General features: G+C 61.3%; 53 protein-coding genes and 4 pseudogenes. 15 read left to right on the top strand and 42 right to left on the bottom strand.

The window, feature by feature from the left end; genetic code table 11:
- Positions 1-67 precede the first annotated feature (67 nt).
- Together MLD63_RS11360 and MLD63_RS11355 are read left to right on the top strand one after the other, a co-directional pair.
- Positions 68-2,986: a DUF1156 domain-containing protein gene (locus MLD63_RS11360; RefSeq protein WP_255330035.1), complete on the top strand. Its 2,919-nt coding sequence runs from the start codon at positions 68-70 to the stop codon at positions 2,984-2,986.
- A gap of 13 nt (positions 2,987-2,999) precedes the next feature.
- The gene (locus MLD63_RS11355) at positions 3,000-6,293 is read left to right on the top strand and encodes a DUF499 family protein (protein WP_255330034.1); all 3,294 of its coding nucleotides are present in this window, start codon (positions 3,000-3,002) and stop codon (positions 6,291-6,293) included.
- 349 nt (positions 6,294-6,642) lie between these two features.
- On the opposite strand, the gene MLD63_RS11350 is transcribed toward MLD63_RS11355, so the two are convergent.
- Together MLD63_RS11350 and MLD63_RS11345 are read right to left on the bottom strand one after the other, a co-directional pair.
- Positions 6,643-7,389 carry a LysR family transcriptional regulator gene (locus tag MLD63_RS11350; protein ID WP_255330033.1) on the bottom strand — a complete coding sequence of 249 codons (747 nt, stop codon included), beginning with the start codon at positions 7,387-7,389 and terminating at the stop codon, positions 6,643-6,645.
- A 332-nt stretch (positions 7,390-7,721) separates the two neighbouring features.
- A complete protein-coding gene (locus tag MLD63_RS11345; RefSeq protein ID WP_255330032.1) occupies positions 7,722-8,018 on the bottom strand; it encodes an IS66 family transposase in 297 nt (98 codons plus the stop codon).
- Between MLD63_RS11345 and MLD63_RS11340 the strand changes: the two are divergent.
- A pseudogene (locus tag MLD63_RS11340) lies at positions 8,017-8,386 on the top strand (ATP-binding protein); the annotation flags it as partial. The gene MLD63_RS11345 and the pseudogene MLD63_RS11340 overlap by 2 nt on opposite strands.
- 34 nt (positions 8,387-8,420) lie before the next feature.
- Here MLD63_RS11340 and MLD63_RS11335 read toward each other — a convergent pair.
- The 3 genes and pseudogenes from MLD63_RS11335 to MLD63_RS18035 form a co-directional block, all read right to left on the bottom strand.
- Positions 8,421-10,490: a recombinase family protein gene (locus MLD63_RS11335; protein ID WP_255330031.1), complete on the bottom strand. Its 2,070-nt coding sequence runs from the start codon at positions 10,488-10,490 to the stop codon at positions 8,421-8,423.
- Positions 10,471-10,674: a hypothetical protein gene (locus tag MLD63_RS11330; RefSeq protein ID WP_255330030.1), complete on the bottom strand. Its 204-nt coding sequence runs from the start codon at positions 10,672-10,674 to the stop codon at positions 10,471-10,473. Before MLD63_RS11330 ends, MLD63_RS11335 begins: the two co-directional genes overlap by 20 nt.
- Before the next feature lie 67 nt (positions 10,675-10,741).
- A pseudogene (locus MLD63_RS18035) lies at positions 10,742-10,945 on the bottom strand (DUF5372 family protein); the annotation flags it as partial.
- Positions 10,946-10,977: 32 nt separating this feature from the next.
- Here MLD63_RS18035 and MLD63_RS11325 point away from each other — a divergent pair.
- Positions 10,978-11,424: pseudogene (locus tag MLD63_RS11325) on the top strand (ATP-binding protein); the annotation flags it as partial.
- Positions 11,425-11,743: 319 nt separating this feature from the next.
- Here MLD63_RS11325 and MLD63_RS11320 read toward each other — a convergent pair.
- A complete protein-coding gene (locus MLD63_RS11320; RefSeq protein WP_255330029.1) occupies positions 11,744-12,637 on the bottom strand; it encodes a LysR substrate-binding domain-containing protein in 894 nt (297 codons plus the stop codon).
- Between the two features lie 144 nt (positions 12,638-12,781).
- Between MLD63_RS11320 and MLD63_RS11315 the strand changes: the two genes are divergently transcribed.
- The 7 genes from MLD63_RS11315 (at position 12,782) to MLD63_RS11285 (ending at position 21,014) form a co-directional block, all read left to right on the top strand.
- On the top strand, positions 12,782-14,389 hold the full coding sequence (locus MLD63_RS11315; RefSeq protein WP_255330028.1) for an FAD-binding oxidoreductase: 1,608 nt from the start codon (positions 12,782-12,784) through the stop codon (positions 14,387-14,389).
- Complete coding sequence (locus tag MLD63_RS11310) at positions 14,386-15,603, top strand: CaiB/BaiF CoA transferase family protein (RefSeq protein WP_255330027.1); 1,218 nt, start codon at positions 14,386-14,388, stop codon at positions 15,601-15,603. The genes MLD63_RS11315 and MLD63_RS11310 overlap by 4 nt, the downstream gene beginning before the upstream one ends.
- A gap of 270 nt (positions 15,604-15,873) precedes the next feature.
- On the top strand, positions 15,874-16,860 hold the full coding sequence (locus tag MLD63_RS11305; protein ID WP_255330026.1) for a Bug family tripartite tricarboxylate transporter substrate binding protein: 987 nt from the start codon (positions 15,874-15,876) through the stop codon (positions 16,858-16,860).
- A gap of 106 nt (positions 16,861-16,966) precedes the next feature.
- Positions 16,967-17,518, top strand: coding sequence for a tripartite tricarboxylate transporter TctB family protein (locus MLD63_RS11300; RefSeq protein ID WP_255330025.1), 552 nt, complete (start codon positions 16,967-16,969; stop codon positions 17,516-17,518).
- Positions 17,515-19,056 carry a tripartite tricarboxylate transporter permease gene (locus MLD63_RS11295; RefSeq protein WP_255330024.1) on the top strand — a complete coding sequence of 514 codons (1,542 nt, stop codon included), beginning with the start codon at positions 17,515-17,517 and terminating at the stop codon, positions 19,054-19,056. The genes MLD63_RS11300 and MLD63_RS11295 overlap by 4 nt, the downstream gene beginning before the upstream one ends.
- Positions 19,057-19,094: 38 nt before the next feature.
- Complete coding sequence (locus MLD63_RS11290) at positions 19,095-19,664, top strand: gamma carbonic anhydrase family protein (RefSeq protein ID WP_255330023.1); 570 nt, start codon at positions 19,095-19,097, stop codon at positions 19,662-19,664.
- A 201-nt stretch (positions 19,665-19,865) separates the two neighbouring features.
- On the top strand, positions 19,866-21,014 hold the full coding sequence (locus MLD63_RS11285; protein WP_255330022.1) for an alpha-hydroxy acid oxidase: 1,149 nt from the start codon (positions 19,866-19,868) through the stop codon (positions 21,012-21,014).
- 270 nt (positions 21,015-21,284) lie between these two features.
- On the opposite strand, the gene MLD63_RS11280 is transcribed toward MLD63_RS11285, so the two are convergent.
- Positions 21,285-21,437 (bottom strand): hypothetical protein, encoded by a 153-nt coding sequence (locus MLD63_RS11280; protein ID WP_255330021.1) that lies wholly within the window; start codon positions 21,435-21,437, stop codon positions 21,285-21,287.
- Complete coding sequence (locus MLD63_RS11275; protein WP_255330020.1) at positions 21,410-21,745, bottom strand: Arm DNA-binding domain-containing protein; 336 nt, start codon at positions 21,743-21,745, stop codon at positions 21,410-21,412. The genes MLD63_RS11280 and MLD63_RS11275 overlap by 28 nt, the downstream gene beginning before the upstream one ends.
- 325 nt (positions 21,746-22,070) lie before the next feature.
- Here MLD63_RS11275 and MLD63_RS11270 point away from each other — a divergent pair, with 325 nt between their 5' ends.
- Together MLD63_RS11270 and MLD63_RS11265 are read left to right on the top strand one after the other, a co-directional pair.
- Positions 22,071-23,669 carry an IS66 family transposase gene (locus MLD63_RS11270; protein ID WP_255330019.1) on the top strand — a complete coding sequence of 533 codons (1,599 nt, stop codon included), beginning with the start codon at positions 22,071-22,073 and terminating at the stop codon, positions 23,667-23,669.
- 32 nt (positions 23,670-23,701) lie between these two features.
- Positions 23,702-24,355, top strand: coding sequence for a TetR/AcrR family transcriptional regulator (locus MLD63_RS11265; RefSeq protein WP_255330018.1), 654 nt, complete (start codon positions 23,702-23,704; stop codon positions 24,353-24,355).
- Here the strand turns inward: MLD63_RS11265 and MLD63_RS11260 are convergent.
- The 32 genes and pseudogenes from MLD63_RS11260 to MLD63_RS11110 form a co-directional block, all read right to left on the bottom strand.
- Positions 24,350-24,571 carry a DUF2274 domain-containing protein gene (locus MLD63_RS11260; protein WP_069708696.1) on the bottom strand — a complete coding sequence of 74 codons (222 nt, stop codon included), beginning with the start codon at positions 24,569-24,571 and terminating at the stop codon, positions 24,350-24,352. The two genes, MLD63_RS11265 and MLD63_RS11260, sit on opposite strands and share 6 nt — an antisense overlap.
- Positions 24,572-24,573: 2 nt before the next feature.
- Positions 24,574-25,707 (bottom strand): TraB/TrbI/VirB10 family type IV secretion system protein, encoded by a 1,134-nt coding sequence (locus tag MLD63_RS11255; protein ID WP_255330017.1) that lies wholly within the window; start codon positions 25,705-25,707, stop codon positions 24,574-24,576.
- Positions 25,704-26,717 (bottom strand): P-type conjugative transfer protein TrbG, encoded by a 1,014-nt coding sequence (trbG, locus tag MLD63_RS11250; RefSeq protein ID WP_255330016.1) that lies wholly within the window; start codon positions 26,715-26,717, stop codon positions 25,704-25,706. Before trbG ends, MLD63_RS11255 begins: the two co-directional genes overlap by 4 nt.
- Entirely contained in the window at positions 26,714-27,403 is a 690-nt protein-coding gene (gene trbF, locus MLD63_RS11245) for a conjugal transfer protein TrbF (protein ID WP_255330015.1), read from the bottom strand. Before trbF ends, trbG begins: the two co-directional genes overlap by 4 nt.
- Complete coding sequence (gene trbL, locus MLD63_RS11240) at positions 27,400-28,761, bottom strand: P-type conjugative transfer protein TrbL (RefSeq protein WP_255330014.1); 1,362 nt, start codon at positions 28,759-28,761, stop codon at positions 27,400-27,402. The genes trbF and trbL overlap by 4 nt, the downstream gene beginning before the upstream one ends.
- Positions 28,762-28,764: 3 nt before the next feature.
- Positions 28,765-29,052 carry a putative entry exclusion protein TrbK-alt gene (gene trbK-alt, locus MLD63_RS11235; RefSeq protein ID WP_255330013.1) on the bottom strand — a complete coding sequence of 96 codons (288 nt, stop codon included), beginning with the start codon at positions 29,050-29,052 and terminating at the stop codon, positions 28,765-28,767.
- Positions 29,053-29,072: 20 nt separating this feature from the next.
- Positions 29,073-29,858: a P-type conjugative transfer protein TrbJ gene (gene trbJ, locus MLD63_RS11230; RefSeq protein ID WP_255330012.1), complete on the bottom strand. Its 786-nt coding sequence runs from the start codon at positions 29,856-29,858 to the stop codon at positions 29,073-29,075.
- The gene (gene trbE, locus MLD63_RS11225; protein WP_255330011.1) at positions 29,855-32,362 is read right to left on the bottom strand and encodes a conjugal transfer protein TrbE; all 2,508 of its coding nucleotides are present in this window, start codon (positions 32,360-32,362) and stop codon (positions 29,855-29,857) included. Before trbE ends, trbJ begins: the two co-directional genes overlap by 4 nt.
- 10 nt (positions 32,363-32,372) lie before the next feature.
- Positions 32,373-32,654, bottom strand: coding sequence for a VirB3 family type IV secretion system protein (locus tag MLD63_RS11220; RefSeq protein ID WP_255330010.1), 282 nt, complete (start codon positions 32,652-32,654; stop codon positions 32,373-32,375).
- Positions 32,654-32,986, bottom strand: coding sequence for a TrbC/VirB2 family type IV secretion system protein (locus MLD63_RS11215; protein WP_439957655.1), 333 nt, complete (start codon positions 32,984-32,986; stop codon positions 32,654-32,656). Before MLD63_RS11215 ends, MLD63_RS11220 begins: the two co-directional genes overlap by 1 nt.
- Entirely contained in the window at positions 32,983-33,915 is a 933-nt protein-coding gene (trbB, locus tag MLD63_RS11210; RefSeq protein ID WP_439957667.1) for a P-type conjugative transfer ATPase TrbB, read from the bottom strand. The genes MLD63_RS11215 and trbB overlap by 4 nt, the downstream gene beginning before the upstream one ends.
- A 452-nt stretch (positions 33,916-34,367) precedes the next feature.
- Complete coding sequence (locus tag MLD63_RS11205) at positions 34,368-36,251, bottom strand: UvrD-helicase domain-containing protein (RefSeq protein ID WP_255330008.1); 1,884 nt, start codon at positions 36,249-36,251, stop codon at positions 34,368-34,370.
- 2 nt (positions 36,252-36,253) lie between these two features.
- Positions 36,254-38,221: an ATP-dependent nuclease gene (locus MLD63_RS11200; protein WP_255330007.1), complete on the bottom strand. Its 1,968-nt coding sequence runs from the start codon at positions 38,219-38,221 to the stop codon at positions 36,254-36,256.
- A 166-nt stretch (positions 38,222-38,387) separates the two neighbouring features.
- Positions 38,388-39,032 (bottom strand): hypothetical protein, encoded by a 645-nt coding sequence (locus MLD63_RS11195; RefSeq protein ID WP_255330006.1) that lies wholly within the window; start codon positions 39,030-39,032, stop codon positions 38,388-38,390.
- A gap of 23 nt (positions 39,033-39,055) precedes the next feature.
- Positions 39,056-42,019, bottom strand: coding sequence for an N-6 DNA methylase (locus MLD63_RS11190; RefSeq protein ID WP_255330005.1), 2,964 nt, complete (start codon positions 42,017-42,019; stop codon positions 39,056-39,058).
- The gene (locus MLD63_RS11185) at positions 42,016-42,486 is read right to left on the bottom strand and encodes a hypothetical protein (protein WP_255330004.1); all 471 of its coding nucleotides are present in this window, start codon (positions 42,484-42,486) and stop codon (positions 42,016-42,018) included. The genes MLD63_RS11190 and MLD63_RS11185 overlap by 4 nt, the downstream gene beginning before the upstream one ends.
- A gap of 313 nt (positions 42,487-42,799) precedes the next feature.
- Complete coding sequence (locus MLD63_RS11180) at positions 42,800-43,234, bottom strand: ribbon-helix-helix domain-containing protein (protein ID WP_255330003.1); 435 nt, start codon at positions 43,232-43,234, stop codon at positions 42,800-42,802.
- Positions 43,235-43,248: 14 nt separating this feature from the next.
- Entirely contained in the window at positions 43,249-45,237 is a 1,989-nt protein-coding gene (locus MLD63_RS11175) for a conjugal transfer protein TraG (RefSeq protein WP_255330002.1), read from the bottom strand.
- 186 nt (positions 45,238-45,423) lie between these two features.
- Complete coding sequence (locus MLD63_RS11170) at positions 45,424-46,656, bottom strand: DUF3363 domain-containing protein (protein ID WP_255330454.1); 1,233 nt, start codon at positions 46,654-46,656, stop codon at positions 45,424-45,426.
- An 815-nt stretch (positions 46,657-47,471) separates the two neighbouring features.
- A complete protein-coding gene (locus MLD63_RS11165; RefSeq protein WP_255330001.1) occupies positions 47,472-47,792 on the bottom strand; it encodes a hypothetical protein in 321 nt (106 codons plus the stop codon).
- Positions 47,789-48,499, bottom strand: a complete 711-nt coding sequence (locus MLD63_RS11160) for a lytic transglycosylase domain-containing protein (RefSeq protein ID WP_255330000.1) — start codon at positions 48,497-48,499, stop codon at positions 47,789-47,791. Before MLD63_RS11160 ends, MLD63_RS11165 begins: the two co-directional genes overlap by 4 nt.
- Positions 48,500-48,503: 4 nt before the next feature.
- Positions 48,504-48,896: a DUF736 domain-containing protein gene (locus MLD63_RS11155; RefSeq protein WP_439957654.1), complete on the bottom strand. Its 393-nt coding sequence runs from the start codon at positions 48,894-48,896 to the stop codon at positions 48,504-48,506.
- Positions 48,875-49,420: a S26 family signal peptidase gene (locus MLD63_RS11150; protein ID WP_255329999.1), complete on the bottom strand. Its 546-nt coding sequence runs from the start codon at positions 49,418-49,420 to the stop codon at positions 48,875-48,877. The genes MLD63_RS11155 and MLD63_RS11150 overlap by 22 nt, the downstream gene beginning before the upstream one ends.
- A complete protein-coding gene (locus MLD63_RS11145; RefSeq protein WP_255329998.1) occupies positions 49,417-49,935 on the bottom strand; it encodes a DUF2840 domain-containing protein in 519 nt (172 codons plus the stop codon). The genes MLD63_RS11150 and MLD63_RS11145 overlap by 4 nt, the downstream gene beginning before the upstream one ends.
- Positions 49,932-50,189 carry a hypothetical protein gene (locus tag MLD63_RS11140; protein WP_255329997.1) on the bottom strand — a complete coding sequence of 86 codons (258 nt, stop codon included), beginning with the start codon at positions 50,187-50,189 and terminating at the stop codon, positions 49,932-49,934. Before MLD63_RS11140 ends, MLD63_RS11145 begins: the two co-directional genes overlap by 4 nt.
- A complete protein-coding gene (gene parA, locus MLD63_RS11135) occupies positions 50,186-50,839 on the bottom strand; it encodes a ParA family partition ATPase (protein ID WP_255329996.1) in 654 nt (217 codons plus the stop codon). Before parA ends, MLD63_RS11140 begins: the two co-directional genes overlap by 4 nt.
- Positions 50,836-51,981, bottom strand: a complete 1,146-nt coding sequence (locus MLD63_RS11130) for a replication initiator protein A (protein WP_255329995.1) — start codon at positions 51,979-51,981, stop codon at positions 50,836-50,838. Before MLD63_RS11130 ends, parA begins: the two co-directional genes overlap by 4 nt.
- Positions 51,982-52,000: 19 nt before the next feature.
- The gene (locus MLD63_RS11125; protein ID WP_255329994.1) at positions 52,001-52,282 is read right to left on the bottom strand and encodes a helix-turn-helix transcriptional regulator; all 282 of its coding nucleotides are present in this window, start codon (positions 52,280-52,282) and stop codon (positions 52,001-52,003) included.
- 135 nt (positions 52,283-52,417) lie between these two features.
- Complete coding sequence (locus tag MLD63_RS11120; RefSeq protein WP_255329993.1) at positions 52,418-53,020, bottom strand: DUF2285 domain-containing protein; 603 nt, start codon at positions 53,018-53,020, stop codon at positions 52,418-52,420.
- Positions 53,021-53,045: 25 nt separating this feature from the next.
- Positions 53,046-53,183: pseudogene (locus MLD63_RS17975) on the bottom strand (transcriptional regulator domain-containing protein); the annotation flags it as partial.
- Positions 53,184-53,311: 128 nt separating this feature from the next.
- The gene (locus MLD63_RS11115; protein ID WP_439957652.1) at positions 53,312-53,647 is read right to left on the bottom strand and encodes a DNA -binding domain-containing protein; all 336 of its coding nucleotides are present in this window, start codon (positions 53,645-53,647) and stop codon (positions 53,312-53,314) included.
- Positions 53,648-53,914, bottom strand: coding sequence for a helix-turn-helix domain-containing protein (locus tag MLD63_RS11110; RefSeq protein ID WP_255329992.1), 267 nt, complete (start codon positions 53,912-53,914; stop codon positions 53,648-53,650).
- A 320-nt stretch (positions 53,915-54,234) separates the two neighbouring features.
- On the opposite strand from MLD63_RS11110, the gene MLD63_RS11105 reads away from it, so the two are divergent.
- Positions 54,235-54,555 carry a helix-turn-helix domain-containing protein gene (locus MLD63_RS11105; RefSeq protein ID WP_255329991.1) on the top strand — a complete coding sequence of 107 codons (321 nt, stop codon included), beginning with the start codon at positions 54,235-54,237 and terminating at the stop codon, positions 54,553-54,555.
- Complete coding sequence (locus MLD63_RS11100) at positions 54,533-55,774, top strand: type II toxin-antitoxin system HipA family toxin (protein WP_255329990.1); 1,242 nt, start codon at positions 54,533-54,535, stop codon at positions 55,772-55,774. The genes MLD63_RS11105 and MLD63_RS11100 overlap by 23 nt, the downstream gene beginning before the upstream one ends.
- Positions 55,775-55,867: 93 nt before the next feature.
- Here the strand turns inward: MLD63_RS11100 and MLD63_RS11095 are convergent, their stop codons facing one another.
- Both MLD63_RS11095 and MLD63_RS11090 read right to left on the bottom strand, forming a co-directional pair.
- Entirely contained in the window at positions 55,868-56,194 is a 327-nt protein-coding gene (locus tag MLD63_RS11095; RefSeq protein ID WP_255329989.1) for a DUF736 domain-containing protein, read from the bottom strand.
- A gap of 727 nt (positions 56,195-56,921) precedes the next feature.
- The coding region (locus MLD63_RS11090; protein WP_255330451.1) for an ATP-binding protein at positions 56,922-57,017 on the bottom strand (96 nt) is incomplete at its 5' end.

Genomic DNA, 57,017 nt, shown 5'->3' with positions numbered 1-57,017 from the left:
ACGATGCCATTGCCGTACTAGGCATGCGGAATTCCGCGCCAGCAATAGTAATGAAAGAGTCAGGTCAATGACCGTAGCATACAAGAAGAAACTCATCGAAGTCGCAATTCCGCTCGAAGCAATCAATGCCGCCTCCGCACGCGAGAAGTCCATTCGGCACGGGCATCCGTCGACGTTGCATCTGTGGTGGGCGCGGCGGCCGCTGGCGGCGTGCCGGGCGGTGCTGTTCGCGCAGCTTGTCGATGACCCGTCGGGCTATACTGACAAGCTGCTGGACGATCCGAAAATTCGTAAGCGGGCGGGGGCGGAACTGGTCGTGCGCCTCAAGGTGTGGCGGGACCGGAAGGCTGATGCGCAGGGCAATGTGCCCGACACGCCCGAGCCGACGCTGGAAGATTGCGCTGCTGACATCGAGAGAAAACGGCTGTTCGAGATCATCGAAGAGCTGGTGATCTGGGAAAACTCGACCAACGAGGAAGTGCTTGAGCGCGCGCGAGCCGAAATCCGGCGGTCTTGCGGCGGAGTATTACCGCCGGTCTATGACCCGTTCTCCGGCGGTGGTTCAATCCCGTTGGAGGCGCAGCGTTTGGGCCTGCCCGCTTATGGGTCCGATCTGAACCCGGTGGCGGTGATGATCGGCAAGGCGATGATCGAGATACCGCCAAAATTTAAGGATAAGGCGCCGATCCATCCAGGCGTTAGGGAGCGGCAATTCTATCGCAATGCCGAGGGGCTGGCGGAGGACGTAAAATATTACGGCGAGCGGTTGCGCGAAAAGGCGCTGGAACATGTTGGGCATCTCTATCCGCAAGTTGACCTTCCAAAGGAATACGGTGGCGGCAAGGCGACAGTCATTGCGTGGATTTGGGCGCGGACTGTACCCAGCCCCGATCCGGCATTCAGCAGTGTTCAGGTGCCGATCGCGTCGAGTTTCTTACTAAGCGCCAAAGCCGGCAAAGAAGCTTGGGTCGAACCGATAGTTGACAAAGTATCCAAGTCGGTTTCGTTCGCAATGCATTTAGGAGGGAGCAAGAGCGATCGCGAGATCGCACAGCGAGGCACTAAGCTTGGTGTCGGAGCAAACTTCTCCTGTCTTCTGTCAGGTGCGGCGATTACAGCAGATTATGTGAGAAGCTGTGCGAAAAGCGGACAAATGGGTCAGCAGCTTATGGCGATTGTCGCTGAGGGGCCGAAGGGGCGTGCTTACGTTGCGCCCACTAGCTTCCAGGAGGATTTAGCAAAGGGTGCTAAATCTGATTGGAAACCAGATCTGAGATTCGAGCCAAACGCACTCGGATTCCGCGTCGGAAACTACGGCATGGAGACCTTTGGTGACCTTTTCACCGAACGTCAAGCTTGTGGTTTAAACGCTTTTGTAGAGGCCTTGCAAGAAATTAAGGAGATGCTTGCAGAGGACGCTAAGAGAAGCGGAATACCCCTAATAGACGAGCGTCGTCTTCATGAAGGTGGATCAGGAACTTCCGCCTACGGTGATGCCATCCTGACCTATTTGGCATTTTCAGTGGGCCAGCTAGCAAATCACGGGTCAACAATATGCGGATGGAATAGTACCAACTCTCAGATGAGATCCACGTTTTCCAGACAAGCACTTTCTATGACATGGGATTTTGCTGAGTGTAATTTTTTCAGCGGTTCTAGTGGCAGCTTTGAAAGTCTATTTTCAAGAATGGTGAAGGGATTTGAAACCCTTGCGGTTGGAACGGGTAGCGGATCCATTTTGCAAATGGATGCGCAATCGGCGAAGTTTTTTGATCGGGTAATCTCTACGGACCCTCCATACTACGACAATATCGGTTATGCAGATCTTTCCGATTTTTTTTATGCTTGGATGAGGAAGTGTTTAAGAGACGTGCATCCCGATACGATGAGTCTTCTGATGACACCCAAAAAGGAGGAACTTGTTGCAACGCCGGTTCGCCATGGAGGGCGCCAATCAGCTGATGATTTCTTCTTAGACGGCATGACAAGAACAGTCTCAAGTATGGCGCAGACATCCTCGGATTTGGCACCTGCGACGATCTACTACGCATTTAAGCAGAGCGAAGTTGAGCAGGAAGGAATAAGCTCGACTGGTTGGGCGACGTTTTTAAATGCGGTGGTGACTGCCGGTTATTCAGTTGTAGGCACGTGGCCCATTCGAACCGAAAAGCCAGGAAGGATGCGTGCCGTTGGGTCGAACGCTCTCGCCAACTCGGTGGTCCTAGTCTGCCGAAAGAGAGGCGCAGCAGCCGAAGCAGTTACGCGTGCGGAATTTATTCGTGCGCTGAAACGAGAACTTCCCCCGGCGATTGCCGAGCTTCAGGCCGCAAATATCGCCCCTGCGGACATGCCACAATCGGCCATTGGTCCTGGCATGGGCGTCTTTTCTCGCTACAAGGCGGTACTAGAATCCGATGACAGCCCGATGAGCGTGAAAACTGCGCTTCAACTTATCAACCGGGAACTTGACGAGTATCTCGGCGGCATCCAGGGCGAATTCGATGCCGACACCCGCTTTGCCATCACATGGTTCGAGCAAAACGGGATTGGCAAGGGGGACTACGGTGTTGCCGACAATCTCGCCCGTGCGCGCGGCATCTCGGTCGAAAGTGTCAAACACGCCGGGATCGTGGAAAGTGCGGCGGGGAAAGTCCGCATCCTGACGCGTGACGAGCTTGACGATGATTGGGAGCCGAATAGCGATAGCCACCTGACGGTGTGGGAGTGCCTTCAGCATCTGGTTCGGCACCACGAGAAGGATGGTATCTCCCACGATACGGCTGGTCTTCTGAAGAAGATCGAGGCGAAGGTCGAGGCCGTGAAGGACCTCGCCTACTGCCTCTATGACATCAGCGCCAACAAACGAAAGGATGCGAAGGAGGCCACAGCCTACAACGCATTGATCGCTGACTGGACGGAACTGACGAGGCAGGCGGCAACAATCCACGACACGAGCGGCGATCGTCAGATCCGGCTGGACATTTAAGGGGGGACGGGACGTGGCCAAGAGCACGCGGCAATATGTTTTCGAGGGAATGGAGCTGCTCCCTGCGGCACTCATTCCATTCGTCGAGAAGAGGCTGGAGACCTCCGTCAAGGGGCATTGGCAGATCGAGGTCGTGCAGCGAGTGCAGGGTCTCAAGCCCAATGCGACAGGAGAGGTCGGCTGGGATCAGCAGGGCCTGCTCAAGACCATGATGGCGTTCTGGAAGGATGCCTTTGCCTCGGTGCTTGGGCACCCCGAACGCTCCTATGTTTCGGAGCTGCTCGATGTCCGCAACAAGCTCTCGCATAATGAGACCTTCACCTATGATGACGCCGAGCGGGCGTTGGACACGATGCGGCGGCTGATGGAGTCGATCAGCGCCGGCGATGTTGCCGAGCAGCTCTCGAAGATGCGCGATACGATCCTTCGGACGAAATTCACAGAGCTTCAGCGCAACGAGGAGCGGCGGAAAACCCAGCGGCTGGATATCTCGGTTGAAACCGTGGCGGGTTTGCTCCCGTGGCGCGAAGTGGTCGAGCCGCATCCGGATGTTGCGACCGGTGAATTCCAGCAGGCCGAGTTCGCGGCGGACCTTGCCAAGGTTCATTCGGGTAGTGCGCCGGCCGAGTATCGTGATCCTGGCCAGTTCTTCAGCCGCACCTATCTGACTGAGGGATTGAGCACGCTTCTGGTTGGCGCTGCCAAGCGGCTTGCCGGCAACGGCGGCGATCCGGTGGTCGAACTGCAAACCAATTTTGGTGGCGGCAAGACCCACTCGATGCTCGCCCTCTATCACATGGCGGGCGGAACGCCGGTTCAGGACTTGTCTGGTCTTGATCGCTTGCTCGACGAGAACGGGCTGAGTGTGCCCAAGGCCATCAATCGTGCGGTGCTTGTCGGTACGTCGCGGGGACCGCAGGACGTCCTCAATACCAACAGCGGCCAAAAGATCCGTACCACATGGGGCGAACTGGCGTGGCAACTCGGCGGCGCAGAAGCCTTCGACATGGTTGCAGAGAATGATGCCAATGGTATCGCACCGGGCTCCCACCTACTCGATACGATCTTCAACAAGTATGCGCCGTGCCTGATCCTGATCGACGAATGGGTCGCCTATCTGCGGCAGATCTACAAGGTAGAAGGACTGCCGTCGGGATCGTTCGATGCGAACCTGTCCTTCGTTCAGTCGCTGACCGAGGCGGTCAAGGCCAGCCCCGGCACTCTGCTGGTCGCCTCTTTGCCGGCATCGCAGATCGAAGTTGGCGGCGAAGGCGGTCAGGAGGCGTTGGCGCGTCTCAAGCAGACGTTCAGCCGCGTTGAATCGTCATGGCGCCCGGCGAGCCAGGAAGAGAGCTACGAAATTGTGCGGCGGCGGCTGTTCAAGGACATCCCCGGCGACAAGTTCCATCATCGCGACAACACGCTGAAGCAATTCGCGAAGCTGTATCGTGAGAACACCAACGACTTCCCGCAGGGCTGCGCGGACGAGGACTATCGGCGCAAGCTGGAGAAGGCCTATCCGATCCATCCCGAGCTGTTCGACCAGCTCTATACGACCTGGGGATCGCTTGAAAAATTCCAGCGCACGCGCGGTGTGCTGCGGTTGATGGCGCAGGCCATCCACGAGCTCTGGATGAATGGCGATCCGTCGGTGATGATCATGCCGGGTAGTGTGGCCGTAAGTTCCCCGCGCGTAGAGCCGGAATTGCTACATTATCTCGACGTGAGCTGGCAATCGATCATTGCCGGCGATGTCGATGGCACGGCGTCCACGCCGTATAAGATCGATCAGTCGGCACCCAATCTGAACCGCTATTCGGCAACCCGGCGCGTCGCCCGCGCAATTTTCATGGGGACGGCTCCGACGCATCAACAGCAGAACACCGGCCTCGACGACAAGCAGATCAATCTCGGTGTCGTGCAGCCCGGCGAACGGCCGGCGATCTTCGGCGATGCGCTGCGCCGGCTGACCAACCAGGCCAAGTTCATGCACGCCGATCTTGGCCGGTATTGGTACTCGATGTCGGCCAGCCTCAACCGCATCGCGGCGGATAAGGCGGCGCAGATCGAGGCGGCGCTGGTCGATGTGACGATCGACATGGAACTCGGAAAATATGTGAATGGACTCACGGATCGCGGCCATTTCGATGCCGTGCAGGTTGCGCCGGCGTCATCGGCCGAAGTCCCTGATGAAGCCGGCGGTGTCCGCGCCGTCGTCTTGGGCGTCAAACATCCGCATAACGGGCGCGATGGTTCGGAAGCTCTGGTCGAGGCGAAAGACATCCTCACACAACGCGGCAGTACGCCGCGCGTCTATCGCAACATGCTGGTGTTCATCGCTGCGGAAACCCGCCAGCTCGATCATCTGAAAGACGCCGTTCGTGCGTCCCTGGCCTGGGGCGAGATCGTGCGCGATACTGACCGGCTGAACCTCACCCAGAGCGATAGCGCGCTAGCCAAGGCGAAACTGGCCGAAGCGAACGAGACGATGAAGACGCGCCTGAAGGAGGCGTGGTGCTATCTGCATTATCCGGCCCAGGAGAGCGCCCAAGCCGATTGGGAGTGGGCGTCGGGCAAGATTCCGGCGCAGGACGGGCTGCTGGCCCGGGCCAGCAAGAAGCTGGTGGCCGAAGAGGGCTTGCTGGTCGAGCTGGGGCCGTCGCGCCTCGACCGCGATCTCCAGAAATACATCTGGAACGACAAGCCGCGACTGTCGCTGAAGGATCTGCGGGAATACCTCAACCGCTACATCTATCTGCCACGCCTGAAAGGGCAGGACGTTCTGGTCAAGGCGGTGCAGGCGGCCGTGAGCGGTATGCTGCCCGGCCCTTTCGCCTATGCCGAGCGGTGGGATGAGAAGTCTGACACCTATCTGGGGCTGGCGATTGAACGGGCGGCAAACGCCGTAATCGTGATCGACAGCGGCAGTGTCATTGTGAGACCCGAGGTGGCTGAGGCGCACCGTCCGGCGCCGGCACAGCCGGGAACGGGTGACACATCTCCAGGAACAGCCGACAGTACGCCGCCCGATGGAGCACCCACGGACGGTGGGCCGACTACGCCTCCGCCGGAAAAGAAGCCAACCCGCTTTTCCGGCGCCGTGATGATCTCACCGGAGCGACCGGCCCGAGACATCCATCAGATTGTCGAAGCGATCGTCGAGCAGCTCACGACGCTGCCGGGCAGTCAGGTGAAGATCCGGCTCGAGATCGAGGCAGATGTGCCTGATGGTCTCGACCGCGCCAAGGTGCGGACGTTGATCGAGAACGCCAATACTCTCGGTTTCGTAGAGAAGTCGGTAGAATAGCCGCGGTGCACCAAACTGGGCAGAACGCGGTTGACGTAACCATCGGCACGATGCCTACGGAGCCGAGGTGTTCCATCTCGATTGCAGCCTCATGTTTCGAGACATTCGGACACGCTGACAAACCCTACATTCTCCCGGTCGGTCCAGTCATCGACCGGGCCAAGCTCAGCAAGCGTCGACACGCCGGATTGTCGTTTTGTGCGGACCAGACCATGCTGAACGGCAGCACCTCATCCGCGAGTTTCCGATAGGCGATCCCCGGAAACCGCGCGACGGTCGTCGCTTCGCTCGTCAGAGTTAGGCCGCGACCGAGCGCGACGAGTGATAGAATATTGTCGCGGCCGACCTGCTAAGATTGAATATCGAGCCGGCGCCCGAGACCGGCAAGATGGGCCACCAAATAGTCATGAATTTCCTGTTCCGGCGCAACATCGCTTACGACAAACCGCCCGGATGCGATATCGGCCCATTCAAGTTCGGGTTTGTCCGCCAAAGCGTGATCATCGGGCAGCACCACGAAAACCTTTTCGCACCACATATGCTCCGCCTCACAGCCATCCCAGGCCGCCGTTCCGGTTATGAACGCGACATCCAGACAAAGTTTACGGATCGCAGCGACGTGTTCGGGTGGATTGCCATCGATGATGTCGACCTGCACCTTAGGGTGACGCTCCCCGAAAACACGCAGCAGATCGAACAGAAATCCTGACGCGAGGGACGAGAATATCCCTACTTTGATCAGCCCTTGCTCCGCCCGGCCGACCGCTGCCACCTTGGTCACCCCGATGTCGATCTGGCGAAGAGCATGGCGGGCATTACGCAGGAATTCCCGCCCGGCAACGGTCAATCGCACCCCGCCAGCATGTCGCACGAAAAGCGACGCCCCCAGTTCATCTTCGAGATCACGGATTCGCCGGCTGATGGAAGACTCCTGGATGGCAAGCGCCGCAGCGGCCTTGCGGAAGCTCCCATAGTCGACGGCGGCAACAAAATGTCGCAACTGGTGCAGCCGGACCGCAGACTTGCTGCCATTCCCCACAACACTCTTCGTGAGGGCATCACCAGACGCGGACTGATTGTTCCGTATCGCAAGCATGGCGTATCATCCTGAACCGTGTTCGGTTTCTGGCGAATGCCCCGCCACCATCCACGCAAGAAACGGCCTGCACGCTTCACCTTCGATGCACGCACCACGATGCTTGAATCTGCGCGCGCTCATCGCCTCTCCGCAAAATCTCAAACTAAACGGCGTTCAGTTACCGAAATGCTGCTTCTTGACATCCGCCCCGTCAACGAAAAAAGTAAACGGCGTTTAATTTTCACGATCAGTTGCGGCAGGATGTCCATGGCTCGCCCTCGGAAGTAACAGGAGCAAAACCCCGGGCGGTATTGCAGTCTAACGGCGGGCTTTGGCGGCGCGGCGATCTGTCAGGGTGTCGCGCAGCGCGTTCTGACGAGCTGCGGAAGAGAGGGCACGGCTTGGCCGCCAATGATGCCCAGGCGATCGCCGAGATAGTCCCAGAACGAGACGCCGAGCTTGGCGCAGGTCTTCATCAGCGACAAGAACGTGTCACGGCAATGACGGCCGGCATCGCTGCGGGTGCCGCCGGAGATCTTGCGCTTGGTGACAACGGCGCGGATGTCGTTTTCCGAGCCGTTGGTGTGGAGCGGGATCTCCGGGCGGTCGAGCACCATCAGCAAATCGGCTTTGTTGGCATGCCGCATGACCGATGCCCCGGAGCTCCTGTTGGCACACCACCTCAAAACCTTGAAGCTGCCGACCTTCCTTCGGGAGTACGCCAAGCTGGCCCGTCAATGCGCCGCTGAGGGACAGGACCACGTCCGGTTCCTGGCCCGGCTGGTCGAACTGGAACTGATCGACCGGGAGCGCCGGATGATCGAACGCAGGATCAAGGCGGCGAAGTTCCCGGCGGACAAAAGCCTGGACAGCTTCGACTTCAAGGCGATCCCCAAGCTCAACAAGATGCAGGTGCTGGAACTGGCGCGCTGCGAATGGCCTTACGGCGATGCAAGCATCGCCTACCGGCTGACAGATCGAGCGCCGCGAGAACGTCATCGCCCTCGGCCCATCCAAGGCCGCTTTATAATGCCCATCTCGCCATCTCCTTATAATTCCATCTCTTCTTGAAGCAGGTTCTCAGATTGCGGACGTCTGTTGCGACGTGCATCTGCTGCGGACTGGGTGGCGCTGCGCTTCAGGTCACATCCTCGGATGACCCACGGGGCTCCTTTGCAGAGCTGTTGGGCCGGTAACTGTCCGTCCTGGATGAGCCGCCGCACGCTGGAAGGGCTGATCGACAAGATTGCAGCGGTCTCGTCCAAGGTGAACTCGTCGCGCTCCTGACGCTCGCCATCGCGGTAGACTGCAACCGCATGACGGTTACGCAAGGTGCAGACTCGGGACTTCGTCCAGCCATTTCCGCGGCCCGTCGTTTTTCCGGCACGGTTTAGGACGGGTGCGATGGCCTTGTCCGGCATCTGCCGGGCCAGGACGCGCACGAGGTCGACAACATCTGCATCCGTGCTCCACCGATGCTGTCCGGCCCGGTTCTTCTGCACCTTCAGGCCAGAATGATCGCCACCCTGCCAGCGGATCACAAGATCAAGAGCGTTGTCTTCGACGCGAACTATGATCTCATCAATCAGCAACCGCAGGATACGCTTTCTGACATCGGGGGTTACGCCGGGCTGACCCCAAGCGCGCTGCAGATCAGCGCCAAGCTCGAGAAGGCGCTCCCGATCCGTAGATGTCAGAACTGTCGTCGGCAGCGAGCCGAGTGCCTCCAGTTCCGCCTCGAGGTGATGCGCAGCGACAAGCTTTTCATTCCAGCGGCTCTCCAGTTCAGCGGCAACCAGACGATTGTCGGGATCAACAGCATCATACTGTCGCCGGGCGCGCCGAACTTCGAAACCGGCCTGCTCAAGGGCCAGTTCCAGCTGTCGTCGCTTGGCCTCCGCCTCGCGCCCGCGCGTTTCCATCGCGGCAAATGCGGCCTCGACACCAAGGGGCTGCAGCCGTTCAATCACCTTCAGGCCAATGTCACGGTCGATCCGCATGCCGCCGAACGAGATGCAACGATCACCACCATGATTGTGGAAGCCCCCACGACAGTGATAGCGCCCCGTGTTGCCGTCCGCGCCGGAGTAGGCGACGTGCAACTTGCGTCCGCAATGACCACACCGGAGCAAGCCGGAAAGCAAGGCTGTCCCCCGACGGAGGGCGCCGCGGCTCATGGGATTCTTGCCAGTTGCATTATCCGCGATCAGGCGCTGGTTCCTCTCATAATCCTTCCAGCTGAGATAACCCTCATGTCGATCCGGGATCAACACGTCCCAGTCCTTGCGCTCCTTCCGGAACCCCCGCACCACCTTTTTGCGTCCATCGGCAATGCTGATACGGCTTCCCGTGCGCCCGAAGGCGTAAGCTCCGGCATAGATCGGATTGGTCAGGATATGGAGGACCGTGTTGTAGAGCGGCGGCTTCCACACGATCTGACGACCTTCGCCGCCATGAACCACAGCCGGCGGAGGGACCGCCTCATGCCGGAACCACAGATGCACCTGACGCACAGATTGCATCTCGCCGAACTTCGCGAACACGAGCGCGATCGCTTCAGAAATGCGCCGGTCCGGATCCTTCTCGATGCGATCATGGCCGACCCGTACATAGCCAATGGCAACGGTCATGAACAACTCGCCACGGCGCGCCTTCTGTTTCAGGGCCTCCTGCGAGCGTTGACGCAGGATCGACAGTTCCATCTCGCTCATCGTCCCTTTCATCCCGAGCAAGAGGCGATCATTGGGATGACGCGGATCATAAGCACCTTCCTCATCGACGATCAGCGTACCGACCAGGCCGCAGAACTCGATCAGCGTGTGCCAGTCACGCCCGTTTCGGGCAAGGCGGGAAGCTTCAATCGACACAACCGCGCCGACCCGGCCCTCGCAGATCGCTGCAAGCATCTTCTCGAAGCCGGGTCGGGCCACGCCTCCACCCGAACGTCCGAGATCATCGTCAATAACCGAGACGTCGCTCCAGCCGAGTTGTCGGGCACGATCCGCAAGTCCATACTGACGGCGCTTGCTTTCCAGGTTGTTCGTAACCTGACCTGCGGTCGATTGTCGGATGTAGACGATGGCCTGTCGAGCGAGATGCTCAGGTGTGATCTTGCTCATGCGGCACCTCCGTGATCCCGTCTCCGGCCAGTTCTCCGGCCAGTGGCGGGTTTGCATCGATCAGGGCTTCCACAAGCATCTGCTCGATCAGGCGGAGCAGCGCCTGCCGCTCCGGCGGCGGGATTGCGCAGAATGTCCGCCCCTGGTGAAAAAGATCCTTCTGCTGCGTCCGTCGTGCCCTCATCTCGATTTCCTCCTGCCGCCGGGAATGATTCCCCGTCAACGGAGGCTAAGACGCTGTCGAGACAGGCCCGAAGCTGGAAAAGATGCGCGAGCGGCAATTGCGGGGAACCGCTCAGTTCAACCGCGCCTGCCGCCGCGCTGGTGAACCAAACCGGAACAAGTGCGAGTGTCCCATCGGGTTGAACGACCACCAGATGTTCCTCTCCGGCGAAACGTCTGCGGTGTACAACATCCACCTTTTCACCCGCGCGCGGGTGAAAAGGGTAGAGTATCCGCGCCTCAAAAGCCGGACACCCGGCATTGTGCCGCTGGTTCGCCGGGCACCGGCAAGACGCATGTCGCTTTGGGTCTCGGCTTGGCTGCCTGCCAGAAAGGCCTCTCTGTCGGCTTCATCACCGCCGCCGCCCTCGTCAACGAACTGATGGAAGCCCGCGACGAACGGCGGCTCCTTCGCCTGCAAAAGCAGATTGCCGGCTACAAGCTGCTGATCGTCGACGAACTGGGCTTCGTGCCGCTCAGCAAGACCGGTGCCGAACTGCTGTTCGAACTGATCTCGCAGCGCTACGAGCGCGGCGCCACCCTGATCACCAGCAATCTGCCTTTTGACGAATGGACCGAGACCTTCGGATCCGAGCGCCTGACCGGCGCGCTGCTCGACCGGCTCACTCACCACGTCAGCATCCTCGAGATGAACGGCGACAGTTACCGGCTGGGTCAGAGTCGCGCCCAAAAGAGCGCCGCCAACAACTGAACCCATCACGATTGGCCCTTGCGGGCCAATGCACCCCGGCAACCGCCAGCTCTTTGAAAAGCGCGGTTGCCGGGGTGCGATGCGCGCCTCCGCTCGCTGTCCTGAACACCAGCCAGCGGTCTACTTTTGCGCCGCCCATTGGCTGGTTTTTACGCCGCCGTTGACAACACGGGACGCAGCGCCTCGAGAAAAAGGCCATGACACATGGACGCATTCGATCGTATTATTGCTAAGGCGTCAGCCCGCTAAAACCGGGGCTACCCACACATGATGTGACCGCCCCCCGACGGCATCTGTGCGCCGGGTTCGGGCGGATCGATCAAGTAGAACCCGCCTGTACCTCGTTCTGTAGCCACTTCATGAATGTTGGAAAAAACGGATGGGTTTCGGTCGTCGCAGGCCGTATGACGCAAAACCGGCACACGATTTCAACGTTGTCACGGAAGGCGGCTGCAAGACGGTTTGACGAAAACTCGCGGCTTAAGAGGTCTTTGATCCCAATGGCGATGCCCAAACCGCTCATTGCGGCTTCGTACATCATTGATGCATTTTCAAACCATTGACCCCGGGTGGTGTCAACGAACACACCATTCGCCTTTGACCACCGATCCCAATCGCCGGGTCGGGTGTCACAATGTAGCAACGCGCTTTGCCAGTCCTCAATATCGCCGGTCAAAGTGCCTGGCGGAAGATAGTCTGGGCGGCATACTGGAATCAGAGTCGTTTCAAACAAGCTAGTCGAGATATAGCGCGGATCATCCACACTGTCTGAAAGGATTGCCAAATCGATGTTTTTTGTTTCGAATGAGACGTCATGGCTGAGTGTTGTAACGATCCGAAGTTGAACGTCAGGATGGGTTTGCAAATAACGCGACCAGCGCGGGACAAGCCAACTAACTATAAAACTGGGATAGGCACATATGACAAGCGGTCGGTCAGCTCGTTGCCCAACAAGACCCTGTGTTGCCAGCGCAATTCGGTCAAATATATCGGCAAGGCTTTCGAAATAGATCCGCCCTTCGTGGGTCAAGGACGTTTTCCGGTGCATACGGTGGAAAAGACTACAGCCCAGAAAATCTTCAAGCGACCGGATCGAACGACTAACAGCCGCGGGTGTCACACTCAGCTCACTAGCGGCTTTAACAAAACTGCCCGTACGCGCCGCCATGACGAAGGTGCGCAGCGCGTTAAGCGGCGGAAGCCTAGGGTCCACGGCCGTGACCTCACATAACAAAAACTCAACCTATCATTAAGAAAATATCTGTTGCCAGTCAACAGCTATTGCTCCGACAGTGAAGCATGAAGAGCTACACTTGAAAAATTGTATGTCAGCACAGAATTCCTGAGGAGGCTTGTTGTGACCGAGAGACGTAGAAAATTCTATGCTTGGGGCTTTGAAGATCAAAGCGCCACACCCGAAGAGATGAAGCCGGTTTTGGATACATGGCACCGTACCTTCGCGGTTGATTCATTCGACGTAACGGCCGCGCCAACCCTTGATACTATTGATATGCCTGAGAGCAAAATTACGCGTTTTCCAGAGGCAATCAAAGATATTTGCCGCACGGACCGGTACGAGCGTGCCTTGCATAGCTACGGCCGGTCATTCCTTGACAGCGCCAAGATGTTTCGCGGCGATTTCCGCAATGCCCCAGACGTGGTTGCTTATCCGCGCAACGAGGAGGATGTACGTGCGCTTATCGATTGGGCGGGTGACATTGGTGCGGCAGTTATCCCTTTTGGCGGCGGATCGAGTGTTGTCGGTGGTGTGAACCCAGAAATCAATGGAACCTATGCCGGTGTGGTGACCATCGACATGTGGTACTTGAACAAGATTTTGGAATTCGACCCTGTGTCGCGTTCTGCGCGTGTGCAGGCGGGGGTGTATGGACCCGACCTAGAAACACAGCTAAAGACCCATAACGTCACGTTGCGCCACTATCCCCAAAGCTTTGAGCTTTCGACCCTGGGCGGCTGGATCGCAACACGGGCTGCCGGGCATTACGCGACACACGGCACCTATATTGACGATTATGTCGAAAACATCCGCATGGTTTCGCCCAGCGGCATCAGCGAAAGCCGTCGTTTGCCCGCCTCTGGCGCTGGTCCGTCCCCCGACCGTTATGTGATGGGCACAGAAGGATCCGTCGGTATCATCACCGAAGCTTGGATCAGAGTCCTGTCCCGGATCAAGTACAAGGCCAGCAAGACAGTTACCTTCGCCGAATACGATCAAGGGGTCGAAGCGGTGCGTGCGATCTCGCAATCTGGGCTTTATCCAGCGAACTGCCGCCTGATCGATGCGCTTGAAGCTAAGTTGACCGGAGCCTTCGATGGCAGCCGTCCAATCCTGGTGCTGGGGTATGAAAGCTCACATTACCCAGTGAACCAACTGATGGATTTAACTGTCGATCTGTGCCGAGAGTTTGGGGGCACGCCAGTGGATGAGAAAGAACAGGGGCGCAACAGCGTGGCTGGCCAATGGCGCAATGCCTTCATTCGCGGCCCTTATTATCGTGAGCATATGACATCGCGCGGCATATGTCGTGAGACCTTTGAAACGGCTGTGTGCTGGAACAATTTCAAAGAGCTGCACAGCTCGGTCATCGAGACGGTGAATGCCGCGATCAAGCGTGTGACCGGTCGGGCGGGCACTGTCACCTGCCGCTTTACCCATGTCTATCCCAATGGTCCCGCGCCGTATTTCACGTTCCATTGTCTTCCAGACCGTGAGCGGATGGGCGAGCAATGTATGGAAATTAAAATCGCCGCCTATGATGCTGTGATGAAGGCGGGGGGCACGATCACCCACCACCATGCCGTTGGCAGGCTGCACATGCCTTGGTATGAAAAACAGCGCCCGGCGCCAATCGGCGCGGCATTCACTGCGGCAAAGAAATCGCTTGATCCCAGGTCAATTATGAACCCCGGTGTGATCATCTCTGAACAGAGGGGAAGTGCATGACTTTGCCGCTTGACGGTCTGCGGGTTCTTGATCTCTCGCGCATTCTTGCAGGGCCAAGTTGCACGCAGACTTTGGGCGATTTGGGGGCTGATGTCGTCAAAATCGAAAGGCCGGGCATCGGTGATGACATTCGCGGATGGGGCCCGCCCTTCCTGAAGGATCGGGATGGGAACGACACCCGCGAAAGCGCCTATTTCATGTCCACCAACCGCAACAAGCGGTCTCTGACAGTGGATATCGCGTCAGATGAGGGCCTTAAGATCATCAATGCTCTTATCGACAAAAGCGATGTTCTGGTCGAAAATTTCAAGGTTGGTGATCTCAAGCGTCGTAGACTGGATTGGGAGACGGTCCACGCGCGCAACCCACGTCTTGTCTATTGCTCGATCACTGGTTTTGGACAGACCGGCCCTTATGCCGAGCGACCCGGTTACGATTTCGTCGTTCAGGGCATGGGCGGTCTGATGAGCATTACCGGCGAGGCTGAGGGCCAGCCGATGAAGGTGGGCGTGCCCATCTCGGACATCATGTCGGGGATGTATGCGGCAGTTTCAATACTGGCCGCGCTTCGTGAACGCGACCAAACCGGTGTCGGGCGTCACATTGACATTTCGTTGCTCGATTGTCAGGCGGCGTGGTTATACAATCAGGCGTCCAACTACCTTGTCGGCGGGGTTCAGCCAGGTCGCTTGGGCAATGCCCACCCGAACATCGTTCCGTATGAGACCTTCGCCACCGCTGACGGCCACATAAACCTTGCCGTGGGTAACGATGGACAGTACCGGCGCCTTTGTCAGGCCATCGGACGGCCTGATCTGGCCGATGATCCGTGCTTTGTGACCAACACGCTACGACTTGCCAATCGTGACGCGGTATTGATCGAGATTCGTGCAGAATTGGCCCAACGGCCCTCGGCCCAATGGCTTGCCGATTTGCAGGCGGCCGGGATACCCTGCGGACCGATCAACACCATCCCCGAAGTGTTAGACGACCCCCACATCCGGGCGCGCGGTATCGTTCAAGAGATCGGCCACAGCGCTACACCAGATGTGAAAGCAAAGGTGATGCGCACACCGATCCGCATGGAAGGCCATGAATTTAGTGTCCGCCTACCGCCCCCGATGCTGGGTGAGCATACGGATGAAATCCTGTCCGAAATGCTTGAATATGACGCCAGAAAAATTGCAACTCTGCGTGAGAAAGGCACGGTATGACTGGCGCTGCTGTACCCATTCCCGAACGCTTTGGGATACTTTGACCGACCGCCTGAATCGTCTGGTTCTATGACACGAGATCGAAACAACCGATTCCGACGGACAACGGTCAATGCAGCGCAAATTTGGTTTCATCCTTACGGAGTACTCAGTGCGCAGTTGGGGGAAAAAAACGACTTCACAACTGTCCCGAAAGCCCATTCAGATGAAATCATGGACGCGTTCTAAGATAAAGCCAGCCTGATGCTGGACCAAACGGGAGGAAGATTGATGAGATTGAAACTGGAACTGACAGTGAGGGCAGCGCTCGTGGCGAGCGTTCTTGCTCTGTCAACCGCAACGACGGCACTGGCCGAATATCCGGACCGCCCGATTCAGGCCATAGTGCCTTGGGGTGCCGGCGGCGGCGCAGATGGTATTGTTCGCAAAATCATGAGCATCGCAGAACGCGAATTGCCCGTCTCCATCTTTGTAGAAAACCTGGACGGTGGCGTTACCTCCGTTGGCATAAACCGCCTGATGAATTCGCCGGCGGATGGCTACACAGTCGGGGCTCTGACCTACGACAGCGTCGTGACCGTGCCGTGGGAAGGGATGCTGCCCGGCTATAGCCTCGACAAGCTTGATATGATCGCCTTGGTCACGACCGAACCCAACGCGATCATCGTTGGCGGCAAGACCGATTATGCGTCATACGACGACCTTATCACTGCCGCAAAAGAGGCCGAAGGAGAGATCAACGTCGGCATTATGGGGCTTGGATCGATGACCCATCTGACTCTTCTTCAGCTTCAAGAAGCGACCGGCACCCGCTTTCGGATCGTTGCATATCCCGACGGCAGCCCGGGGCAGAAAGAAGGCATTTTGTCGGGAGAAGTCGATGCTGCCGTCACCAGTCTTGGCGATTTTGCACCGCTGTTAATGTCTGGCGATGCGCGCGGTCTAGTCGAGTTCAGTGCCTCCGAAAACCCAGGTTTTCCGGATGTGCCCACCAGCGAGGAAGTCGGGCTGAACGTACAGACCGGCAGCTTTTTGTTGTTCGCCGTGCCTGCCGGTACACCCGATGAGGCCAAGCAGGTTTTGGAAAAAGCTATTGAAACGGCTTGGAAGAGCGATGAGTTTCAAGATTGGGCCCGGAAAGTCGGCGTGACGGCAACTTGGATGGGCAGCGACGCAGTCACGGGATTTGCCATGGATTTCCAAGCCGACATTTTCAAAACCCTCAAGGAGCTTACTGATCAAGGCATTCTCGAATAGAGCTTGGAAGGAAAAACCGTAGACTATCCTAACCTTCGGCTCTGAAGCGTCGGGCAGCCGCGTGCTGGTCGCCCGACGAGCACGCCCAACTTAAAGGAGAATTGCAATGCCTGCGAATCCTCGGCGTTTTCGATTTGGCGAGTTTATCCTCCCACTGATCTTCTTCATCTCCACGACGATCTACCTTTCCGATGCGCTACAAAATGGAGCTATTTTTCGCTACGGGTTACCAAGCGCGAGCTTCATGCCAATTGTCCTTAGTGTTGCAATGTATCTTGCTCTTCTGGCGGTGCTCATCGGACAGTTGAGCCGCCGCCGGACCACCAATGACAGACTACCGCAGCCCCCCCAAGTCTCGGAAGAGTTCCCCGATCTCGACGCTCCCGCCCCGCCGCTGGGCCTAGGCGCACATGTTGCGATGGTCGTCGTGATCGCGATTTCCTTCTTCTATGTCCTAGCTTTCCGGCAACTCGGTTTCGCGATGTCCACGTTCCTGTTCTCTCTGGGCCTGCTGGCGGCATTCCAGTTCGGCTGGTCGAAGGGCGTTTTAGGGATCGCCCTGAACCTTGTCGTCGCCACGGGTATCAGTCTGATCGTCTATTTGTTCTTTGCAGTACTGTTCGGCATCCAACTTCCAGGAATAGGATTACTGAAATGATCGAGCAGTTTCTGCACGTTGTGGGCGGCTTTCAGACGATCGCGGAACCTGCGGTGTTTGGCTACCTGGTGGGCGGGTTCCTGATCGGAACGATCTTTGCGGCAATCCCGGGCCTGACCGGCACACTGGCGATCGCGCTGATCCTGCCGCTCACCTATTCGATGGACGTGACCTCGTCCCTTGTAATGTGCGCCGCAATTTTCATGGGTGGGCAGTATGGCGGCAGTATCACTGCGATCACAGTGAACATCCCCGGTGCGCCCTGCGCCATCATGACCGCCTATGAGGGCAATATCCTGATGCGCCGTGGCGAAGGCGCGATCGCGCTGCGCAGTGCCGCGCTGGCATCGATGGTGGGCGGTGTGATCGGTGCCATATTGCTGATGACGCTGGCGCCCGTGATTGCACAGGCCGCGCTTTATGTGCAAACACCAGGAAAGTTCTCCCTGATCCTGTTTGCCTTTTTCGTGATCATCATCTCGAATGATCGGTCAATTTCCAAAGGGATCGTGGCCACGTTGGTGGGTCTTATGGTGGCGACCATCGGTATTGATGTAGCAAGTTCGAAAGTGCGGCAAACCTTTGGATTTCCTGCCCTGATTGAAGGGATCGACCTGATGGCCGTGATCATCGGGGCCTTTGCGATCAGCGAGTTGTTCGTGCAGGTCACAGGTAGCTCGACGGAAGATCGCAGCGCCACGAATAACCTGCTTAAAAAGGTCAAATGGAGTTGGCGGCACTTCGTTCCACGCTGGGCCGACTACCACCTGATCGGCACCTACCGTTACCTCAAGTTCGCGGTGATCGGTTACTTTGTTGGGGTTCTGCCAGGTGCAGGCGGCAGCAGTGCAGCGTTCGTCTCCTACGCCGAGGCGAAACGCAGTTCTTCGCGGCCAGAGGAATATAATAACGGCTCGATCGAAGGCATCGCCGCTGCGGAAGCTGCAAACAATGCGATGTGCGGTGGTGCGTTGGTCCCGATGCTGACCTTCGGTATCCCGGGTGATACAACTTCGGCCGTGATCCTGGGGGTACTGATCATCAACGGCCTGCAGCCGGGGCCACAAATGATGACCGAGCAATTCGCTATCGTGACTCCGATGATGGCGGCACTGCTGGTCTCGGCGCTTTTGATTCCGATCACGCTTCTGTTTCTTGGCCCTTGGTACATGCGCCTAGTTTCGATCAATAAGGCGGTACTGTTCTCTAGTATCGCAGTTATTGCGATGGTCGGTGCGTATGTCTCGACCTTTTCCGTGTTTCAGATGGGGGCGGCGCTTGTCGTCGGGATCGGCTCCTATTTCATGCAGCGAGGTGGGTATCCCATGGTCTCCTTCCTGCTGGGTTTCATTCTCGGGCCAGACCTCGAGGTCTATATGAGGCGCAGTCTGGACATAACCGACGGAAGCCCATCCATTTTCTTCACCAGCCCGGATAGCCTGTTTTTTCTCGGACTGATTGCGGTGTTCTTCTACTTCATGGTTATGCGCCCCTGGATGTCATCGAAGCGAAAACGTCATCGGAAGAACTCAGTTTGAGTCCACGCGCGATCCGGCGCAGAGTAGGAGATGCAACAATGCCCGTACATCTATTCACTTTGGACAATATCGGTCCGCGTGGCCCCTCCACCGGCGAAGCCTTCGTCGCGCCCACGGCTGTGCTAATAGGCGATGTACAGATCGAGGCTGACGCTAGCATCTGGTTTGGTGCCGTCCTACGCGCGGATGATGCCACTATCTATTTGGGCTCAGGTTCCAATATCCAGGACAACTGCGTGCTGCATGTCGATCCCGGCTTCCCCATTCATATTGGTACCAATTGCACCATCGGGCATCGCGCGATGATCCACGGCTGCACCATCGGTGACGGCACCTTGATAGGTATGGGCGCGACCATCCTCAACGGTGCCAAGATTGGCAAAAACTGCCTAATTGGCGCAGGCGCGCTGGTCACCGAAGGCAAAGACATCCCCGACAACACGCTTGTCGTTGGAAGTCCTGCCCGCGCGGTTCGTAAAATCGACGCAGGTGGTGTGGCTGATTTGGAAAAGGCTGCGGAGCTTTATCGTGTCCGCTGGCGCCGCTTTGCTGCGGGGCTCCAGTCCGCCACCCTGCCCGTCGGCATCGCCAACTTGAAAGGCCCCTGACCTCGGCTAGAAGGCTTGCCGCCCAACTGGCGCAGATGACCCGCCAGATTGGCTCTACGAATTAGGGCGTTACCGGGATCGATCCTAAGCACGATATCGTGAAGGTTATCGCGCTGCGATCGGCGCAGCGTTGCGGAGATAAGCCAGAGGTTCTGGCGAGAAGGTCGTTATCGTTCTAGAGAATGCGAAGAGGAAGTTACGATGAGGTTAAAGGACTGTCATAATTTTCAAGATTTTCGGCAACTGGCCAAGCAAAGACTACCAGCCCCGATTTTTCATTATATCGATGGTGCCGCTGACGATGAGCTAACCTATCGCAGGAATACCCAGGCCTTCGAGAGTTGTGATCTGGTGCCGAACATTCTGGCGGGTGTCGAACAAGTCGACATGAGCGTCAAAGTGATGGGGCAGAAACTCGCTATGCCATTCTATTGCGCGCCTACGGCGCTGCAAAGGTTATTTCATCATGAGGGAGAGCGCGCAGTCGCCCGAGCGGCATCCAGGCTTGGTACGATGTTCGGCGTATCCTCACTCGCCACCGTCGCCGTGGAGGAGATCGCCGAACTCGCACCTGGCCCGAAGATGTTCCAGTTCTACTTTCACAAGGATCGTGGGCTCAATGATGCGCTGCTTGAACGTGCCCGTGAGGCGAATTTCAACGTCTTGGCGTTGACCGTCGACACAATCACTGGCGGCAATCGCGAACGTGATCTGCGCACGGGCTTCACGTCACCGCCTAAACTTACCCCTTTATCGCTCCTGAGTTTTGCTACGCATCCAGTTTGGGCGTGGAATTTCCTAACAAAGGAGAAGTTCGACATGCCACATCTTTCGGGGCATGTTACAGCGGGCACTAATATAGCGGTATCAGTAGGCGATTATTTCTCGACGATGCTGGACCAGTCGATGAGCTGGAAGGACGCCGAGAAGCTCTGCGCACAATGGAATGGCCAGTTTGCGTTGAAAGGCATCATGAGCGTCGAGGACGCGAAGCGGGCCGTTGACATCGGCTGCACCGGAATCATGGTTTCCAATCACGGTGGGCGACAACTCGACGGCTCACGCAGCCCGTTCGACCAACTGGCCGAGATCTGCGACGCAGTCGGTGACAGGATAGATGTGATTTGCGAAGGGGGCATCCAACGAGGAACCCACGTCTTGAAGGCGCTGTCCGTCGGAGCCAAGGCCTGTTCTGGCGGTCGGCTCTATCTCTATGCACTTGCAGCAGCAGGGGAGGCGGGGGTTGAGCGAGCCTTGGGTAATATCAAAGTCGAAATTGAACGCGATATGAAGTTGATGGGGGTGACCAGAATCGACCAGTTGACTCGAGAGAATCTGCGCTTTCGCTAAGGCCTTTAAATGTGACATATGAAAGCAAGCAAAATCAATGCCTCTGCTTTGCCCTTACATATAATATTTTGCCTTTAAATCGGGTCATTCTCAATCTGTGTAGCAGAACTATCCTGGGATCTGACAGATCGGGGGATTTGGTTGTGGTTTCGAAGAAGCATTGGGCGCTGTCCGATAAGGTGCGTAAGCGCGACGCCGACCACCTCCTGCCCCTGCTGATCTGAGCCAGCCATACTTCGCACACACGTGGTCAGGGCAATCGCATTTGGCTCATTCCGCCGCCAACCCGGGCAGACTCGTCCAGACCGGCTGGACCAGTTTGCGCAGCATGGAAATCTGGTCGGTGCGGTTGGTCGGTGCCAGATTTGGCGTGTGGGTTTCGATGTAGCGGTCGATCAGATCGGGGATGCGGGGGGCCGCCATCCCGGCTTCCCGCTCGCCCAACGGGTCACCGCCATCGTCAATGATGCGGCGCAGTGCCTTGGCTTGTTCGCGCGCCGCCGTGACTTGGCTTGTTCGCGCGCCGCCGTGACCGTCCATTCCGGCCACCTGCCGATGGTGAAGCGTCGCTGGCGTCCTTTGACGCGATAATCCAGCGCAAAATGCCGACTGCCAGACGAAAAGATGCGCAGCGAAAACCCCCGCACGTCTTCATCGAAAACCTGATAAATGCCCGCGCGCGGCTCGACGGCCCTGACCAGTTTCTCGGTAAGTTTTTCTCGTTGCGCCATGATCGACCACCTCTTTGTTGACGTGCCACAGGCGTGATCCGCGCTGCAGTTCAACTCAAACATCGAACGAAGGGGTGGCAGGGTGGCATAAAGCGGCAAATGGAAACGCGGGCTCGTGCCGGTCTCTATTTGTTCTGCAGTTGTCGGCGGAGGTTCTAAGCCCATTGATTTCGTCAGTTACCTTACGCTAGTCCGGCCTGAACAAGTAACAGGAGCAAAATCCCGGGCAGAGCGAATTTGCGATGCGTTTCTGGTGGTGCGGCGGATTGGCTCGGGCTGCCCGGAAGGGGTTCCCGAAGTGGCGGGTTTCTGACTCAATCGCGCAATGCGCAAGCCGCCCTCTCATGCCCTCGATGACCTGTCGATCAGCGACCTCAGGGAACTGGTGCTGGAACTGCTGGGCGAGGTGGCAGCGCTGAAGCAGATTGTCGCCGACCAACGCGACGAGATCGCGCGGCTGAAGGGCGGTTCTGGTCGGCCGAGTGTCAAGCCCAGCAAGCCGAGCGGCATGGAGCAGGCGAGCGAACGCAAGGCGTCATCGGACGTCGGCAAACGCCGCGGGCGCGGCAAGAAGAAGCTGTCGCGGGTCTCGGTCGAGGATCGGGTTGTGAAGGCCGAGGTTCCGGCGGGCTCCCGCTTCAAGGGTTACGAAAACTTCGTCGTCCAGGATCTGATCATTCAGCCGGCGGCGGTCAGGTTTCGGCGCGAGCGCTGGGTTACGCCCGATGGCCGAACCGTCGTGGCGCCGCTGCCGGATGGCATCGACACCCATTTCGGGCCGCAGCTGCGCCGTTTCGTGCTGTCCCAGTACCATCAGGGTCAGGTCACCGTGGCGCGGCTGGTCACGCTGCTCGATGCGATCGGCATCGAGATCTCCAAGCGCCAGGTGGTGCGGCTGCTGATCGACGGCCAGCAGCGTTTCGTTGCGGAGGCGCGCGAGATATTGCGCACCGGCCTGGAAACGGCGGCCTGGCTGACGGTCGACGATACCGGTGCGCGCCACAAGGCGGTGAACGGCTCCTGCACCCAGATCGGCAATGACCGCTTCGCATGGTTTGGCACGACCGGCTCGAAGAGTCGGCTCAACTTCCTGGAACTGCTTCGCGTCGGCCATGGCGATTACGCAATCAATGCCGAGGCGCTCGCCTACATGCGCGGCCGTGCGCTCAGCGGCCCGGTGATCCGGCTGCTGGCTGAAGCGGGCGACAAGCATTTCTGCGATCACGCCGCTTGGCAGGCGCATCTCGACCGGCTCGGCATCAGCGTGCTGAAGGCCAGTCCCGATCCGGTCACGGTCGCCACCGAGGGCGCGCTATGGGGCAGCATCAAGGCGCACGGCCTGCTCCCCGACACGGTGATCGTCAGCGACGATGCCGGTCAGTTCAACGTCGGCCAGCACGGTCTGTGCTGGATCCATGCCGAGCGGCTGGTGCACAGGCTCGACACCTTCACCGAGCAGAACCGCGCCATCCAGCAGCGACAGCGCAGCCTGATCTGGCGCTTCTACGACGCCCTCAAGGCCTATCGCCGCGATCCCGGCCCCAAACGCAGAGCCGCCTTGCGGGCCCGCTTCGACCGGATCTTCCGACGCTGCACCGGCTTTGTCACCCTTGACAGGCTTCTGGCCCGGCTCCACGCCAACAAAGCCGATTTGCTGATGGTGCTCGACCGCCCGGAGATCCCGCTCCACACCAACGGCTCCGAAAACGACATCCGCGCCGTTGTCACCAAGCGCAAGATCTCCGGCGGCACCCGCAGCGATGCCGGCCGTCATTGCCGTGACACGTTCCTGTCGCTGATGAAGACCTGCGCCAAGCTCGGCGTCTCGTTCTGGGACTATCTCGGCGATCGCCTGGGCATCATTGGCGGCCAAGCCGTGCCCTCTCTTCCGCAGCTCGTCAGAACGCGCTGCGCGACACCCTGACAGATCGCCGCCCGCCAAAGCCCGCCGTTAGATTGCAATACCGCCCGGGGTTTTGCTCCTGTTACCCTCGGAAGGAGCAAGAACTTGATATTGCTCGTCGCGCGGTCGACGAAACCATCCGGCTGCTAGCGGAGCGCGGCGACCTCGACGTACCGCTGACTGCGGTTGCGCATGCCATAGGCTGCACCGCGCCAGCGCTTTACGGCCACTTTCACGACAAGAGCGCCTTACTGCGCGCCGTTCGGGGCGAGGGTTTCAACCGGCTCTACAAAGAAAAGCTGGCCGTCTTCGAGCGGATGCGCGGTGACCCATTCGGCTATTTGCGCGATGGCAGCTATGCCTATGTCCGCTTTGCCCTGGAAAACCCCACGCTATATCGGCTGATGTTCACACCGCAGCCAAGGCTCGGTGTCAGCGATGATCCATGGTCGAGCGAAGCTGGAAGTCAGATACTGAAACTATTGCTCACGGGACTTCGTCGCTCTCAGGACAAAGGCTTTTTGCCTGGCATCGACCTCGGTCGCTACAGCTTCATGTTCTGGTCAACGGTACACGGCGCGGTGAGTCTCACCCTTCAGAACCGGGAAATGGATCAGTCCGCCAAATGGGACGCGGCGCGAGATGCCGTCGACACACTCATGGAGATCATCGCGGCAACTTGCCCTGACAGTATCAGCGCCTCATGAGCGGGCTCTTCTGGCGCTGGCAAAGCCCCGATCCGTGGCGATAAACCGCTCCAGCATCGGCACGATCAGCCTGACGGGATCGGTGGCGGGTTGCCCGGTTTCTCGGGCCAGCACCTCGGCATAGGCAACGAGATCACGATGGAGCGGCCCCGGCAACTCCAGCGTGAGTTTGACGGGCTTGTCCTCAATGATGGGTCCAAGTTTCAGTTTTGCCATGGTCAGTTCCTGTAGGGTTCGAGCACAAGATCGCGGGTGACGATGACCCTGACCGGGAAGCCCGGCCGGATGGTCAGCGTCGGCGCAACCTGCAACTGGCGCTGGACGATCTGTTGTCCGGCCTGGTTGATCGTGTCTTGCGCCCCGTCGCGGATGGCGCGGATCAGCCGGTCGTCGTCATCGGTCGCCAGCTCGGAGCCAATGCCGAGCAGCGTGGACAGCCCCGCCGCCTTCATCAGATCCCACCAGTGATAATCGACGCCATCCTCAAGCCCGGCATAGCCGGAAGCGTCTGCGCCCGGTTGACGCTCCAGCACGATGGAGCGGCCATTGGGCAGGATCAGACGGTTCCAGACCAGCAGCACGCGGCGCTGTCCGAAGGTGACGCCCGCATCATACTGGCCGATGATGCGCGTGCCCTGCGGGATCAGGAGCAGCGAGCCGGTCGGGCTGTCATAGACATTCTCCGTGACCTGCGCTGTGATTTGCCCCGGCAGATCGGAGCGGATGCCGGTAATCATCGCCGCCGGAATCACGGCTCCGGCCTGAAGAATGTAAGGCGACGCAGGCGCCATGATGCGACCCAAGGCAACGGTCTGGCGATCCACAGGGCCATTCAGGAAAGCTGTGTGCCTGTCCTGCGTCGCGGGCTGACCGCCTAGGTCAAGTCCCGCGAGGCCAGGCATTGCAGAGCCTGGTGTCGCGGCCGTTCTCTGCCCTGACTGGAAGAAGACCGTGCTCAGACGCGCGGCTTCCTCTTCAGCGAGGCGCCGCTCTTCAGCAGGGTCGCGGGCGGGCGTCGCCATAGCGGGCGGTGCGACGGGCTGCCCCCTGTTTTGGGCATCGAGGATGGGACCGCCGAGATCACCGGGCAATGCCGGTCCCAAGACCGGGCCAGTGTAATCGCGCGGTAGGCCGGACAGGCCATCGGCAGTGGGGCGGTTCTCGGTCGAATAGAGTTCTTCGCCGCCGCCGCTCAGATCACGGGTCTGGAGTGCATAGATCAGCGCCCCACCGATCCCGAGCAAAGCGACGGCCCCGACGCCGGCGAGCGTCTTGCGCGACAGGCGGGTGACACGTGGCGGTTCCGCACGCAGGCGCATCGGCGCGGCATTCGTGGTGGTCTCCTCGCTCATGACGGCGCCCCCCCGCTATTCGCGGGCTGGGCCGCCTGTCTTTGTTCGATGCGAACGATCCTGACGGTCTGCTGACGATCGCTACTGCCCAGGCGCAGCTCGGCCGCACCGAACAGGCGATCCACGATCAGGATGTTCTGGTGGATACGGGAATTGACGATCTGAGGCTCGCCATCGGATCCCAGAACGAAGATCGGCGGCATCTCGCCCTGGACGATGCCGCGCGGGAAGACGACATAGATGCGGCGGCCATCGTCGAAGACGGAGATGGGCCGCCACGGCGGGCTATCGCCGCTCAGGCCGTAGCGATAGTTGCGCGCTGCCTCGGCCGGGATGATCGGTGCTGCCGGAACAGTCTGGCGCTGACTTGCCGGGGGTGCCGGATAAGCCCAGGCAACGGACGGCATATAGAGCGCCTCGCGGGCGCGCAGTTCGATCATGTAAGTGCGCCGGTCGGTCGTGACGACGAGATTGGTCGAGATGTCCTGCCGGGATGGCTTGACGAGGATGTGGACGCGGCGGTTCACGCCGCTGCCACTTTCGGTATCCCCGATAATCCAGCGAGCAGTATCGCCCGCCGCGATCGGCCCCGCGCCGGTCAGGCTTTCGCCCGGCTCCAGCGCGATATTGGTGATCTGCCCCGGCGCGGCATAGACCTGATAAAGTGCGCCTTCCGACCAAGGGTAGATCTGGAGGGCATTATAGTAGCCTTCGCGACGCGGCTCGACGCGAGCGGCGGCATTCGCGTTCTCGACGCGGCCTGCCGGCGTGCCTGCTGCGGTTCCGCCGCGCGCGACGGTCCAGGCCGGCGGTGTGTGCAATGGCCGGGGCCGGTCATCGGTGGTGGCAGCCTGCACGGTCGGCAGCGCAGGAACTTCGGCATCGTAGCTGAACTGCGGCGTGCGGTTGGTGGCGCAGCCCGCCAGCATGGTGGCCGAGAGCAGCAAAGCCGCAAAGACAGGTTTACGGAAAACCGGGAAACCGGAATTGCGGAGAAACGTGCGGGTCATTGGCTCATCTCCCGCGACCATGAGATTGCATTGACGTAGATGCCGAGCGGATTGGCGCGCAGAGGCTCGGCATCGCGCGGCGTCTGGACCACGATGGTCAGGATCGCGGTCCAGCGCTCGGTCGTGGAAAGCTGCCCGTTCTCGTAATGGCGCTCGGTCCAGGCGGCGCGGAAACTGTCGTCCGAGGCCCGGATGACGCTGGAGACTTCGACCGCTACAGCCACGCGGCCCACCTTCGTGAACGGGTCGTTGGCGCGGGCATAGTCGTTGAGCGCGGCGGCGCCCCGGTCCGTGGTGAACTCATAGGCGCGCAGCCAGTTCTGACGCACGATGATGGCATCGGCCGGGATCGAGCGCGTCTGCTCGATGAAGCGGCCCAGATGGAAAGCGATCTGCGGATCGGTCGGCCGGTAATCGGCCGTCGCAGCGGCAACGGTCTGCGCCTGGCCGAGATTATCAACCTGCACCACCCAGGGCACGACAGTCCCGCGTGCCGATTGCCAGACAAGCGCGGAAGCGAAGCCTGCAGAGAGGATCAGCGAGCCGAAGGCCATGTAGCGCCAGTTCTTCGCCTGCACGCGCGCCGAGCCGATGCGCTCGTCCCAGACTTGCGCGGCCTTCTGGTAAGGCGTCTCGGGTTCGAGCGATTTGCCGTAATGGGTCGATGGGCGTCTGAAGATGTTCATGAGCGGTCACTTTCGGACATGTTGACAGAAGAGCCGCCACCGTGACTGTCTCCGGAGCGGACGGCATGGGCGGCCATGGTGGTGCCGTGATTGAGGGCCTGACGGCGGTGCATCTGCTGCGCCCATGCAGGCGGGCCGCCCGCCGGAGCGGGAGGCGCTGCGGAAGCGGCGGCACTCGCACCGCCAATACATCCCTGCGTGGACGATCCTCCGGTGACGCCGAGCCCGGCGCGGGCACCATCGGTGAAGCTGCCTTTGACGTTCTCTGTTGCTTTCGAGGCGGCACGCTTCAGCGGCGACACGGCGGCGGACCCTGCGGCACGAGCGACACCGCCCAGACCCGAAGCGACACCGGCCGCGCCGGACTGGCCGAGTGATCCGACACTATAGGCGGCGCTCGCAGCACCTGCAGCGGCAGCACCGCCACGGACAGCAGTGGCACCACCGGAGAGTGCCGCAGCTCCCCCCTTCGCGGCCATACCTGCGGCAGCGCCACCGGCGAGCACCATGCCGCCAGCGGCAAGGCCGGTTCCGACGGCAGCACCTGCACCAAGCTGCGGCCCGCCGGAAACAAGGCCGGAGGCGATGCCGGGGCCGAAAATGCCGAGGCCGAGAAGAGAAAGTGCTGCCAGCACGATGGCCATGGCGTCGTCGATGGTTGGTGTCGCGCCGCCAAAACCTGCCGTGAACTGCGAAAACAGCGTCGAGCCGATGCCGATGATAACAGCGAGCACCAGAACCTTAATGCCGGAGGAGACGACGTTGCCCAGCACGCGCTCGGCCATGAAGGCGGTCTTGCCGAAGAGGCCGAAGGGGATGAGGACGAAGCCCGCGAGCGTGGTCAGCTTGAACTCGATCAGGGTAACGAAGAGCTGCACGGCGAGGATGAAGAAGGCGAGCAGCACCAACACCCAGGCGAACATCAGGCAGGCAATCTGGATGAAGTTCTCGAAAAACGACCAGTAGCCCATCATGTCGGAGATGGATTCGAGCAGCGGGCGACCGGCATCGAGGCCGGTCTGCGCCACCTTGCCGGGTCGCAGCAGATCGGCGGTGGAAAAGCCGGTCCCCGATCCCTTCAGGCCGAGACCGGCGAAGCTGTCGAAGATGATCTGCGCGAGATTGTTCCAGTTGCCGATCAGATACGCGAAGACACCGACGAACAGCGTCTTCTTGACCAGCCGGGCGATAATGTCGTCATCGGCGCCCCAGGACCAGAAGAGCGCTGCCAGCGTCACGTCGATAACGATCAGGGTAGTGGCGATGAAAGCAACTTCACCGCCGAGCAGGCCGAAACCGCTGTCGATATAGATGGTGAATACGCCCAGGAAATTGTCGATGACGCCGGTGCCGCCCATGGTTCACTGCCCCCCGTTCTGATGCGGGGCGGCGGGCACCGGCGTCCGGCCGAGGAACCGATCGCGGTTTTCGGCCCAGGTGGCGAGGCAAGCGGGATCGTTCACGGCAGCCTCACCAAGCTGCTGGCAGCGGCGCAGGCTCTGGCGCAGCGGATCGACAGAAGGTTGAAGCGCGGGAGCCGGACGGGTTTGCGTCGGTTCGTGCTCGCGGATCGTCTCGATCACCGTGGCGGTAATCGCGATGGCGACGAATATGATCGCACCGATCCGGGCCAGCATCTTGCCGTCCATGTCGCGCGCCTCCTGTCCGGTCAGTTGTTGCCGTTGCCGAACATCCGGGCATTGCCGGGCTGGTAGGCCGATCCCGGTGTCAGAAAGCGTTCACGCTGGATGCGGCCCTGTTCGGCGGCGGTCGCACGTTCAGCCTCGATCAGCGCTTCCGAACGACCATTGGCCGACATCAGCGCGACTAGGTCGGAAAGCTGCTGTGATTGCAGGGCGAGAAGCTGATTGCCCGCCTGTGTGGCCTGCAATGCACCCGAGGCGTTCTGGCTCTGACCGACAAGGGCAGACATCTCGGTGCGGTTGGCGTCGATGTTGCCGACGACACCGGCCTGCACGCGCATGGCGTCCTGCAAGCCGCCGACCGTGTTCTGCCAGCGGGACCGCGCATCGGCGACGAGCTGGGTATCGGTAGCGGACAGGGAGATACTGCCGTATTTCTGCTGGAACGCCTGATTGATGTTCTGGACGTCGAAGGCGATGTTCTGCGCCTGGCTCAGAAGCTGTTGCGTGCGCTGGACATTCTGCTGAAGCTGCTGGAGCGAGCTATACGGCAGGCTCGCCAGATTGCGGGCCTGATTGATAAGCATGGTCGCCTCATTCTGGAGGCTCTGAATCTGGTTGTTGATCTGCTCCAGCGTGCGCGCGGCCGTGAGGACGTTTTCGGCGTAATTGGAGGGATCGAAGACGATGCGGCCGAAGCCGAATTGCGCATGAGCCGGACTCGCCAGCATCGGCGAAAGCGCGACGGGCACGGCGAGCACGACAGCCAGTACGGAAGTACCGACGAGACGGCGAACAGGAATACGGATCATAGCAGGATCTCCTCTTCATGGGGGTGGTCTGGCTGGGAATGATCTGGCGCGGCCGGAACTGTGGGTTCGGTCGGCTCAGTGAGATTGGTGAGGTTCGGGATCAGCTCTGCGGCCCAATCGGCGCCGCGATGGCGCAGCCAGGCGGCAAGGAAGCCGTTACGCCCATGCTCGGCCATGATGTTTGCAATCAGGGTCTGGTCTGACTTGGCGGAAGCGGCGCAGAGCGCGAGGCCGACCTCGCTGAGACCCAGCTCGAACAGCCGATTGCCGCGCCGCGACTGGCAGTAATAATCCCGCTTGGGCATCGCCCGAGCGAGGATTTCGATCTGCCGATCATTGAGGCCGAAGCGGCGATAGATGGCGGTGATCTGGGGCTCAATGGCGCGCTCGTTCGGGAGAAGCAGCCGTGTCGGGCAGCTTTCGATGATGGCGGGCGCGATGTTGCTGCCGTCGATGTCCGAGAGCGATTGCGTGGCGAAGATGACGGAAGCGTTCTTCTTCCTGAGCGTCTTCAGCCATTCACGGAGTTGGCCGGCGAAGCCTTCATCATCCAGCGCCAGCCAGCCTTCATCGATGATGAGCAGCGTTGGGCGCCCGTCGAGCCGGTCGCCGATGCGGTGGAACAGATACGCCAGCACCGCAGGCGCAGCACCAGTGCCGACCAGTCCCTCGATCTCAAAGGCTTGCACATCGGCATGACCGAGATGTTCGGCTTCGGCGTCGAGCAACCGGCCATAGGCGCCGCCAACACAGTAAGGGCGCAACGCCTGCTTGAGATCATTGGACTGGAGCAGAACTGCAAGGCCGGTGATGGTGCGCTCGCCCACCGGTGCGGAAGCGAGCGAGTTCAGTGCTGTCCAGATATGTTCCTTGACGTCGGGCGTGAGTGTAATGCCTTCACGCATGAGGATTGCGCCGATCCAGTCGGCGGCCCAGGCACGCTCATAGGTGTCGTCGATGCGCGCCAGCGGTTGGAGCGAGACGGACGCCTCGTCTCCTTCCGTCAGCCCGCCGCCAAGGTCATGCCAATCGCCGCTCATGGCGAGCGATGCAGCCCGGATGCTGCCACCGAAATCGAAGGCGAAGATCTGGGAGCGCTTATAGCGGCGGAACTGCAGCGCCATCAACGCCAGCAGCACAGATTTTCCCGCGCCGGTCGGGCCAATGACGAGGGTATGGCCGACATCGCCGATGTGAAGGGAAAGCCGGAACGGCGTCGAACCCTCGGTCTTGCCGTAAAGCAAGGGGGGCGCTTCGAGATGTTCGTTCCGTTCCGGCCCCGCCCACACGGCCGATAGCGGGATCATGTGGGCAAGGTTGAGCGTCGAGACGGGCGGCTGCCGGACATTGGCATAGGCATGTCCGGGCAAGGAACCGAGCCAGGCATCGACGGCATTGACTGTTTCCGGCATGGCCGTGAAATCGCGGCCTTGGATGATTTTTTCGACCAGCCGCAGCTTCTCGTCGGCGATGCGCGGGTCGGCATCCCAGACGGTGACGGTCGCAGTCACATAGGCCATACCGGCCATGTCGGCGCCAAGTTCCTGCAGGGCCATGTCGGCGTCGAGCGCCTTGTTCGACGCATCCGCGTCCACCAACGCCGATTGCTCGTTGGTCATCACCTCTTTCAGGATCGCGGCGATGGATTTGCGCTTGGCGAACCATTGGCGACGGATCTTGGTCAGCAGCTTCGTGGCGTCCGTCTTGTCCATCAGGATCGCGCGGGTGGACCAGCGGTAAGGAAAGGCCAGCCGGTTCATCTCGCCGAGCAGGCCGGGCGTCGTCGCGGTCGGGAAGCCTGTGATGGTCAGGATACGCAGATGCGACAAGCCCAGGTGCGGCTCCAGCCCGCCGGTCAGCGGCTGATCGGCCAGCAGCGCGTCGAGGTGCATCGGTACCTCCGGCACGCGCACGCGGTGGCGGTTCGTGGAAATGGTCGAATGGAGATAGGTCAGCGTCGCCGCGTCATCGATCCAGTGGCATTCGGGCATGAAGCCATCGAGCAGTGCCAGCACGCGGTCGGTGCGGTCGATGAAGCCGCGCATCACCTCCCATGGATTGACGCCGGATTGCTCGCGGCCCTCATAGAGCCAGGTCTCGGCGCGGGCGGCATCCTCGGCAGGCGGCAACCAGAGAACGGTTAGGAAATAGCCGGACACGAAATGCATACCGGCTTCCTCAAAGGAGGCCCTGCGTTCGGCATCGACCAGCGCGGAAGCCGCATCGGGAAACTTGCTGTCAGGATAGGTCGCGGCTTCGGAACGCTGCGCCTCGACGAAGATCGACCAGCCAGAGCCAAGGCGGCGCACGGCATTGTTGATCCGACCAGCGACTGCGACCAGTTCGGCCGCGACGGCGGAATCCAGGTCCGGCCCCCGGAATTTGGCGGTGCGCTGAAAACTGCCGTCCTTGTTCAGCACAACACCGGAACCGACCAGAGCGGCCCAGGGCAGGAAATCCGCGAGACGGGTGGCGGTGCGTCGATATTCGGTGAGGTTCATCATGGCTGCGCCCTCACACTGAAAGATGACCGGGGATGCGCAGATGCCTGCGCCCGACCTCGACGAAGAGCGGATCGCGTTTCGCCGCCCAGACCGCGAGGAAATGCCCGACCGCCCAGATGGCGAGACCGACCAGCCAGAGACGCAGGCCGAGGCCCACGGCCCCGGCCAGCGTGCCATTGACGATAGCGATGGAGCGCGGAGCGCCGCCGAGCAGAATATGCTCGGTCAACGCCCGGTGGACCGGAACGGAAAATCCCGGCACCGCGTCGAGTTGTTCAAAGCCGCCTGCCATCAGACGAGCGCCCCGCCGCCGAACGAGAAAAACGACAGGAAGAAGCTCGACGCCGCGAAGGCGATGGACAGACCGAAGACGATCTGGATCAGCTTGCGGAAGCCGCCGCCTGTATCGCCGAAGGCCAGTGCAAGGCCGGTGGAAATAATGACGATGACGGCGATGATCTTGGCAACCGGCCCTTCGATCGACTGAAGGATGCTCTGGAGCGGCGCTTCCCACGGCATGGACGATCCTGAAGCGTGCGCGGCCGGGGCGAGCATCAGGCTGATGGAAACGGCGGTAGCGGCGGTTGCCATGAAGCGGCAGCCGCGCGAAATCGTGCGGTTCATGAAGGATCTCCTTTCGAGGTGGTTGCGGGGGTGATGGCGTAGTCGCCGTCGTGACCGAGCCCATCGACGCGGGCGAGTTCGACGAGACGGCGGGCAGATCCGCGTCCGGCGAGGACAGCAACAAGGCCGATCGTCTCGGCGATCAGGGCGCGCGGCACCGTGATAACGGCTTCCTGGATGAGCTGTTCGAGGCGGCGCAGCGCGCCGATGCCGGAACCGGCATGGATGGTGCCGATCCCGCCGGGATGCCCGGTGCCCCAGGCTTTGAGCAGGTCGAGGGCTTCGGGGCCGCGCACTTCGCCGATGGGGATTCGGTCGGGGCGCAGGCGCAGTGAGGAGCGGACCAGATCGGAAAGCGTCGCCACGCCATCTTTCGTCCGCATGGCGACAAGGTTCGGCGCGGCGCATTGCAGTTCGCGTGTGTCTTCGATGATCACGACGCGATCCGTGGTTTTCGCGACCTCTGCCAGCAGCGCATTGGTCAGCGTGGTCTTGCCGGTCGAAGTCCCGCCCGCGACAAGAATATTGGCCCGGGTGGCGACGTTCAGGCGCAGCACATCAGCCTGAAAGCTGGTCATGATTCCGGCTGTCACATAATCGTCGAGCGTGAAGACGGCGACGGCGGGCTTGCGGATGGCAAAGGTTGGAGCAGCGACCACCGGCGGCAACAGTCCTTCGAACCGTTCGCCGGTCTCGGGCAGCTCGGCCGAGACACGCGGGCTACGGGCATGAACCTCCACCCCGACATGATGGGCGACCAGCCGGACGATCCGCTCGCCATCGGCAGCAGACAATCGCTCCCCCGTATCGGCCAGACCTTCGGAGAGCCGGTCGACCCAGATGCGGCCATCCGGGTTTAGCATCACCTCGACCACGCCGGGATCTTCCAGAAACCAGGCAATGGACGCCCCGAGCGCGGTGCGCAGCATCCGCGCGCCACGGGCAAGCGTCTCGTGCTTCTGATGTGATGCGGTCATGGCGGCCCCGTTTATGACGGAGCGCGCAAAAGACGGACCCCGGATCGGGGTCGATTAAAAGAACCGGATTTGGGGCTGTTTCAACAGATGTTTATGCGCGTGCGGGCATCGGCGGCGGACGGCGGTAAATCGGAGGGTTATGTTTTCAATTGGCTGGAAACCGGACTGGCGGGTTTCGGGCATCCACGCCGCGGAAGCTGCCTTTCGTCGAGGCAACGAGCTTGGCGTCAAAGCGCCCCCTTTTCGGTCATTCGGACCGGTCACCGTGCAATCTGAAACCGGCCATTTGTTGACCCGGACTTACTTGTTTCCGAGGGCTTGCCCAAGTGTGCGATTACCTTTCTCCCATCCGTCAACTGCCGGGGTATTGGTGTCTCCGGTATTCTGTGACAATCACTGCGCCCTCATATCGCGATTTCCGGGATGCCCGCATCAGTAAGAAGCTGATAGAGCTCAGCTACATTGTTTCGCTGTCCGCGTTGCCGGCAGAAGGCGAAGATGGCGCGTTGTTTCGCCCGCGAGAGGGCGACGAAAAATGCGGCGACGCCTTCGGGGTCGCCAGGGGTGTGGGCCCACCAAGCCTGGTCGTCGAGGCCAACGAAGATGATGGTGTCGTATTCGAGCCCCTTGCTCTTATGGACGGTCATCATCGGAATTTGATTGCCCCCCTCGAACGCATCTAGGCAGGCCGTCCAGTTCGAGGCACCATCGGCGGAAGCGAAGAAGTGGAGGCAAAAAGCTTCAAGGATGATCTGAAGCAGATCGCCATCGCCATATTCGGCATAGGTTCGGGCGATCGCGCCGAGATCCAGATACTCGAAAACCCGTCTGACGAAATCGACAGCGCTTTGCCGCGACGGGGCGCTGGTTGCCATGTGGGTGCGCAAGGTGGTGAGAAATGCGCTGAGTTCCGCCTCGACCTTAGCCGCGCGCGCGTCATCGTCTTGCCCGGTAGCGCGCAGCGCCAGGACAGAAGACGAGACCAGCTGCCATGCGGCCGGCGCGCGGCGTGTCGCGCCCAGGCGGAAGATCGCAATCGCGAGCCGGCTTAAGTCATCGGAAAGCAAATCCTGAAGCGAGGTTTTGCCGAGGGTATGGCTCTCGTTACGGATCCGCAGTCCGTGGGCGGCGAAGGCTCCAGCGAGTTCGTGCTCATAATCATCAGATTTCTGCTTCACGAGGAGCACATAGTCGCGCGGCGCTCGGCCGCGGATGGCCATGTCGTTTGCGATCCATTGCGCCAGGTGGGTGGCTTCCGCCGCCTTGGTCTGGCTGGACCAGACCTGAGCCACGTCGCCATCGACCTGGCGCGCGGTCTGAGCGACCGTTGGGACGGTGTTCGGATCCAGAGCGCGCGCGACAACGTGCTGGATAGCGACCAAGTCGGGCGAGGAACGGAAGTTGAAGAGGAGGGGGAAGCGGGCTCCCCCGAAATCAGCCTGCAGCCGCTGAAAGGCGTCCCGGCGCGCGCCAGCGAAGACCATGATCCGCTGCTTGTCGTCACCGACGCCGGTGATGACGGTCTGTCCGCCAAAGAAGGCCGACAGCAGGAAGTCGTATTGCGCGTAGGTCGTGTCCTGGAATTCATCGACGAAAACGAAGGGATACGTGGCGACAAGCGCCCGACGGATGTGGGGATTGGCCCGGAGCAGCAGCTCTGCGAGCCGGTTGATGCCGACGAAGGTAAGTGCAGAGGGCTGACCTGGCCGTAGTTGCGTTGCCCACCAGCGGGCGATGGTGAACTCGGCGGCGTTCTGGGGCGCGATAGGTCCCATGGGCAGGCGATAGCTGCCGACGATCTTGGGTTCAAAGTCGCTCGCGCTGTAGCCGGCGATTTCCGCCTGCCATTCCGGCGGCGCACTGAGCCGGGCGAGCGTGAGGAAGTCTTCTATCGTCTTGCGCTTTGGGAAGGAGATTTCGTATGGCCGGGTCGGGCGCCAGTCGGCGGGGATGGCGTTGAGAAAGCGATCGACCAGGCTCTTGGTGAAGGCGTCGAAGGTGAGCGACACGAACCGGTTCGTGAACTCTGGCGGGCACCGCTGGCGAACGCGCGACGCGAGATTGTTGGCTGCATCTGTTTTCAACGAAATCGCCAGCACGCGGTGCGGGGCTCGGCAAAGACCCGTCTCAAGCAGATAGTCGGCGCGTTGGGCCAGAAACTCGGTCTTGCCGGCACCGGGGCCAGCGACCACACACGCCGAGCCGGCGTGGCGCAGGGCATTCCACGCCGCCGGTTCGAGATCGCTAATGCCGCTGGGGCGCCAGTCCTCTGGCCGAATAAGGCGCATGGTCAGACACCCGCGTGAGGCGGCGGGGTAAGACGAGCGACAATTGAGGTCAGGAGTGCGCGCAGTTCTTTGGGAGCGGCGGCGGCGAGGGCAGCCGGGTCTTGAGCACTCAACACCCGAACGTGGGTGCTGGGCTTACCGCGCCCCAGGAATAGATACCGATACCAGCGCATCGAAACGTCGTGGTCGGCAGCGTAAAGGTGAGGCAGACCGTCGTCACCGAGAACCGCCGTGCGCGGCTCCCCTGCCGGCGAGGGCCCCTGGCGACCGGGTTCGACGATCTGATAGGCGAGCGGTAGAGCCTTCAGCATCGAATAGTCGAGGTCGAGGGGCGTGCAGAAGAAGACATTGAATTGGCGCAGCCAATTCATCCAGTTTGTGATATTCGCAATGTCCTCGATCGGCAGAGCATCGAAAGCCGCCAGATTGGCGGCTGGCCCTTGGGGGTTAAGATGCTGTCCGAAGATGGCCTGTGGCGTGACGTTGTTTGCGAGCAGTTGCGTGCAGGCCGTTTTGATGCGTCCCCACCCACCCCCAGAACGGCCCCAGTCGAGATCCAGCAGGGTGGCGTAGGGGATGTCGAGATCAGTCAGCAGTCGCCAGAGGTGGTTCACATGCCGACCGCCCAGCGGAACGACCGCGACAAAGGATCGATCAATGTCGAGCCCCATCGCCTCGGCGAGACGGGGAAGAACGACCTCCTCGGACGCGCCTTCACCCAACACGACGAAGCGCGCGAAATAGAGTTCGGGATAGGTCCGCACGGCCTCGCGAATAAATTTCGATGCCTCTTCCGCGCCGACGGGGAGGGTGATCGGGCGGATGCGGGCCGTTCGATCGTGCGGATCGAGCCGGAAGTGCCGGACCTGGGCCGGATCCACCCGGGCGAGGATGCTTGGCGAATGGCTGGAGACAACGGCCTGCGCCTGCGACGACTTCGTCAGGTCCTGTATCTGCCGGACGATGCGAGAGAGATAGAAGGGAGCGAGATTGTTCTCGGGCTCTTCGATCGCGATGAGCGTGAGCGCCGGTAACGTCACGCCGCCAGCCTGGAAACCTGCCCCAGCAGGATCGGCGACGATCCCGGCTTCAACGTCCAGTGTCGCCGCGGTCATCGCCAAATGGAAGAGCGACCTCTGGCCGTCGCTCAGGTCATCGAGGGCTCGCTCCCGGCCGACCTCGTCGGGGCGGAAGACCACCTCTACCTTCCGGATGAAATGCTCAAAACGCAGATCGAGCGGGCGGAAGACCGGCGTCGTGTCGGTCCCGGCTGTGTAAACTTCCTGCCACCGCTGCGTCACCGCTGCGGCAATCACATCGACGGCTGGCTCCCCGGCGAATGCGCCGTTCAAGGCGGTGCCAGCGTTTGTAAACGTGTCGCGGACTCCCTGCGACCAGTTGATAGCGCGCCACAGCCTGCCGCGCAGAAAGGCCGTCACCTGGGAGGCGCCGTCCCGTGTCGCCGGCACGTAGATCATTTGGATCCGCGCCCGGTCGGCCGCTTTCAACTCGGTGCAATCAGCGTCGGTGAACGCCCCGAAAGTCCGGACCGCCCAGTATTTCTGCTCAATCGCACCATCGAGCGAACCGTCATCGGCCCAAGTCGCTTCGAGACGCAGGCGGCATTTCAGCTTGCCCGCCTCATCAGCGGCCATCTGGTGGAAGAATTCCGGAATTGCCGCGCCGCCGGCGCCGTCGGCGTCCAGTTCCGGAAAGGCAATGATTGCCTCTAGGACGAAGTTTCGCTGGAGCGGCGCGACAAGCTCGGTGGAAGGGACATGGAAATCTTGGCGCCGTAGGCGTCGCTGATCGCCGGTCACGCCGAAGAGGCGCTGCAGGGCCTGCATCAGGGCCGTCTTCCCCGCACCGTTGACGCCGACAAACGTGGTGAGACCGGAGGTGAGGTCGACGCTTGTCGCTTCAGGTCCGAAGCAGCGGAAATTCGTCAGACTGAGCCGCTCAATAAACATGTTTCCGCCTCCCCTCATCGGCGGCTCATCGCGTCAAGCTTCCCTTGATCAGCCGCCGCCCCCTTCCATGATCTCGTTACCTATAATTCATGAATCAGTATAAATCGCGCTTGGGACAAAACTTCTGATAAAATCGCAATCGATTGGCGATAGCCAAGACTACGACTTAGGATCCGGCGGTGAGCCCAAGCAAAGCGTGGTGTATCGCGATGGCTGGTCGCTCAACCGTTCTGGCATGTTCGGATCGCCAGAACGCCGGATGTGCGACGACTGGAGAAAGCACGATCTGTTCGTCGGCCCGCTTCACGCGCCCCAAATACGCGTTTACGCCCGCCGCTGCCGACTGCGCATCGCCGCCGAGCAGATACCCCGCCATGAAGCCGGAGGCATGGTTTTCGGCGTATTTGCCCGAACGGAACCGATCGACGCCTTCGACCACATACTCCCGGCAAAGGTAGGTGTCGCTTCCATCCAGGCGCTTGCACTCGATGATCGCGTGAGGATCGTGCTCAGCGTAGCGCAGGAAAACCTCCACGATATATAGGGGAATGTCTGTTCGACCGTCGGGTGTCATGACATCGGGGGTGGAGCGCGACTCCATGCCAAGCGCCACGATGAAGGACTTGCCCCACGCCAGCGTTCCGGACGTCAGAGCCTGGCGCATACCGTCTCGCAGCCGCTCGGTCATGACGACCTCGCCTTCTAAGGCCGTCTCCCCGTCTATGGCCGCCAAAGCCCAGCCTTCCCGCACCGTCACCAGGATCGCGGCGACCACATCATCGGCTAGGGCGATATATTCGCGCCCGACCACGCCTTGGGACTCATGGGGGATCCTCAATGTCGGCGGCCCGCAAAGCTCTCGGCGATCACCGCGTCTGCGTCCTCCAGCGCTACGCTCTCCAGCCAGTGGCGACGAGCCGCGGGCTTGATGATCACGACCTCGTTGCGGCCATGGACCCGTAGTTCGCGCTGACCGGTGAGTGCGCTGGCGAGAGGCACCTTCATTCGGTCCTCAAGCCGTCCGAACACCGCCGCGAGACTTCCGTCGGGCGAGACGATCTCGACCTCCGGGGCCTTGGCGCCGTCCTCCAGGACGAACCGGACGATCCGCATCGCATCCGTGCCACGCAGGTCGAACACTTCCGCACGAACGCTGCGCTGGCGACGGGCCGCAAGCCATCGGTCCAGCACCGCCGAGAACGTTCGGGCATAGGCCGCGACACCCTCGTGCGCGCCCGCCGGGGTCATGGAGTCGGAAAGGCCCGCGCTCCATTGCCAGCCCGCCTTCAGGAGCCCGTCTCGCACCACTATCCGGTCGTCGGCGTCGAGGCCGTAAAGGTCGAAGACGGCGTCGTCCAGCGCAACCCAGTCGGCTGGCGTCGGGGCCTGGGATCGGAATTGCTTCTCAAGCGCGTAGATATCTCGACCGGCATCAGAACCAGCAATCAGGGTGAGATCCGGCGTGGGCAGTAGCGCCACGTCCTGTCGGAAGAGCCGCCGTTTGTAGAGGCCGAACTCTCCGGCGGTCATGAGAAAGAACCAAGCCGCCAAGGCCGAGCCCAAGACTCCGGCGAGGATATGCGCCGCTTCGCGGTGCGACGGAGGGAAGGGCGCGCCGAAGAAGGCTTCGGAGAAGACGAGGTCGCGATCGGCGACCGCAGTCAATGGCCTCGGCTCCCCGGGCAGAAACTCCTTCACCAGCAGCAGGGGTGCCTTGTAGAGCGCCCGATCGCGCGGCCACTGCGCGGCCGTTAACCCGAACGAGGGGAGATCGTCGGGCACCGCAAAGGGCTGCAGGTCGTCCTTCTGCAGATAGTCGAGAGCAGCCAGGGAAGCCGCGTCGCGGTTCCGATTCTCGGGTTTGCCGAGGATGAGGCCGTCGCCCAGGACGGTTCCAAGATCCCGCAGCCGATCGCCAAGTGGCCGATGCCCGTCGGTGAGATCGTCAACAAGGCGCAGGTCCCTGCGTCGGCCGAAAGCCGCTGTCTTGAGGCGGGTCGGCCGGGCTTCCCAGTCGTCCAGCGAAAGACGGACGATATCGCTGGGCGCGATTTCGAAGGTGTGGGAACGCGGCCCGGCGGGCGACCACGGCACCTGGACGATGGTCAGGGTCTCGGTTGGCTGGGGCCGATGCCGAGCGAACAGGACTACGGCCGGCATGGCTGCGCCCTCGAACAGCCAGGATCGCAAGTTCGACAGATTGACGAGCGTCACCGGGCCCAGGGCTCGGACCACGTGGCGCGCCGCCGCTGCGCCGGTCTTACTGGCGCTGAAGAAAGGGGTGGCGCTCAGGACCATGCCAAACCGCGTTTGCGCGTTCGCGAATTTCTCTGCCCGCATCAGGAAGTCGAGACCCACGCCGCGCGGTTGGGCGGGAAGGGTCTGCCCGCCCTTGCGGCGGTCGGCCGTGCCGGCCTTGCCCTTGAAGCTCCAGGGCGGGTTGCCGACGATGATGTCGAATGATTTTAGGCCGTCCTCTTCGAGGAGATGTTCGGTCCCGGCCTCTGTCTGCTCAATGGTTCGGGCGTCGCCCACGAACAGGGTCCGGCCGATCAGCGGGTCGAATGTCAGCCCTTCCGGAGGCTGCGGATCGGGGTCGAGCTCCAAGGCCGCCAAATAGAGGCTAAAAGCGGCGACGCGGATGGCAGCTTCGCTGATGTCGACCCCGTAGATCTGGGTGTAGAGCGCCTTGCGGATAGCCGCCCTCGTCATCGGCGTCCTCAGGCCCTTTAGATGGATCAACCGCCGAAACGCCTCGACAAGAAAGACGCCGGATCCGCACGTCAGGTCGAGCACGGTCTGCTCGCCGTCGAGGCCGCCCATGACCTCATCAAGGATCAGGGAGACCACAGGCAGGCGGGTGTAGTAGACGCCTGCGCGAGTGGCCTCCGTCGATCGAGCGCGTCCCGCCACGGGCGCGGCGCCGGAATGGGCGAACTGTTCGTAGATCGAGCTGATCAGCTCTACCGGGATGACGTCGAACTGATACGGAAAGAAGGTGGTCTGGCCGCTGACCGGATCGACGGCGTCCAGAAAGTTCGCGACCCGAGAGAGATGCGCAGGCGCGGGCGGCGCCGCCGACGAGGGCGGAAACATGTCACCGTTGAAGGTCTTGGACAGCCATTTGAACAGCTGGCTGGTGGCTTGCCGGTCGCGGAGCGCGGCCGACAGACGCGTCGTCCCGCACAGGCTGTGCAGCCGTTCGGCGGTGATGATGTCGCGATCAAGCAGATACTGGGTGAAGATCGCCCGGCCGATCAGCGCCTGAGCCTCGTCCCGGACGAGTTTCGCCGACACCAGGTCCCGTTCCAGTACGGCGAGATCCGAGAGCAGTTGCTGGTCAACCGCGGTCTTGCGATCCACCTGTTTCGTCTTGGTCCAGAACTGCCCGGTCTCCATGGCGAAACGGCCGGCGAGCGCGTCGAGCTCCTCAAGTCCGGATGCGATCGTAAGGAAGGTTGCGAGACGGTTCTGGGCCGGATCGGCCTCCGGCCGGGGGCGACCGAAGCCATTATAGAGATCGATGCGATCCGGCGACACAATCCAGAGTAGGGGCGCGAACCCCTCATTCCAGATCTCCTGACGCCAAGCGGCCAAATCCGCGTCGGCCGGCGGGCTCGAAGTGAACTTGAAATAGACCGTCAGAGAGGACTGGCCACGCCACAGAGCGTCGGGCGTGAAGGATCGGCCTCGCCGGCCCAAGCGAGCTTCCTCACCCAGCAGAACGCCCGGCGCGGCTTCGCCGTCGGCCATGTAGCCGGTCGCTGACAGGATTTGACGAAGCGCCGCTTCAGTCATCGGCCCGCCTTCACCATCTGGTGCGCGAACGGTAACGCCGCCTGAAGCGACGCGGGCGCGAGCGGCATCACTCTCTGGCTCAAATCGTGGATAAGCTGAGCGCAGGGGACGACGAAGGTTGGGTCCTTAAGTGGCTTGGCTCCAAGGTCCGCGCGGGGCACCAAGCGGGCTGTCTGAGCGTCAATCAGAGCGACCGAGCCCTCAAGCTCAGAGGGACGGGTTTCTGACAGGGCGTGAAACAGCGCGTCCATACTGTCACCGATATCGCTGATGCGAACGTGGAAGTCGCCGGTGATCCGCCGCGTGATCGCCAGTCCGAGAATATCTGCGAAGGTAAAACGGGCCGCTTTGCCCGGCTTGGCGGCGAGATAGCTCACTGCCTTGCGCCATGCACGCACCTCGCCCGGCGAGACGCCGGCGAGATCGCGCGCTTGCTCCTGGGTAAATTGAATTGTTTGCAGCGACATGGATACTTGTCGCAGGCGACAGGAAAATGCGCAAGAGCTAACGCGCAGAACCGCAGACCATTAATCGAATGCCTCGCACTTGAGCAATCCATCGGGGAAGTGCGCCTAGGGGCACCACGTCGTGAGCGGACCAGCAACTTTGCCTGATGGCCCGGGCTCAGAACGGCAGCTTACCGACGGGCGTTTTCCAGGAACCGGACAGTCCGGGCACGGCCCCGGCTCTGTCGTTTGGCGGAACTGAACGAGCGGCAGGTTTCGGGCGGCAACGGAAGCACTCCTAGCGGCGACAATGGGGTCGGGAGAAGACGCAGCTTTATTCACCTTCGCCAAGCCGCAGTCCGCCCGGCATCTCGCGCGAGATTTCCTTCAGGAACCTGTCGCCGGTAGCAAGACGCTTGCCGAGGGTCTGCATGAAGCCCTCAAATCGCTCATTACCCTTGAGCCGCGCCGACTGTTTCACGCTGTCTGGCAACGGCGGCGTTATGGTCAGCCAGAATTGCACGAACAGCGAAAGCGTTTCGCCGAGGATGGCGACATCGTCGTCCAGCATGTCGAACTGACGCCCAAGCCTGTCGAGACGGCGCGACATGGCGGCTTCCAGCCGCTCGGTCGTGTCACCAGACAGAAAAGACGCCACCGCGGCCTCGATCACTGCGGATTTAGAGACATTGCGGCGTAGTGCCAGGGCCTCGACCTGTTTCAGCAGATCGGGCGCGAAATAGACATTCATGCGGGTGCGGGTGGTCATGGCTATCTCCCATCTCAAAGCTCGATGCCGTCGTTGGGGTCGAGTGACGCTTGCCGCGCCACCATGCGCATCCGCTGACGCATGGCTATGGCTTTGCCAGCATCGACGTCTGGCTCATCATCGAGGATGTCGAACTCCTGCGATGGGGATGGCGGTAGCGGAACGATTTCCTCGTGTTCGGGCAGTTCCGGCTCACGGCGGATATCGGCATTGGCGGGATCGCCATCGACTGCGTCCACACCCGAACCGCTGGTATTAGCCGCGGGGACGATGCGGCTCGTCCAGTCATCCGACGTCGGCATGGCAATATTCGTCGGCTGCTTGCGCAGATCTGGCGGCGGCAGCACCCGCTCCTGAAACCGCGCATCGGTATAGTAGCGCGCCTTCGCGGCACGGATCGGCGGCACGCCCGCGACCATGACGATCTCATCGATGGGCGGTAGCTGCATGATTTCGCCCGGCGTCAGCAGCGGCCGCGCTGTTTCCTGTCGCGAGACCATCAGGTGCCCGAGCCAGGGCGCAAGGCGATGACCGGCATAGTTGGTGGAATCGCGCATTTCGGTCGCCGTGCCGAGCGCATCGCTGATCCGTTTGGCCGTGCGTTCATCGTTTGCGGCAAAGGCAACGCGCACATGGCAATTGTCGAGGATGGCGTTGTTCTGACCATAGGCGCGCTCGATCTGGTTGAGCGATTGCGCGATCAGGAACGCTTTCAGTCCATAGCCGGCCATGAAAGCCAAAGCCGATTCAAAGAAATCCAGCCGCCCGAGCGCCGGAAACTCGTCCAGCATCAACAGGAGGCGATGTCGTTTGCCGGCAGTTTCCAGTTCCTCGGTCAGCCGCCGCCCGACCTGGTTGAGGATCAGACGGATCAGTGGCTTTGTGCGGTTGATGTCGGATGGCGGTACGACGAGGTAGAGGCTGACAGGCTCTTCGGCCCCGACCAGATCGGCAATGCGCCAGTCGCAGCGTTCTGTCACGCGGGCCACGACCGGATCTCGGTATAGACCGAGAAAGGACATGGCGGTCGACAGCACGCCGGATCGTTCGTTCTCGCTCTTGTTGAGCAGTTCGCGCGCCGACGAGGCGATAACCGGATGCACCCCAGCCTCGCCCAGATGCGGCGTATCCATCATGGCGCGCAAGGTTGCCTCTACCGGACGGCGCGGATCGGACAGGAAGCTCGCAACTCCCGCCAGTGTCTTGTCCTTCTCGGCATAAAGGACATGCAGGATCGCGCCGACCAGCAGCGAATGGCTGGTCTTTTCCCAGTGGTTGCGCTTGTCGAGACTACCCTCGGGATCGACCAGGATGTCCGCGATGTTCTGCACATCACGGACTTCCCATTCGCCCTGCCGCACCTCCAGCAGCGGGTTGTAAGCTGCGGAATGAACATTGGTCGGATCGAAGAGCAGCACCCGGCTGTGCAGAGACCGGAAGCCGGCCGTCAGATTCCAGTTCTCGCCCTTGATGTCATGGATGATGCAGCTCCCCGGCCAGGTCAGCAGTGTCGGCACGACGAGGCCGACACCCTTGCCCGATCGGGTGGGAGCGAAGCAAAGCACATGCTCTGGCCCGTCATGGCGCAAATACTCTTTGCTGTGACAGCCCAGTACAACGCCATCGGGGCCGAGCAGACCGGCGGCGTGGACTTCCTTATCTTCTGCCCATCGCGCCGACCCGTAGGTGGCGACATTGCGCGCTTCCCGCGCCCGAATGATCGACATGAAGAAGGCGGCGGCGATGGCGATCATCGCCCCGGATGTGGCGATGATCGCGCCCTCGGTGAAAATGCCGGGCGCATATGCGTCGAAGGAAAACCACCACCAGAAGAAGGCTGGGGGATAATAGACTGGCCATCCCGCGACATCGAACCACGGATTGCCGAGCTGGGGCTGAAAACCGAGACGGAAGGCGACCCATTGCGTCGCGGCCCAGACCATCACCATGACGATGGTGAACACGACGATGATCTGGCCCCAGAGTATTCGACCTCCACGCATACAGGCTCCAATCGGCAAGAGAGATGGAGCCGATCAGAGAATGGGCGGTTACGCGAGTGGCAACAGGAAAGGCCGAGCCGAAGCGCTGTTGGATACTATCGGCGGCAAATCGGATGGGTCAGTTCAAAGGCGGTTCTCCCTCCGGCCTAGCCAGAACAATTTACGCAGCCCAAGGCCAGTCAAGGATCAGACCCCCAATCCTCGCTGCCGTCCTAACTGCCAGGATACCGATTGGCCCTGCACGACGCCCATCACCTCGCGGCCGAGCTGGCGGTCGATGACCGGTCGCCACGGGACGAGGGTAAACTCATGGCTCTTTTCGACCACGGCGAATTTGCCGCTGGATAGCTGCGCGGTCCCCGTGAACTTGCCGCTGACATTCTCGCCATCGGCAGCCGCCCGGAACGGCACCCCCTTGCTCTCGGCCATCTCGGCTCCCACCCGCGCCACCTCGCGTTTCCGTAGATTGGCGAGGAGATTGCGACGATACAGGATGTGGCCTTCGCGGCTTCGGGTGGCATCGCCTTGTTCGATGTGATGTTCACGGCGCTTATCCATCGCCTCGCGCACCTGTTGTCCGAACCCTGCCGGGGTGATGTCAGAGGCATCCGGCGTCACCAGCCGCCGATCAAGCCAGGTCGCGCCATCGGCACCAATCTGCTTTTCCAGATCAACCGTCGAGACGACACGGATGCTGGCCAGCCGGTTGCAACCAGCATCATAGGTCGCGGCACGGCTCTCAAAGTCCTCGGGGATGCGCCATAGATCGGCGTCGATCCGCTCGACGATCCCGGCGCGACGCAGCGCCTCCAGCCGCCGGACATGGGAATCCACATAGCCTTCATAATCCCCGCCCGGCACGCGCCCCTCGAACCTGGCCTGTTCGAGATGACGGCTCGGCCGATAGAGGCCGTCTTCGGCGATGGTCGCTATGGTGCGATCAGACGGGCGCCCTGCCGTATCGGCGGGACCAACCTCGATGATGCTGCCGATCCGGGCGTTCTCGGCGCGCGCCGGGTCGATGCCGGGAACATGATGCGTGCGCCCGTCGATTCCGTCCACCACCAGGGTAAGGTTCTCGCTCATCTCATCGGTGAGATATTTGTCCACGACGCGACCTGTGATCGGGGCGGTCGGCGCGGCGTCGTGAAGCTGGAATGTCATCGGGTCACGCTCCAGCCCATCGGCCTTCAGCGCCTTGTGCATGTTGCGGATGATGTCACCGCGTTCGCCCAGTTCGCGCAGCGCCGGTTCCATCCTCGCACCGAGTTCCCAGACGCCGGGCGCATGCTCGGTGGCGAGCCCCATCGTTTCCAGTTTGGCGAGACGGCGCAGGCGCAGGAGCCGATTGAACTGCCGACGGGTGTCGTCCGGTTCATGGCGGAGATCGAGGAAGCGTTCGTCTGCCTCCTCCGTCATCGCCCGGTCGATGCGGGTGAAACGGTCCTGGTCGATCTCGGCCGACAGCATGCGGGACTGCTCGATCTCGGTGACAGGGCCAAGCTCCAGCGTGGTCAGCTCGCTCGCCCGCTCGCGGATACCGTTGGCGAGATAATCGCCATTGATGACGAGATCGGCGCCCTTATCGTCATGGCCATTGACGATGACATGCACATGGGGCTGGCCGGTGTTGTAGTGATTGACCGCCACCCAATCGAGCCGGGTGCCAAGATCAGCCTCAATGCGGTTCATCAGATCGCGGGTGTGTTCGGTCAGATCGGTGAGATCCACGCCATCCTCGGGCGAGACGATGAACCGGAACTGGTGGCGATCATCCTTGCCGCGATCAAGGAAAGCATCGCCATCGGCGCGATCGTCGGTGGCGGAATAGAGTTGGCCGCGTTCGCCATCGCGGGATGTCCCATCACGCTGGATATAGCGCAGATGCGCGGCGGCTTTGCCGTTCTTTCCGGCCTGCTGAATATAGCGGGTTTTGACGACGATGCGGCGCACTCCTGCCGTACTGTGACGCCATCCACCCGACAGGCTGCGGGCGCGAACAAAGGACGCGCCGCGCCCCCGCTTGATGCCAGGCCTACCGGCACCTGCTGACGCCTTCCCACTCTTTCCGACCTTGCCGGAGCCGGGGCGGGACGAATATCTGGAATGGGCGTTGCCCTGCTGGCGAGCGAGCTTTTTTGCCTGCGTCAGGAAGCTCTTGGCCTTGCCCGCCTTCGGCGTGTCGGATCGGATGCGACCGGGCTTCGGGCGGAAGCGGTTCTCATCATCGGCGCTCATGGCCGCAATCCGAGCCCAATTTGCCGAAAATCGGCCATTTCACCCCCGTAGTGCCGGTCAAAACCCAGCAAAGCCAAAGGATTGCGAACAATCGCGGCACGCGATGCCCAAAGTCGTGGTGCCGCCTGCGGCCCCGCTAACCAGTGTGCAGACAACAAGAATTTCCCGAACTGGCGCGATGGAGTGCCATGTTCTTTTATCTTGCCCTCCGCCCTTCCTTGCCTTTTTGCCCTTCCTGCCGGGAATGCAGCCAGGCGCAAACTCGTCTGACTGCACACCGGAACCGGACTGAATGAGCGCGAGAACGCCATACTCATGGCGCATCTCCGTCGCTCGCTCTGGCCACGAAAATGTTGCCGCCCTGCGGCACCGCATGGAGGGGATCGCGCATCGGAACGGTCGCGCGGGCGTCGCTGGTTGGCGGGCTGGTCGCATTCGCATTGCCGCCGGACTGTGCGACGAAGAGCGGAGCTTCGCGCCAGTCCGGTGGTGGGGGCGGCACAGTCGTCGGCACATCGGGCGCAGCCGCGCCGCCGAGAAGCGGCGCGAGCGTGGCGATATAGGCACGCGTCTCGGCGGGCAGGACCCGGCTTGTCGTGAGATGCTCGTCATAGCGACCGGGACCGGCATTGTAGGCGGCGAGCATCGCCGCCACATTGCCATAGCGGTCCCACATCTCGCGCAGGTAAGCTGTACCCGCAAGGATGTTGTTGCGGGGATCATAAGGATCGCGGCCGAGCCCATGGCGGATGCGCAAGCCCGCCCATGTATCGGGCATCACCTGCATCAATCCCATCGCGCCCGCCGGCGACACGGCGCGCACATCGTCCGCGCTTTCCACGCGCAGGACGGCACGAATCCAGTGCTCTGGAATGCCGAAGCGCTGTGACGCCTCGGCAATGAACGCAGCATGCGGATGCGCAGAAATAGACGCGGGTTGCGGCGTCATCTGAGCAATGGCGTGCGTCACGCCGCTGCCAAGCGACAGCAAGGCCGTGAAGAGAAGAAGGGCATGGGGTCGCATGATCTCAATCCCGATCTTCGCGCGGTCGTGGACGGGTCCAGTGCAGCGACCAGGAAGTGCCCGCATCGTCGTCGCGGAACAGATTGGCGCGGATCGGCTGCGACAAGGCGGGATCGTCGAGCAGCACCGAAAGATATTCGCCGGCCTTCTCGCCGGTGCGTGTCCAAGCCGCGCCAACCTCCGGACCATCGGCATCACCGTGATGAACGCGGTAGGCTGGCGCGTTTTCGGCATCCGAATGTTCCGCAGGAACAATGGTAAGTTCCCGGGAAAGCGTGAGGGTGTGAACGCGCCCGGTAAATCCGGTTTCATCGCGCGTGAACTGTCCGATCTGTGGCATGACAAGTCTCCTGTGGTTGATGATTAGGGGTGGGTTCAGTGCGTGGCCGCGCGCCATTGGTAGCGGCCATCGCCTTCCTCATCGGTCCAGAGCGGCAGCGCTCGGCCAATGACGGAACTGGCGGGAACGGGTCCGAAGTAGCGGCCATCCAGACTGTCGCGGACTTGCCCATTCATGAGGAAGAGTTCGCCGTCGCGGATGATGCGGCAGCCCTGCCAGACCGGCAGATCGCGGCCCATACGGTCGCGCTCCAGCGCGTCGCCCATTTCCACGTTATCGACGGTGATGGTCGCGCCGCTGCGGCAGACGCGTTGTTCCGGCAGACCGAGAACGCGCTTCAGGAGCGGCACCCCGCGACCGATATAGCCGCGCTCGACCATGAATTTCTCCAGCGGTTCGGGCGGCATGAGGGCGATCAGTTCGGGCACTTCGAGCGCGTCGGCGGTCTCGACGGTGTAGAAGCCGATGGGCGCACTGGCGGTGGCGTTCCAGATCAACCGGGTCGGCAGATCGGCGACAGCCGTGGCGACAAGAGTGCCGACCGCCAGCGTCGCCACAGCGAAGATAGGGCGGCGGCTCATGGCGCGATCCTCCGGCGACCGATCCAAGCTGCATGGCGCTCCGGGGTGTAGGGGTTTGGCTCTTGACCCGCGCTCAGGCGGTTATGGACGTGCCGCCAGTAATCCGGCGATGCGTCAGCGGGATCGACGCTGAGTGCCTCCACTGCGTCGATCACGGCCAGCGCCCGCTGCACTTGTCGCCAGCCATCGATCCGCAACAGGATCTCGCCGCCGGGGCGAACGAAGGGAACTGTCTGGAATGGTTCGCCGCGTCCGATGGCGCGCAGGATGTCGAGACGCGAAACGATGGTGCCGTAGTCGTTGGAGGCCCAACGGACAAAGGCGAAGATGCTCTCGGGTGCGAAGCCGACGATGCTGCGGCGGCGGTCGATGATCTGTTCGTAGCTCTTGCGGCCGAAACGTATCCAGTGTTCCACCTTCTGCTTCTGGAAGGTCAGTTCGATCAATGTGGTGAAGGGCGCTGGCCCGTCCGGGTGCGGACGGCCATGTGCAGGACGCGCTGCCATGCCGGTCATGGCTGATTTCCTTCGGTGGGTGGAAACTCGCGATCGAGCAGTAGTCCGCGGAGCATGACGGCGACGGTGATGCCGCGCCGGAAGGCGGCGACGTTGATACGCCCGCGCAGCTCGGGGGTGATGTCGATGGTCAGGCGCGCGGTGAATGCCGCGCCGGCGCCTTTGCCGGTTGGCGGCGCATCCGCTGCCCTGATCCAGCTATCGGGATCGCCCGGACGCGATAGGAAACGGGCCTTGGCGGGAGGACGTGTCATGCCCGTGCCCTCCCGATTTCGATCCCGTCGATCTCGGCCGCAAGCTCCGCAATCTCGTGCATGGCGCGCTCCCCGCCATCACTCTCGGAAACGAGCCGTCCGGTTTGCGCGCTCTCAGCGAAAGTCACGCGCTGGCCGATGGTGGTGGAGAGCAAGGGCGGATCGTGATCGGCCATGGTCTCGGCCGTCAGCCTAGCGATAACGGTGCGCGCGCCGCAGCGGTTGAGGACGAAGCGTGCGGCCAACTCGGGCCGGTAGATCCGCGCCTCCTTCACCAGCGCCAGCATCTCTGCCGAAGCCCAGCCGTCGAAAGGCGATGGTTGGACCGGGATCAGCACCAGATCGGCGGCAAGCAGCGCGGAGCGCATGAGACCCGCGACGCGAGGTGGCCCGTCGATGACGATGTGATCCGCATCACGCGCCAGTTCAGGCGCTTCGCGATGCAGCGTGTCGCGAGCAAGGCCGAGGACGCTGAATAGCCTCGGCAGCCCTTCATGGCTGCGCCGCTGCGACCAGTCGAGCGCGGAGCCTTGCGGATCGGCGTCGATCAGTATGACGCGCTTTCCCTGCGCGGCCCAGGCCCCGGCGAGATGCAGCGCCAGCGTGGTTTTGCCCACGCCGCCCTTCTGATTGAGGAGCGCGACGATCATCTCCGCCCTCCCGACTTGCCAAGAGGAAGTTCGGGCGTGTTTTTTGGCGCGAGTGATTCTTGCTCCGCGGGTGTCAGATTGCCTTTGCGTGCGCCCACTCTGAGGGCAGCGCCGGCCCTCGCGATGAGCTTTTCCACATCCCGCTGACGCTCTTCAAAGTTAGATTCTGTGTTAGACTCCAAGTTAAGGGCGCGATTTTCGCTTTTGTTACCGGAGGATAGAGGCCGTTTCGGTTCCCGATAGCACGAGCCACCGGTTCCTGATGGCACGATAGTGCGGGTTCCCGATAGCACGAGACTAACCACAGGTTTTCCACAGGCGGGAACAGGCTCGAAAGCAAGCAACATCCGGCCTCCGATTTCGACCTCGGCGAACAGGGTGTAACCGGGCAGCGGCTGGCGGCGGATAATGTCCCGCAGCTCGAACGCGAAGCGCTTGAACGGCGACAGACTTCCCGATTTCTGGTGCAGGTGGCGGAAATCGAACCGCCAGCCGCTTTTCTGTCGTCCGCCATGCTTGCGCACGAGACGATAAAGCCAGCGATCGAGCCCGCCGGTCAGGTCGAAATAAGCCCGGTCGATGGTCAGGATCAGCGCTTCGTCCAGGGCGGCGCTGTAGAACCAGTCGGGCACGATCATCTCGATGCCGTCCGGACGGCCATTGGCATCGGTCCGTTCACGCCATTCGTTGATCCAGGAAAAGCGATGCCGCCGTCCGTTGGCGGGCTGGCGGATCGAGGTTGCGACCGTGGTCGATTGCAGCCGGTCGAGCGCCGCCTTCAGCCGCTGATAGTCCCGCTGCGAGGTGCCGCGCCCCGTGAATGTGAGGATCTCATAGGGTGTTGCGGCCATCAGGCGCGAAGTGCGCAGGCCTGCGTCTCGCGCCTCGACAATCTGGCTCGCGGCCCAGATCAGAATATCGGCATCCCAGATTGTCGCCATGCCGTGATCGGGAACAGCTTCCACGCGGATCGAGACGTTGCCCGCGGCAAAATCAATCGGGCGGATGCGGTGTGATTTGGAAAGGGAGAAAAAGGGGTATGCCATGAGATCCTGTGCGTCTCGTGGCGCGAATTCACCGGGAAGCGCCCGAAACAGATCGAGTTGTCCGCGTTCCGAGGCGGATCGGTGCTGTGCTGCCATGAGGGGACTGCAGCTACGTTCAGCGCGTAACGCGCTTGGGCGAGGTGAACGGTGTCACCGGCAGAGGTTTTGCCGGAAGAACCTCTCCACGCGGATCGGACGTGGAGGTAACCGCTCCGCGCGCAACCCAGGCTGCCAGGTCCTCGACCGAATAGACGACGCGGCCGCCGAGCTTGTGATAGGCAGGCCCCGTTCCGTAGGTCCTGTGTTTTTCCAGCGTGCGCGCGGACAGGCTGAGGAAGTCGGCGGCTTCCTTGGTGCGCAGGTAGCGTGGCGGCAAGGCGGCGAGATCGGGTCGCATGGGGCGGGCCTCCGTGGTTGTGCAGGATGCCGCTGACGATCAGCGGCGTGTCATGCGCATGGTGGCGAAGGAGCGCCGGCATGGGGGATGAGGAAGATCGAAGGGGTGAAATCCTCACCCCTTCTGGCCGCGACGTCAGGGTTTGCGACGACGGCGCAAAAGGTCTTGATAGCCGCCATCGATGAGCGCGGCGGCGGATCGGACAAGGGCGATGACAGATGCCCGCAAGGCCGATGTCTTCCACGGCTCGGCGCGAACGCGGTCCTCTCCGTAGATCGCGATGGCAATCTCGCGATAGGTAGCCTGATCGGCGTTGCCGTCTGCGGCTTGCATCATCAGGCGGAAGCGTCGGCGCTGATACGGCGTCATCCTGGGGTCTCGGCGCACCGGTTTCGCGGCCAGCATGTGCCAGAGTCTGAGAATGGCTTCGAGCCGGTCCGGCAGATCGTCGTCAAGCGGCAGGATGATCGCGGGCTGGGCATCAGCATCGGTGTCGGCGAGGATCAGATATTGAACGCCATCCCCGGCGTGGCATGTGCCATATGCTCCCTCTGGCCCGCAGATGACATCAACAAGATCGAGGGATAACGCGGCCGGCGAAGGGGTGAGAAAATCGGGGGTGGCGCCAAGCATCAGCACGGCCGGATTGGAAAGCGGCGACCAGATGACCGGTTGTTCGAGCACGGAATGTTTGGGATCTGCCGGGAAATCGCAACCCCCAGCGACGCTGGGCATCATCCGAAAGGGGAAGATGTCCGGCGTCTTGCGTTACAAGATCATCGAAGCTGGCTTGATAGGCAGCGTTACGGCGTAAGCATTCCCACGCGACGCCCTCAACGGGCAGCGCATCGTAGAATTCATATTGGCTCTGGTCTCGCCAGCGGGATGTATCCGGCTTCATTGCTCCGCTCCTGGTTGAAATTGCACAGGTGGAGCGTGAAAGGATTGCGGCGTTCCTATATGGAAGGAAGCCAGATAGGGGGCATAGAGTGATGCCCTATGGGCATCACTCTGGCGTCAGCGCCGAGGTCAGTCGCGATCCGTCGGGCGATGGAGCAACTGACGATAGCCGCTCTGCGTCATCCAGCGCGCCCGCGCCAGATGACTGTCATGGATCTGCCTGGCGCGCTCGGGTTCTTGATCAGGGTCGATACCGAACAGCACATTAACGGCTTCAGTCCATTCCGCGCCATCGTCGGCGGCATCGAGTAGCCGCATATAAAGCTTGATATGCACGCGATCATACTCGGTGAGCTCGTCGCTAACGGGCGCAATGTTGTCGAAGGAGGCGGCCTCGGATGTCATGCCAAGGGCCGACACAGAACGCATGCCGCGGCCGCAGATCGATGATGGCGCCTGCGCCAATCAACCGTCGTGGATCTGTCGGTGTCTCTTCTCGTCTTGGCCATGAACCAGCAACACTCCTTGCCCGCGATCCGTGGACAAGAGAACAATCCCTGCTGCTTCAAGCGCCCGGCGTACCTGATCCCGCGTTGTCTCATACACCTCGAGCCGGCTCTCGGACTCAAGGCGCTTCAGGGCAGTCAGCGATATTCGGGCCTTGTCAGCGAGCGTCTCCTGCGTCCAACCCAGTAACGCGCGTGCGGCCCGCGACTGTCGAGCGGTGATCATGCATGATCACCTCCCATCGCGACCGGTGCGCATTCCAGAACTACGACTATTGTAGTCGTCCATGTCCAATACGCCACATGAATTCGTCGAATCTGGCCAGAAGGTTATTTGCACGAGGCAACACGCGGGCCGCCTGATTCGTTTGCATGTCCGGGTGCGGCACTTTTTAAGGGCTTCGGCGCTGATCAGCCGCCGAATGATCCCTAAACGATCCACTGCTAGTGATAATGATATGTTTGAAGATCACACTCTTGGCATTTTCCATAGAGCATGATACGTGTCCAGATCAATGTCGTAGAAATGATCTGCAAAGGCATCACATGAAGGTGGAAGCAGAAGCTTTGGGAGCGATCGGCGACCATTTTCGCCGCGCCCGGCTGGCGGCCCGACTGACGCAGGAGCAGGTAGCGGATCTCTCCGGTATTTCGCGGCCGCGCTACCGCGACATCGAGACGGGTGCGGCGGCAGCGCGGGCCACAACCTTGATCAATATTGCCCGAGCGCTCGGTCTGGAAATGATGCTCGTTCCCCAGGCGATGGTGCCCACCATCGAAGCGCTCTTACACCCAGAGACCGAGGATGATCGCCCCGCCTTCAGCCCACAACCGGAGAGCGACGATGATAGCCGCCCACACCGCTGAATCCATCCCGTCACTGGACGTGTTCCTGAACAGTGTGCGGATTGGCACGATCGTCAGAACACCAGGTGACTTCAACGCTTTCAGCCTTGACCCGGCGTACCGCGCCACAGGAGGTCACCCGGTCCTGAGCTTGTCGTTGCGTGCCGCTACGGGGGGCCTGCGCAAAGACCCGCGCCCGGTCGCAGGCGCGTTGCCGCCGTTCTTTGCCAATCTCCTGCCCGAAGATCGGCTGCGAGAGGCGATGGAAAAGCACCACGCCGCCCATGTTCGGCCGGGGAATGATTTCGATCTCCTCGCGGCTCTTGGCGCGGATCTGCCGGGCGCAGTGCGGGTTCTGCCCAGTGACGGCCAACCGGGTGCCCGGGCGGCAGCGTCTCCGGCCAAGCCGAAAGCGCGCTTTTCGCTGGCGGGCGTGCAGATGAAGCTCTCGGTGATGAAGAACACCGGCAAGGGTGGCGGGCTGACCTTGCCGCTCGGTGATGGCGAAGGGCAGTATATCGCCAAGTTCCCGTCCACGGCCTTTCCGGGTGTGTCGGAGAACGAGTTCGCGAACCTTGCGCTTGCCGAAGCGATTGGCATGGAAGTGCCCGAGCGGGAGCTGGTCGGTCGCGACCAGTTCGAGGGCATTCCCGAAGAGTTCGAGACGCTCGCCGAAGGGTTGGTCCTGCTGGTTCGGCGCTTCGATCGTGGAACCGATGGAGAGCGCATCCATATCGAAGATTTCGCGCAGGTCTTCGGCCTGTACCCGGCGCGCAAATATGACGGAGCAGCCTCTCACGACATCGCATCGGTGCTGAACGTGGCGATCTCGCCCTTTGCCGCACTAGAGTTTGTCCGGCGGCTGACCTTCTCGGTGGTCATGGGCAATGGCGACATGCACCTCAAGAACTGGTCACTGATCTATCCGGGCGATGGCGACACGCCCGCCCTTGCGCCGATCTACGACATGCTTTCGACCGTGCCCTATATTCCGGCCGATGGGTTGGCGCTGTCCCTCGGTGGCGAGCGGGCATTCAAGGGGCTGACGTCGGCCCGCTGGAAGACGTTTGCCAACCGGGCACGGCTTCCCGAGCCGGCCGTCCTCAAAGCCGTCGCCGAGACGGTAAAGCGCATCGATGCGCGGTGGTGGACCCTGCCAGAACGCGAGTCCGTGCCGCCTGCCGTGCTGGAGCGGATCGACGCCCATGTGAAAGCCATGCTTCCGATCCTGGCCGGCTGAGCCGATTTTGCCTAGGCAAATGCCGTGGGCGAACTGGTCTTTCCGCCAGACATGGGAAGGCCCCGGCCTTGCGACCGGGGCCTTGTGCCCGTGTCAGTCGCTGCGGCGACCGTTGGGGCGGGACCAGATGAGCGAGTGGCACTCGCCATCCTCGTCGTCGAAGAGGTTGGCGTAGATCGGGGCGTTGAAGCTCGGATCGTCCAGCTTGAGGCCCAGATACTCGCGGCCCTCGTTCGAGCGCTTGGACCAGGCGGCACCGATCTCGGCGCGGCCGACCAGGACCCGGTGGCTGGGGGCGTTGTCGCCGGTGGTGCGCAGTTCGGGAACGATGCGCACGCCTTTGGCCTGGACGCTGAGGGTGACGATTTCGCCGGTGAATTCGTTCGAGCCGGTCTTCTTGAAGGTGCCGATGGTTGCCATTTTAAGTCTCCGTTTTCCGTTTCCGAGCCCGCACCATTGCGGCCTCGATGGCGATCGACCGGCCGAAGACGACAGATGGCGCACCCCCGCTTGCCGGGGTCTGGACAGCACAGGAGAAACTTTCTTGGCGCGCGAGGAATGGCGGCTCTGCCGTCAGGGGAAGAAAGTTGTGACGACGCTGTTGCGCTAAAGCGGTCGAAGCGCTTGCGCTGAACTTCGGCCAGATCAGGCCATTGAAGAGGCCGTTTGGAGCGGTTGAGACACGGAGACTGAACGGAGACGTGGCGACCTTGAGGCTCGATCAGGATGACCAGACCGGCAACACCGGCATATAAGCCCTGCGTTTCAGGCCATGCGCATCCTTCTTCCCGGCCCATCCCACCGGCATCGCCCCAGCCGGTTTCCGGTCAATCCGCGAATGCTGGCGCTGACCGTCCTGCGCTACTGCGATGGGTCGCGAGTATCTGTGCCTCACGCTGATCCGGGGCTTACCCGCTGCCTCCCGCCATCTTCCTGACGAGAACAACCGATGGCCCACATCCGCTTCCGGTCCCGCATCCTCGGATTACTGCCATTCAGGTGCGTACAAGGTTTCCGTCCGCAGACTGTCAATCGGCATCCAACCGGGACCCCTGATCGGCGTGCAAATGGGACCCCTCTGTCGTGACGGGAGCTGGCCCGTGACGGCGTAGCTTTTCAGATTGCGCAGCGGTCGCGGGCCAGCGGTTCAGGCTCGCGTTTTGAAGCGCCAGCTTTCGTTCCCGGTCTCGACGATGTCGCAGTGGTGGGTGAGCCGGTCGAGAAGCGCGCTGGTCATCTTGGC

It is taken from the genome of Paracoccus albicereus (genome assembly GCF_024359525.1).
GTDB lineage: Bacteria > Pseudomonadota > Alphaproteobacteria > Rhodobacterales > Rhodobacteraceae > Paracoccus > Paracoccus albicereus.
Note: the sequence above shows the minus strand (reverse complement) of the source record. Positions and strands in the feature narration are given on the sequence as shown.

Bases quoted from the DNA above. Each gene is read 5' to 3' on its own strand.
- MLD63_RS11360 (WP_255330035.1), top strand. From the start codon at position 68: ATGACCGTAGCATACAAGAAGAAACTCATCGAAGTCGCAATTCCGCTC.
- MLD63_RS11350 (WP_255330033.1), bottom strand. From the start codon at position 7,389: ATGCTTGCGATACGGAACAATCAGTCCGCGTCTGGTGATGCCCTCACG.
- MLD63_RS11345 (WP_255330032.1), bottom strand. From the start codon at position 8,018: ATGCGGCATGCCAACAAAGCCGATTTGCTGATGGTGCTCGACCGCCCG.
- MLD63_RS11335 (WP_255330031.1), bottom strand. From the start codon at position 10,490: ATGAGCAAGATCACACCTGAGCATCTCGCTCGACAGGCCATCGTCTAC.
- MLD63_RS11330 (WP_255330030.1), bottom strand. From the start codon at position 10,674: ATGAGGGCACGACGGACGCAGCAGAAGGATCTTTTTCACCAGGGGCGG.
- MLD63_RS11310 (WP_255330027.1), top strand. From the start codon at position 14,386: ATGACTTTGCCGCTTGACGGTCTGCGGGTTCTTGATCTCTCGCGCATT.
- MLD63_RS11305 (WP_255330026.1), top strand. From the start codon at position 15,874: ATGAGATTGAAACTGGAACTGACAGTGAGGGCAGCGCTCGTGGCGAGC.
- MLD63_RS11300 (WP_255330025.1), top strand. From the start codon at position 16,967: ATGCCTGCGAATCCTCGGCGTTTTCGATTTGGCGAGTTTATCCTCCCA.
- MLD63_RS11295 (WP_255330024.1), top strand. From the start codon at position 17,515: ATGATCGAGCAGTTTCTGCACGTTGTGGGCGGCTTTCAGACGATCGCG.
- MLD63_RS11290 (WP_255330023.1), top strand. From the start codon at position 19,095: ATGCCCGTACATCTATTCACTTTGGACAATATCGGTCCGCGTGGCCCC.
- MLD63_RS11285 (WP_255330022.1), top strand. From the start codon at position 19,866: ATGAGGTTAAAGGACTGTCATAATTTTCAAGATTTTCGGCAACTGGCC.
- MLD63_RS11280 (WP_255330021.1), bottom strand. From the start codon at position 21,437: ATGGCGGCCCCCCGCATCCCCGATCTGATCGACCGCTACATCGAAACC.
- MLD63_RS11275 (WP_255330020.1), bottom strand. From the start codon at position 21,745: ATGGCGCAACGAGAAAAACTTACCGAGAAACTGGTCAGGGCCGTCGAG.
- MLD63_RS11270 (WP_255330019.1), top strand. From the start codon at position 22,071: ATGCGCAAGCCGCCCTCTCATGCCCTCGATGACCTGTCGATCAGCGAC.
- MLD63_RS11260 (WP_069708696.1), bottom strand. From the start codon at position 24,571: ATGGCAAAACTGAAACTTGGACCCATCATTGAGGACAAGCCCGTCAAA.
- MLD63_RS11255 (WP_255330017.1), bottom strand. From the start codon at position 25,707: ATGAGCGAGGAGACCACCACGAATGCCGCGCCGATGCGCCTGCGTGCG.
- trbG (WP_255330016.1), bottom strand. From the start codon at position 26,717: ATGACCCGCACGTTTCTCCGCAATTCCGGTTTCCCGGTTTTCCGTAAA.
- trbF (WP_255330015.1), bottom strand. From the start codon at position 27,403: ATGAACATCTTCAGACGCCCATCGACCCATTACGGCAAATCGCTCGAA.
- trbL (WP_255330014.1), bottom strand. From the start codon at position 28,761: ATGGGCGGCACCGGCGTCATCGACAATTTCCTGGGCGTATTCACCATC.
- trbK-alt (WP_255330013.1), bottom strand. From the start codon at position 29,052: ATGGACGGCAAGATGCTGGCCCGGATCGGTGCGATCATATTCGTCGCC.
- trbJ (WP_255330012.1), bottom strand. From the start codon at position 29,858: ATGATCCGTATTCCTGTTCGCCGTCTCGTCGGTACTTCCGTACTGGCT.
- trbE (WP_255330011.1), bottom strand. From the start codon at position 32,362: ATGATGAACCTCACCGAATATCGACGCACCGCCACCCGTCTCGCGGAT.
- MLD63_RS11220 (WP_255330010.1), bottom strand. From the start codon at position 32,654: ATGGCAGGCGGCTTTGAACAACTCGACGCGGTGCCGGGATTTTCCGTT.
- MLD63_RS11215 (WP_439957655.1), bottom strand. From the start codon at position 32,986: ATGAACCGCACGATTTCGCGCGGCTGCCGCTTCATGGCAACCGCCGCT.
- trbB (WP_439957667.1), bottom strand. From the start codon at position 33,915: ATGCTGCGCACCGCGCTCGGGGCGTCCATTGCCTGGTTTCTGGAAGAT.
- MLD63_RS11205 (WP_255330008.1), bottom strand. From the start codon at position 36,251: ATGCGCCTTATTCGGCCAGAGGACTGGCGCCCCAGCGGCATTAGCGAT.
- MLD63_RS11200 (WP_255330007.1), bottom strand. From the start codon at position 38,221: ATGTTTATTGAGCGGCTCAGTCTGACGAATTTCCGCTGCTTCGGACCT.
- MLD63_RS11190 (WP_255330005.1), bottom strand. From the start codon at position 42,019: ATGACTGAAGCGGCGCTTCGTCAAATCCTGTCAGCGACCGGCTACATG.
- MLD63_RS11185 (WP_255330004.1), bottom strand. From the start codon at position 42,486: ATGTCGCTGCAAACAATTCAATTTACCCAGGAGCAAGCGCGCGATCTC.
- MLD63_RS11180 (WP_255330003.1), bottom strand. From the start codon at position 43,234: ATGACCACCCGCACCCGCATGAATGTCTATTTCGCGCCCGATCTGCTG.
- MLD63_RS11175 (WP_255330002.1), bottom strand. From the start codon at position 45,237: ATGCGTGGAGGTCGAATACTCTGGGGCCAGATCATCGTCGTGTTCACC.
- MLD63_RS11170 (WP_255330454.1), bottom strand. From the start codon at position 46,656: ATGACGGAGGAGGCAGACGAACGCTTCCTCGATCTCCGCCATGAACCG.
- MLD63_RS11165 (WP_255330001.1), bottom strand. From the start codon at position 47,792: ATGAGTATGGCGTTCTCGCGCTCATTCAGTCCGGTTCCGGTGTGCAGT.
- MLD63_RS11160 (WP_255330000.1), bottom strand. From the start codon at position 48,499: ATGCGACCCCATGCCCTTCTTCTCTTCACGGCCTTGCTGTCGCTTGGC.
- MLD63_RS11155 (WP_439957654.1), bottom strand. From the start codon at position 48,896: ATGGCGCGCGGCCACGCACTGAACCCACCCCTAATCATCAACCACAGG.
- MLD63_RS11150 (WP_255329999.1), bottom strand. From the start codon at position 49,420: ATGAGCCGCCGCCCTATCTTCGCTGTGGCGACGCTGGCGGTCGGCACT.
- MLD63_RS11145 (WP_255329998.1), bottom strand. From the start codon at position 49,935: ATGACCGGCATGGCAGCGCGTCCTGCACATGGCCGTCCGCACCCGGAC.
- MLD63_RS11140 (WP_255329997.1), bottom strand. From the start codon at position 50,189: ATGACACGTCCTCCCGCCAAGGCCCGTTTCCTATCGCGTCCGGGCGAT.
- parA (WP_255329996.1), bottom strand. From the start codon at position 50,839: ATGATCGTCGCGCTCCTCAATCAGAAGGGCGGCGTGGGCAAAACCACG.
- MLD63_RS11130 (WP_255329995.1), bottom strand. From the start codon at position 51,981: ATGGCAGCACAGCACCGATCCGCCTCGGAACGCGGACAACTCGATCTG.
- MLD63_RS11125 (WP_255329994.1), bottom strand. From the start codon at position 52,282: ATGCGACCCGATCTCGCCGCCTTGCCGCCACGCTACCTGCGCACCAAG.
- MLD63_RS11120 (WP_255329993.1), bottom strand. From the start codon at position 53,020: ATGATGCCCAGCGTCGCTGGGGGTTGCGATTTCCCGGCAGATCCCAAA.
- MLD63_RS11110 (WP_255329992.1), bottom strand. From the start codon at position 53,914: ATGATCACCGCTCGACAGTCGCGGGCCGCACGCGCGTTACTGGGTTGG.
- MLD63_RS11105 (WP_255329991.1), top strand. From the start codon at position 54,235: ATGAAGGTGGAAGCAGAAGCTTTGGGAGCGATCGGCGACCATTTTCGC.
- MLD63_RS11100 (WP_255329990.1), top strand. From the start codon at position 54,533: ATGATAGCCGCCCACACCGCTGAATCCATCCCGTCACTGGACGTGTTC.
- MLD63_RS11095 (WP_255329989.1), bottom strand. From the start codon at position 56,194: ATGGCAACCATCGGCACCTTCAAGAAGACCGGCTCGAACGAATTCACC.